We start from the raw sequence: 47,998 nt of genomic DNA, 5'->3' as shown, positions 1-47,998 counted from the left end.
CACCTCCCCCAACGGCACGGGAGCCTCGTGCGTTGCGGCCCCCGCCCCACTTCACTGGCGTCCCCCTTCAGTGGTCAGCCTGAAAAGGCTCAGTGAGTTCCCCATCGGTCACCCGTCGCCGCAGCACCCCGCTGACGATCGCCATGCTGGCCTACTTCCTCCTCCCCCTGTTCTGGCTGCTGGTCGCCTCGACCAAGAGCACCCAGGACCTGTTCAACAGCTTCGGCCTGTGGTTCTCGGACACACCGCGCCTGCTGACGAACATCAGGGAGACGTTCACGCAGAACGACGGCGTCTTCCTGCACTGGCTGCTCAACACGGTCCTGTACGCCGTCGTCCGCGCGCTCGGCGCCGCCCTGCTCGCCGCAGCCGGCGGGTACGGCTTCGCCAAGTTCCGCTTCCGCGGCGACCGGCTGGTCTTCAACCTCGTGCTGGGCGCCGTCATGGTCCCCACCACCGCGCTGGCCATCCCGACCTACCTGCTCTTCGCGAAGGCCGGCCTGGTCAACACGCCGTGGGCGGTGATCCTCCCCTCGCTGGTGAACCCCTTCGGCCTGTACCTGATGCGCATCTACGCCCAGGACGCGGTGCCCGACAGCCTCCTGGAGGCCGCCCGCATCGACGGTGCCGGGGAGACCCGGATCTTCTTCCGGATCGCCCTGAGGCTGCTGGGCCCCGGCCTGGTGACCGTTCTGCTCTTCACCCTGGTGGCGACCTGGAACAACTACTTCCTGCCGCTGATCATGCTCAACGACCCGAACCTGTACCCGATCACGGTCGGCCTCGCCTCCTGGGCCGCGCAGGCCCAGAACGGCGGGGCCGGTACCAGCAGCGACATGCTCGCGCTCGTCGTGACCGGCTCCCTGCTCTCGATCGTGCCGCTGGTCGTGGCCTTCCTGCTGCTGCAGCGCTACTGGCAGAGCGGCCTGGCGGCCGGCGGCGTCAAGCAGTAGCGAGCACACGTCCCCGTATCCCCCGTTCCTTTCCCGGAGGTTTCCTTCATGGCGGCCCTGCCTGCCCGCGTCCTCTTCGGCGCCGCGTACTACCACGAGTACCAGCCGTACGAACGGCTCAAGGACGACCTGGACCTGATGGCCAAGGCCGGTTTCTCGGTGATCCGGGTCGGCGAGTCGGTGTGGTCCACCTGGGAGCCGGAGAACGGACGGTTCGACCTGGACTGGCTCCAGCCGGTCCTCGACGGCGCCCACGAGCGGGGCATCTGCGTCGTTCTCGGCACGCCGACGTACGCCGTGCCGCCGTGGCTGGCCCGCCAGTACCCGGAGATCACGGGCGAGTACGCCACCGGCCGGCGTCACGGCTGGGGCGCCCGTCAGGAGGTCGACTTCACCCACCCCGCGTTCCGGTTCCACGCCGAGCGGGTGATCCGCCGGATCGTCGCCCGCTACGCCGGCCATCCGGCGGTCGTCGGCTTCCAGGTGGACAACGAGCCCGGTCTGCACCTCTTCCACAACCACGGCGTCTTCCAGCGCTTCGTGGACCACCTGCGCGAGACGTACGGCGACGTCGAGACCCTCAACCGCGAGTGGGGGCTGGTCTACTGGTCGCACCGCCTGTCCACCTGGGCGGACCTGTGGACGCCGGACGGCAACGCCCAGCCGCAGTACGACGTGGCCTGGCGCGCCTTCCAGGCCCGCCAGGTCACCGAGTTCATCGGCTGGCAGGCCGACATCGTGCGCGAGTACGCCCGGCCCGGGCAGTTCGTCACCACTTGCATCTCCTACACCCGCCAGGCGGTGGAGGACGACGAGCTGACCGACCGTCTCGACATCGCCTCCGGCAACCCGTACTACGACATGCAGGACGGTCTGCTGCTGCCCGACCCCACGCCCGACGACCACGAGCAGATCTGGAAGACCACCGGCGTGTGGGCGCTGTACCAGACCGCCGACTGGATGTTCTCCTCGCTCCAGGCGCCGTTCCTTGTCACCGAGACCAACGCGGCCTCCATCGGTTTCCCCTGGGACAACCGGCCCGCCTACGACGGGCAGTGGCGGCAGGCCGCGTGGGCGCTCGTCGCGCGCGGCGCCCGGATGATCGAGTACTGGCACTGGCACACGCTGCACTTCGGTGCGGAGACGTACTGGGGCGGAATCCTCCCGCACAGCGGTCGTCCCGGCCGTGCGTACGCCGAACTCGCCCGTCTCGGCGCCGAGTTCGAGGCGGCGGGTCCGCTCGTGGCCGGGCTCGAACCGGACGCCGACATCACGCTGGTGTACTCCACTCCGAGCAAGTGGCTGATGCAGAAGTACCCGCCCCTCGCCAAGCCGGACGGCGAACCCGACCCGGCCGCCTACCATCGCATCCTCGACCCGTTCTACCGGGGCGCGTTCGAAGCCGGCCGCCAGGTCCGCATCGTGCACGCCCGCCAACTGCACGACCCGAGCGGTCAGCGGGAGGGCCTGACCCCGCAGGAGGCCGCCCGACGCCACCGGGTCCTCGTCGTCCCCGCGTTGTACGTCGCCGCCGACGCGACGCTCGACTGGCTCACCGCCTACGCCCACGCCGGTGGCCACCTGGTCGTGGGCCCGCGCACCGGATACGCCGACCACGAGGCCCGGGCCCGGCAGGAACAGGCTCCGGGACGCCTGAGCGAGGCCGCGGGCGTCACGTACGACGAGTTCAGCAACCTGCTACGGGACGTTCCCGTGCGGTCGGCCCCCGACGGGCCGCTCGACCTGCCCGAGGGGGCCACGGCGACGCGCTGGGCGGACGGCGTCACCGTCACCGACGCCGAGGTGCTCGTCACGTACGACCACCCGCACTTCGGCCGCTGGCCCGCTGTCACCACCCGTCGCCACGGCGCGGGCCGCGTCACGTACGTCGGTACGGTGCCCGGCCGCGACCTCGCCCGGGCGCTCGCCGAGTGGCTGTCGCCGTCCGCCCGCCACGCGTGGGGCGACCTCCCGGCGTCCGTCACCGCGACGACCGGCACCTCACCCGCCGGGCGCCGCGTCCACGTGGTCCACAACTGGAACTGGGAGCCCGCCCGAGTCAAGGCCCCGGTGGAGCTGACCGACGCCCTGGACGGCACGTCGTTCGCCGCGGGCTCGGAGGGAGGTGGACCTCGGCCCCTGGGACGTACGGGTGTTCGCGGCCCCGGAGACCGGGTCCGGGGCGCGGTCGCCGCACTGAGGTGGTCAGCGCGTCGCGCTCTTGCGTTCCGCCTCCGTCAGCGGCGGGCCGTCCAGGTGCGCCCTCTTCGGGCCGAAGAGCATCGGGACGAGCAGGTCGGGTGAGAAGAGGCGGGTCGGCGGCTTCTCCAGGCTCATCACGTCGAGCAGGGCACCGAGGGCGCGCGGGCTGCGGGCGCCGGTGGCCACGGCCCGGTCGACGAAGCGGGCCAGGAACCGTTCCGCCACGGTGGGCGGCGCGGCGCCGGCGCCGGGGTAGAGGGCGTCCTGCCCCACGGCCAGGTCCCAGGCGGCGGCGACGGGGCGGGACGCGGCGCGCTGCACGCGACGGGCGGTGCCCGGTGCGGTGAGGTCCGTGGCGCGCAGAGCGTCACGGACGATGACGGCGCTCTGGGCGGCGACGGTGAGTCCGTGCCCGTAGACGGGGTTGTAGCCGGCCACGGCGTCGCCGAGGACGAGGAGTCCGTCCGGCCACCGCCGGAGTTTCTCGTAGTAGCGGCGGCGGTTGGCCGTGGCGTGGGTGGTGGCGATGTCGCCGATCGGGATGGCGTCCGTGAGGAGTTCGCCGATGACGGGGTCGCCGAGGCCGAGGGCGAAGTCGACGAAGGCGTCCGGGTCGGCGGTGGGTTCGCCGCCCCGGGTGCCCGAGAGGGTGACGATCCAGCGACCGCCCTCGACGGGCAGGATGATCCCGCCCCGGCCCGGTGCCTTGGCGGGGTTGGCCTGCACGTTGACCAGCGGGAAGGAGCCGTCCCCGGTCGTACCCGGGGCGCGGTGGAGGCGGGTGGCGTAGGCGACTCCGGCGTCGACCTCGCGTTCGGCGGGCACGGGCAGCCCGAGGTCCGCCAGCCACCGCGGGGTGCGCGAGCCGCGCCCGGAGGCGTCGACGACCAGGTCGGCGCCGAGGGTGGCTTCCTCGTCGCCGGTGCGGACGCGCACGCCGGTGACGCGGCCGGCGTCGCCCGCCAGGGCGAGCGCGGCGGTGTTCTGGCGCACGGTGACGCGCGCGTCGGCCAGGACGCGTCGGCGCAGGACGTGGTCGAGCAGTTCCCGCGAACACACCAGGTTGCGGTGGCGCGTGGCCAGAAACCGGCGGAACCAGATCTCGTTGGGGGCCCGGGAGACCATGTCGCCCATGACGTGGATCAGGCGGCCGCCCTCGGCGACGACCTCGTCGACGACGCCGGGCAGCAGTGCGTCGAAGGCCTTCACCCCGCCGCTCCACACCAGGTGGGCGTGGCGGGCCTGGGGAACCCCGCGGCGGGATTCGGGTCCGTCGGGGAGGGTGTCCCGTTCGACGACAGTGACGTCGGCGAAGGCGGTCAGCGCGCTCGCGGCAAGGAGGCCCGCAGCGCTCGCGCCGATGACGACTGCGGCGGGGCGGGGGTCAAGTGCGCTGTCAGGCATTGGCGTTGACGTTACCAGCCAGATCTCGTCCTCACCCGGTCGGAACACGGAAGGGCCCGGACACCTGCTCTGCACGGTGTCCGGGCCCTGGGGGCGTGTCGGTGTCAGCCGCCGTCGAGGCGGGCGCGAAGCAGTCCCTTGCCCAGCTCGGCGCCCTTGCGGCTGTCGGCCTGGGCCTTGCGGAACAGGTCCGCGACCTCGGTGTCCTTCTCGCGTTCCGCGTCCTGGATGTAGGTCTCAAGGCGCAGCGCGTTGCTCAGACACGCCTCCACGTACCAGATCAGGTTGTAGTCCTTGTCCTGTGTGCCGGTGACGCCGCCGGTCTCAGTTCCACTGGTCATGCGGACCTCCTCCGTCTGTTGCGTGGCCTGTCGGCGCGGGACGGGTACCCCTCCCGCGCCGGGTCACACGGCGGATCCGGTACGTCACTCCTTTGCGGGCCGGTCTCTCACTCGTCGACGGCCGCGCCGTAGCGGGAGCCCACCACGGGTGCGCCCAGCGATCCGGCGCCGTAGGACCACGAGCCGCTCGCCAGCAGGCCGGACGGGGAGGCGGGCAGGACCCAGGCCACTCCGTCACCGGCGTTCTCGGCGGGCGCGGCGGCGACCAGCTCGGCGCGGCCGTCACGGTCGGTGTCCACCAGGCGGACCTGGGCGCCCCAGGCGTCGTCGGCCTCGGCGGTGCCGGGGATGTTCGCGGTGTTCTGGTCGAAGTACTGGCTGCCGGTCGCGGTCAGGCCCCCGGCGGCTCCGCGCAGCAGCCACACCGCGCCGGCGTCCGCCTCGGAGCCGACGTCCTTGCCGGGCGCGCCGACGGCCACGTCCGCATAGCCGTCGCCGTTGACGTCGGCCACGGACACGTCGGCGCCCCACGCGTCGCCGTGCTTGCCCGCTCCGGGAACACCGGGGGTGTTCTGGTGCCACCACTGTTGCCGTCCGCCGTCCTCGCCCACGGGACCGTCCTCACCGCCGTAGTAGACATCGAGGATTCCGCCGGTCATGCCCTCGGCCTCGTGGTCCACGCTGCTGGCCTGGCCGAGCACGAGGTCGTCGTAGCCGTCCTTGTCGATGTCGCCGGAGGCGGCGGAGATGCCGCCACGCAGGTCACGGAGGTGGGTCAAGCTCGCTCCACCGGAGTAGACGGCCGACCATCCCTTGATGATGTCGTCCTGGGGGCTGAAGCCGGAGACGACGAGGTCCGCGAAGCCGTCCTTGTCGTAGTCGCCCGTGGTCAGGCTGGCGGGCTCGATGCGCTTCCCCTGCGGGTGCCGGGCCATGCCGAGGTCGGCCGTGCGGGTGAGCTTGCCCTGGCGCCAGGTGAAGACATGGGCCCCGCTCTCGTCGAGGACGGCGATGTCGTCGTTGGGGGTGGCCGAGGAGAAGCGGGCCGCGGCGAGGCCCGCGCCGAAGCGGGCGCCGGAGGTGGGGGTGGGGGCGGTGAAGGAGCCGGCGCGGGTGCCCAGGCCCTGTGCGGAGCCGTAGAGGACGGTGACCCGGCCGGCGCCGGCCACGGTGCCCTCGGCCTCTCCGGGGGCACCGATGATCGCGTCGTCGTAGCCGTCGCCGTCGATGTCGCCGGAGGCGACCGCCTGTCCGAAGCCGTCCCAGGCCTCCGAGGTGCCGGGGACACCGGGCGTGGACTGGCTGAAGACGGCGGTGCGGCCCTTGGGGGTGCCGGTGTTGGTGCCGATGCCGTTGGGGGCGCCGTACTGCACGGTGACGTATCCGGCGCCCTCCTTGCCGTCGACTCTGCCTTCCGGCGCGCCGACGAGGACGTCGGCGTAGCCGTCCCCGTTGAAGTCGTTGTTGCGGTCGGCGGCGCTGGTGCCGCCGGGGACGCCCGCGTACGAGGCCGGGGCGGCCAGGACGGCGGCTCCGGTCAGCAGCAGGAACGAGGCTGCCGTGACGGCGGCGGAGGCACCGGTGCGGCGGGTCGTGCGCGGTGTGCGGGACATGCTGTTTCCCCCAGGTGGGCCGTGTGGTCGTGGTCGGGTCGGCGCGTGCGGTCGAGTGCGGTCTTCGCGCCGGATCGGGCAGGTATCCGCCCGTTCTTCGCCGACGCCAGGTTCGACACGAGACACCCCAGGGGAGTTGTGGTGTGCCGGGGTGCTGTGACGGGTCAGTGACAGCTGTTGCCGGAGGCGGACATTCGGCGCCCACGCCCCCTGTCGGGCAACCGCTGGAAAACGCCAGGGGCGCCACCCCTTCCCTGCCGTAGAAATACTCACAACCATGCATATGCCGGATCGACCTGCCGGATGGGCCGAGCGGACGTCACACGGAGCCGGACATGAGCGATGAGGCGTGGACGCGTGGCGTGGAGTGGCTTGCCGCTGCCGCGCCGGACCCGCGGGCCTGCAAGCGGGACTGGGACCGGGGCGACGGCGTCGCGCTCCTCGAGGCCGGCCGGTACTGGGACGTGCTGAGCGTTCCGGAGCGGCTGGGGCTGCTCACGCTGGACCTGCTGTGGCAGTCGTCGCCGCCCCTGCCGGGGCCGACGCTCGTCGACACCGCCGCCCGACGGGTGGGCTTCTTCCTGCCGCCCGACCCGGGCAGCGAGTGGGTCGGGGCGGGGCTGCGACACGCCGGCAAGGGGGCGTGGGTCGCCACCCCTCCCCCGTACCGGCCCGGCCGATGCCTGGAGTGGCTCGTCCCGCCCGACGGGAGCGGCGCGCTGTACCCGCCGACCAGGCTCGAGGTCGCGCTGCGCCGGGCCAACGGCACGCTCGCCGTGCTGACGCCGTCGGGTGATTAGCACCAACTCTGCGTATCCATACGGAAATTCAGACAGTTGACGCAGAAGCGAAGAGAGGCAGGTCACTTTCGGAACGAAGTATCACTCGACCGTGCGAGATCGATCGATGACGGTGTGTACTGTGCAGCGAGCGCCCCACCTGAGGGGTCTCGGACCCTACCCTGCCCGACCTTTCATGGAACCGCTGCGATGATCGAATTACCGGACCTGGCCGTCGGCGGTCTCGCCGCCGGCACACTGTCCGCGCTCGCCCTCGGCGGCGGGCTGCTGCGCTCCCGGCGGCAACGAGCCAGACAGCGCACCGAGATCACCGCCTTGCGCGCACAGATCGACGGGGTCATCCAGGCGTTCACCGCCGAGGTCGACCACCTCGCGGAGAAGCGCGTGCCCGCCGCCGCCCGTCAACTGGCGCACCCGCACATGGTGGTGCCGGGCCCGCTCCAGCCTCAGACCACCGGAACGCCCCTGGGCGCCGCCCTCGACGGCGTGCTGAGCGGGCTGCGTGCCGAACTCCTCGCGCAGCGCACCCGCGTCGACGCGGCCGCGCAGGCCGGACTGCGTGGCGCCACCCGTGAGATCCAGGCGGCGCTGTACCGGCTCCAGGACGCCCTCCGGGGACTGCAACAGCGCTACGACGACCCCGAGTTGGCTCAGACCCTGTTCCAACTGGACCACGAGAACGAGCAGTCGCTGCGGCGAGCACAGGTGACCGCCGTGGTGTGCGGGGCCTGGGTGGGGCTCGCCCGCGAGGAGTCCCACCTGGTCGACGCGGTGACCGGCGGTCAGGCCCGGCTCGCGGGGTACCACCGGGTCAAGGTCCACAACCATCTGGAGCCGGGCACGGCCCTGGTCTCGCACGCCGTCGAACCGGTCGCCATCATCGTCGCCGAGCTCCTGGACAACGCCCTCAGACACTCCGCTCCCGACACCGAGGTCGTGGTCGGCCTCGAACACGTCCACCACGGCGCCTGCGTCACCATCGACGACGCCGGCCTGGGCATGACGCAGGACGAACGGGCCCGGGCCCAGCGGCTGGTGGCCGGCAGCGACCCGATCCTGCTCACCGAGCTCGGCGACCCGCCGCGCATGGGGCTGGCCGCGATCGGCCGGCTGACCCGGCAGTTCGACCTCGGCGTGGACGTCTCCTCGCCCTCCCCCTACGGCGGAGTGCGGGCGGTCCTGCGCATCGACAGCCACCTGCTCAGCCGTCTCGACCCCGCCGAGAAGCCGCCCGCGGCCAGCGCGCCGCGCACGACCCGCCGCGCCGTGCCGGAGGAACCGGGCGGGTCCTCCGCGTCGGCCCACGGCTACGGCAGCGACCACGACGACGCCACCGCACCGGCCGCGCCGGGGCACCACGATCCGGGGGACACCGGCGGTCTGCCGCAACGGCGCCGCCGCAGCCGGGTGACCGCCCAGGAGGCACCCCCGCCGACGCGTCCGGCACGTCCAGCGCGGCGGCCCGAGGAGGCCGCGGCCGCGCTCGGCGCGCTGCAGTCCGGCACCGCGGCGGCCCGCGCCGCGGCCGAGGGGGGCACCGACGGGTGGCCCGAAGAAACCGAAGAGACCGACCACGAAGGGGGAGCGGCCCGATGACCAGCCGCGACATGAGCGACACGGCCTGGGTGCTGGAACCGATTCTTCAGGTGCCGCACGTCCTGGCCGCCGTCCTGCTGACCAAGGACGGGCTTGTGACGGGGTACACCGACGCGCTGACGCAGCCGTCGGCCGAGCGGGTCGCCGCGATCACCAGCACCGTGCAGGGGGCGTGCCGTACGGCGGCCGCCGCGTTCGCCGACCGGGACCGGGCGGAGGTGCGGCAGGTCGTCATCGAGTCGGACCACGGATACGTACTGATCGTGCCGACCGACCACGGCACCTGTGTGGCCGCGTACGGGGACGGCGAGGTGCGCCTGGACCTGCTCGCGCACCGGGTGCACTCGCAGGTGGCACGCCTGGGCGAGAAGGCGATGGCCGCCGCGCCACGAGAGGCCGACGGCGACGACACGCCGGCATGACCGGCCGCCCGGGCGGCCGTCCGCTGGTCCCCGCGTACCTGTCGACCGGGGGCGTGGCCCAGCACCGTGGGTTGCAGCTGGACCGGCTCTCGGTGCTGAACCGCAGCGACGAGGAGGTGCCCGCGGGGCTGCCCGCCGCCCAGCTCGCCCTTCTGGACGCGCTGGACGGCGGTTCGCTGACGGTCGTGGAGGCGGCGGCGCTGTTGCGGCTGCCGGTCTCCGCGGTGCGTGTGCTCGCCGCCGACCTCGTCGACAAGGACCTCGTCCACGCCCGTGCTCCGATCCCGCCCGCCGCACGGTTCGACCCCGACCTGCTGAAGAGAGTGGCCGATGGCCTCCGCGCCCTCAAGCGTCCCTGACGCCGACGTGTCCGGCACCCCGAGCGCCCTCCACCTGCCCGACACCGCCCGCGACCTCGTCAAGATCCTCATCACGGGTCCGTTCGGGGTGGGCAAGACGACCCTGATCGACTCGGTGTCCGAGATCCGGCCGCTGCACACCGAGGAGCGGCTCACCGAGGCGTCCGCGCAGGTGGACGACCTGGAGGGACTGCAGGACAAGACGACGACCACCGTCGCCATCGACTTCGGCCGGATCAGCCTGCCCGACGGGATCGTGCTGTACCTGTTCGGGACGCCCGGGCAGGAACGGTTCCGGTCCCTGTGGGACGACATCGCCTACGGGGCGCTCGGCGCGCTCGTCCTGGTGGACAGCCGGCGCGTCGACGCGTCGTTCGACGTGCTGGGTCTGGTGGAGGAGAGCGGGCTGCCGTACGCGGTCGCCTTCAACGTCTTCCCGGACGCGCCGCGCCACTACAGCGAGGAGCAGCTGCGGCGCGCGCTGGATCTGGAGGCGGGGACGCCGATGGTGGCCTGCGACGCGCGGGAGCGGAACTCGTCCGTCGACGCGCTGCTCGCGCTGGTGCAGCACTTGATCGACCACGACACCGACCACGACACCGACCACGAAATCGATTGTGACCTTCCGGAGAGCCGGTGACCATCCCTCCCCCCGCGTCCCCGTCCCCCGCCCAGGAGGCCTTCTCCCGCTCGGTGCCTGTACGGCTGTGGGAGGACGGCTTCGCGCTCGATCCGTACCGCTACTACGCCGCGCTGCGCGCCCAGGGCCCGATCGGCTGGGCGGAGTTGGCGCCGGGCGTGCCGGCGTACGTCGTCACGGACCGGCGGACCGCGCTCGACCTGCTGCACGACACCGAGACGTTCTCGCACGACCCGCGGCCGTGGGAGGCGACCGTCGCCGACGACGCGCCGATCCTCGGCATGATGCGCTGGCGGCCCAACGCCCTGTTCTCCGACGGCGCGGCCCACGTCCGCTACCGCACCACCCTCATCGACGTCTTCGACCTGCTCGAGCCGCACGACCTGCGCGCCCGTGTGCACCGGGCGGTCGACCTGCTGGTCGGCCGGGTCGGGCCGAGGGGCGAGGCCGATCTCGTGGGCGACTTCGCGCGGCCGCTCATGGCCCTGGTGTTCAACGACCTGTTCGGGATGCCGGACAGCGACGGCGACCGTCTCGACGAGGGCCTCGGCATGATGATGGAGGGCGGTCCGCGGGCCGCCGAGGGCGAGGCGCAGTACGCGGGATACGTGCTGGACCTGATCGCCGCCAAGGCCGAGCGGCCCGGCGACGACCTGCCCAGCCGCCTCCTCGACCATCCCGCGGGACTCACCCCGGAGGAGGTCACCTGGCAGGTGTTCCTCACCCTCGGCGCCGGGTACGAACCGACCGCGAACCTGCTGTCGAACGCCCTGTCGCGCATCCTGGGCAACGCGGCCTTCTATTCCACCCTCACCAGCGGCGCCCGACCGGTCATGGACGCGGTGGTGGAGGTGCTGCACCACGAGACGCCGCTGGCGAACTACGGCATCTACTACGCCCGCAGGCCCGTCGCCTTCCACGATGTATGGATCCGGGACGCGGTGCCGGTGGTCGTCTCCTACGGCGCGCTCGGCCACTTCGCCGAGCAGGAGCACGGCGCGGCCCGGCACCCGGGCGACGCCTCGCACCTGTCCTGGGGCGCGGGCCCGCACGCCTGCCCGGTGAAGCAGCACACGCTGCTCATCGTCACCGAGGCCATCGAGCGGCTCACCCAGTGGCTGCCCGACCTGGAGCCCGTACTGCCCCGTGACCGTCTGAGCTGGCGGCCCGGTCCCTTCCACCGCTCGCTCACGGCGCTGCCCGTGCGTTTCCGCCCCCGCACCCCCGACCAGTCAGGAGAACCGACGTGACCGTGACCGACCGCATCGCGCTCGATCCGTTCGGCGCCGACATCCCCGCCGAGAGCGCCCGGCTGCGCGCCCTCGGCCCGATCGTGCCCGTCGAGTTGCCCGGCGGCATTCCCGCCTGGGCGCCCACCGGCTACGACACCCTCAAGGAACTGATCCTCGACCCGCGGGTCAGCAAGGACCCCCGGCTGCACTGGAACCTGTGGCCGGAGGTCGGCCAACACCCGTCCTGGGGCTGGATCCTGGGCTGGGTGGGCGTGATCAACATGCTGTCGGCGTACGGCCCCGACCACTCCCGGCTGCGCAAGCTGGTCGCGCCGAGCTTCACGGCGCGGCGCACCGAGGTGCTGCGGCCGCGGGTCGAGGCGGTCACGAAGGAACTGCTCGACGCGCTGGATGACTCCGGCGACGGGGTGGTGGATTTACGGGAGAGGTTCGCGCATCCGCTGCCCATGCGGATCATCTGCGAACTGTTCGGCGTGCCCGAGGAGTTGAAGGAGTCGACGGGCCGGCTCATCGCGGCCATCATGGACACCTCCGACCCCAGCCCGGAGCACGCCGCGTTCGTGCAGGAGCAGATCGGCACCGTCCTCGGCGCGCTCATCGCCCACAAGAGCGAGCACCCCGGCGACGACATGACGACCGAGCTGATCCGGGTGCGGGACGAGGACGGCGACCGGCTCAGCTCCGAGGAGCTGCTGTACACGCTGCTGCTGGTCATCGGGGCCGGCTTCGAGACGACCGTCAACCTGATCGGCAACGCGGTGGTGGCCCTGCTGCGGCACCCGGAGCAGCTGGCGGCCGTGCGCGCAGGGGAGATCGGCTGGGACGCGGTCGTCGACGAGACGCTGCGCGTGCACCCCTCCATCGCCTCGCTGCCCCTGCGGTTCGCCGTCAGCGAGCTCACCGTCGGCGGCGTCACGATCCCGGCCGGTGACGCGATCATCACGACGTTCGCGGCCGCCGGTCTGGACCCGACGCACTACGGACCGGACGCGGACACCTTCGACGCCACCCGCGGGGCCGACGACCATCTGGCCTTCGGAATCGGCGTGCACCGTTGCATCGGCGCCCCGCTGGCCCGCGTCGAGGCCCTGACCGCGCTGCCCGCCCTCTTCGACCGCTTCCCCGGACTCGAACTCGCCGTCGACGGACAGGAGCTGCGTCAGGTCCCGTCGTTCATCGCGTTCGGCTGGCAGGAGGTGCCGGTCCGGCTGAAGGGCTGAGCCCCGTCCGGCGGATCAGGTCGTAGGGATGCAGCGGAGCCGGCCCAGCGCAGCTGATCCACCGGACAGGCCTGCGCGGGGGCGCCGACCGGTCCCCCGTTCCGGTCGTGCCCCCGCTGTGCGATGAACTTACGTGGATGGCGCTCCGCTTGTGAATCGCGCCAGTGCCCGCTCGTCGGCCCGCAGGGCTCACCCGTGCACAGGTGAGTCCTAATGGCCCGTTTTCGCCCGGTGCAGCTCGGGTCGTTCGAGGTCGCCGGTGGCCAGATGGGCGAGGACGACCTCGTACAGGTCGCTGCCGCCGGTCAGGAGCTGGCGTTCGAGGACGGGTTCGGCGCCGCGGACGTGTTCGCGCACGGTCTGGGCGTGGACGCCGAGCTGCTGGGCCGCACGCTCGGCGTTGCCTCCGGCGGCGATCCAGGCGCGCAGGGTGCGGCGCAGGTCGCGCGCGTCGACGTCCAGGCGGCCCAGGAGGGCGCGGGCCCAGGTGCCCAGCGCGGGCCCGGCGAGCAGCTCGTCGAACGGGACGGCGGCCGGCCCGTCCGCGCTGTCGGTGGCCTGCTCCATGAAGCCGACCTGGGTGTTCAGTGCGAGGTGGACGGCGGCGCGGACGGTGAGGTCGGAGAAGTCCGTGCGCAGCAGGGTCTCCACGCGTTCCATGCGGGCGCGCACGGTGTTGCGGCTGACGCCGAGGACCTTGGCCGCGCTGACAGCGGTGAACTCCAGGCCGAGGCGGGTGGTGGCGAGCAGTTCGGCGCGGGTGTGGTGCGGGAGGGTGTCGAGCGGGCGCAGCAGCCGGGTGGTCCAGGTGCGCAGCGCGTCCGGGTCCATCAGGCGTTCGGGGTGGGTGCGTTCGGCGTACACGGCCGCCTTGTCGGGGCGGAAGCGGGCGACGGCGAGGGCGCTGACGGCCTGTCCGTAGGCGGTGGCCGTCTGCGCGAGCGCCTGCCGGGTGCTGCCGCCGAGGAAGGTGTGGGGGTTGCGGTCGAGCAGGGTGCGCAGTTCCGCGGCGGCGGTGTCGCGGGGCGTCACGACGATCACGTGCCCGTCCATGGCCGGGCAGCGCACGACCAGGGCCTGTTCCGCCGTGACGTCGATGCAGTCGTCGGCGAGCCGGTCGCGTTCCTCCGGGCGGCCCTCGACGACGTAGACGCAGGCCGTCTCGGTGTCGAGCAGGCCCGGCCACAGTCCGGCGGCGACGCGGCGGGCGGCGACGGTGTCCTCGACCATGAGCAGTTGCAGGATCGCCAGGCGCAGGTCGGAGGTGGCCCGTTGCAGGCGGCGTCCGGTCGCGGTCGTCTCACGGGCCCGCAGCAGGATTTCGAGGACCGCGGCGGTGTGCGTGATGATGTCGGAGTCGCGCCGGTCGAACGGGGCCGTACGCGCGACGACCAGCACGCCCGCCGACGTGGGGTGCGGGAGCGCGATCCGGACCAGGCGCAGGTGCTGACCGCCGCTCTCCCAGGCGGCGGAGGCGATCCGGCCGGTGACGATGCCGGCGGCCAGGTGGTCGGCCGGCGGGGGCGGCGGCCCGGCGAGGAAAGCGCCGGTGTCGTCCTGGAGGGAAGCGGTCGCCTTCAGGGTGTCGGCGAGCCAGTCGACGACCTTGCGGATGTCGCGCCCCGTGGGTCGCAGATGGTCGAGGAGTTCCTGCGCCCACACCGCGTCCCCTCCCGGGGACACGTCCGTACGGCGGTACCGTTCGTCCCGGCCAGCCATCTCGGCCTTCTCCTCGTCCCTAGCGTCAGCCTTGTGCGAACCCCCCGTTCGGGGACGTTACCTCACGCCGGTGTGAGGGCGGCCACGACGACCGGGCGCCGCCGCGCGCGGCGGGGGACGGCATAAGCTCGACAGATGGCCAAGTACTACGACGTGCACCCCGACAACCCGCAGCCGCGGACCATCTCCCAGGTGGCCGACAGTGTCCGCTCGGGGGCACTCATCGCGTATCCGACGGACTCCTGCTACGCCCTCGGGTGCAGGCTGGGCAGCCGTGAAGGCATCGACCGCATCCGGACGATCCGGCAGCTGGACCACCGGCACCACTTCACCCTCGTGTGCCAGGACTTCGCGCAGCTGGGCCAGTTCGTGCACGTGGACAACGACGTCTTCCGCGCGATCAAGGCCTCCACGCCCGGGAGTTACACCTTCATCCTGCCCGCGACGAAGGAGGTGCCGCGCATGCTCCAGCATCCCAAGAAGAAGACGGTCGGCGTGCGCATCCCGGACCACGTCGTCACGCAGGCGCTGCTCACCGAGCTGGGTGAGCCGCTGCTGTCCAGCACCCTGCTCCTGCCCGGCGAGGAGGAGCCGATGACCCAGGGGTGGGAGATCAAGGACCTGCTCGACCACGCGGTGGACGGCGTGGTCGACTCCGGGGACTGCGGCACTGAGCCGACGACGGTCATCGACTTCTCCGGGGGCGAGGCGGAGATCGTCCGCCGGGGAGCCGGGGACACCTCGCGGTTCGAGTAACGGGTTCCGGCAAAGGGGGCGAGTCATGGGGTCGAGCAAAGGGGTCGGGTAAAGGAACGGTCTGCCCGTCTCAAGGGAAGGTTTGCACGTCGGGGGCGCTCCCGGCCGGTTGGATGGTGCGTGCAACGATGACCGCGGCCCGGTCCGCCGGGCTGCTCGACTGCTCACCGTGAACCGTTCAGAGAGGCACCCCATGACCTCCGTAGAGGGAACGACCGTGGACATCCCCACCGAGGACGGCGTCGCGGACGCCTACCTCGCCCATCCCGGTGACGGGTCGCCCCGGCCGGGAGTGCTGCTGTACCAGGACGCGTTCGGGCTGCGCCCGCATCTGCGGGCGATGGCCGACCGGCTGGCCGGGGCCGGTTACACCGTGCTGGTGCCCAACGTGTTCTACCGTCACGGGCGCGCCCCCGTCGTGGAACTGCCCGAGTTCATCGACCCCTCCGGCCGTCCCGAGATCTTCGAGAAGCTCAGCCCGCTCATGCGGTCACTGACCAACGAGCTCGCCATGCGGGACGCCGACGCGTATCTGCGCCGGCTCGCCGACAGTCCACTCGTCGCCGCCGGCCCGGTGGCACTGACCGGCTACTGCATGGGCGCCCGGCTGTCCCTGCTCACCGCGGGCACGTACCCCGAGCGGGTCGCGGCCGCGGCCGGGTTCCACGGCGGGCGACTGGCGACGGACGCGCCCGACAGTCCTCACCTGGTCGCCCAGCACGTCACCGCGGAGCTGTACTTCGGCCACGCCGACGACGACCCCTCCCTGCCGCCCGAGCAGATCGAGCGCCTGGAGGACGCGCTGACCGCGGCCGGCGTCCGACACCAGTGCGAGGTCTACCCCGGCGCCCCGCACGGCTTCACCCAGGCCGACACCGCCTCGTACCAGGAGGAGGGAGCCGAGCGGCACTGGGTGGCGCTGCTGGACCTTCTCAAGCGCACGTTCTGATCACTCGGAGGGCGCCCGCGACAGAAGACCGCGGGCGTCTCTTCGTGCCGGAGTCATTGACATGCTCACACCTCAATGCAACGTTGAGAGCGCTCTCAAAAAGGTACGGACCAACCCCACAGGCCTACCGCACGGAGGTGGAGAGTGCTCCGCACACTCAGATCCCGGCTCGCGGCAGCGGCGGGAGCCGCCGCTCTCGTCGGCACACTGCTCACCTTGGGACCGCCGGCCCAGGCCGCCGTCCCCGCCACCATCCCACTGAAGATCACGAACAATGCGGGCCGCGGCGAGCCCGTCTACGTCTACAACCTCGGCACCCTTCTGACCACGGGTCAGCAGGGCTGGGCGGACGCGAACGGCACGTTCCACGCCTGGCCCACGGGCGGCAACCCGCCCACCCCGGCGCCCGACGCCTCGATCGCGGGCCCGGCGGCCGGACAGTCCACGACCATCCGCATCCCCAGGTTCTCGGGCCGGATCTACTTCTCGTACGGGCGCAAGCTGGCGTTCAGGCTGACCACCGGCGGGCTCGTGCAGCCGGCCGTGCAGAACCCGAACGACCCGAACCGCGACATCCTCTTCAACTGGTCGGAGTACACGCTGGGCGACTCCGGCCTGTGGCTCAACAGCACCCAGGTCGACATGTTCTCCGCCCCGTACGCGGTCGGCGTGCAGCGCGCCGACGGCAGCGTGAGCAGCACCGGACACCTCAGGCCCGGCGGCTACAACGGCTTCTTCAACGCCCTGCGCGGGCAGCCGGGCGGCTGGGCGAACCTGATCCAGACGCGTTCCGACGGCACCGTCCTCAGGGCGCTCTCCCCGCTCTACGGCGTGGAGACGGGAGCCCTGCCCCGGTCCGTCATGGACGACTACGTCAACCGCGTCTGGCAGAAGTACGCCACGACGACACTGACGGTGACCCCGTTCGCGGACCAGCCCGGCACGAAGTACTACGGCCGGGTCTCCGGCGGCGTCCTGAACTTCACCAACAGCTCCGGCGCGGTCGTCACCGGCTTCCAGAAGCCGGACGCGGACAGCATCTTCGGCTGCCACAGGCTGCTTGACGCGCCGAACGACACCGTGCGCGGCCCGATCTCCCGCACCCTGTGCGCCGGCTTCAACCGCTCGGCCCTCCTGGTGAACCCCCACCAGCCGGACGCCGACCCGGCTGACTTCTACCAGGACACGGTGACCAACCACTACGCCCGCGAGATCCACGCCCAGATGTCCGACGGCAAGGCGTACGCGTTCGCCTTCGACGACGTCGGCAACCACGAGTCCCTCGTCCACGACGCCGGCCCACGACAGGCCTATCTGACCCTGGACCCCTTCAGCTGACCCGTGCTCGCCGAGTGTCGTTGCAGAAAGCGCACCTACCAGGCCGGCGCGTACCGGGACGTGCTGCTGCCCCGCCGGCGGAACCTGCTGGGGGGCACGATGTGGGACTCCCGGTGGCCGGACGGGTGGCAACCGGTACCTGGTGATCGGGCTCGGCGCGGGACAGGCCGTGGATCTCGACGTGCCGCCCGACCGGGACGAGCTGATCGCGTACGGGCCGCTGCTGTCCGACGACGGCATCACCTGGCTGGGTACGGCGGCGCTGGATCGAGCGCCGGGCCCGGACACGGCGCGAGCCGTCCTGACCCCGGGCCGGTACGCCGACGTCGAGGTCCATGCCTGGCAGTACGGCGTGCGGCGGCCGTCATGACCCCATGGTCGGCGGTGTTCTCAGGCACGCCCCGCCGCGCGGAAGTCCCAACCGCTCCAGGCGGGGATGTCCTCGCGGGCCTGCCGCCAGGCGGCGGGGAGGTCGGCCGTGCCGGTGCGGGCGGCGACCACGCCTCCCGCGATGGCGCAGGTCGTGTCGCGATCGCCCCAACCGGCGACGGTCTGCCACAGCGCCTCGGACAGGTCGTCCAGGTGTCCCGCGGCGGACCACAGGGCGAACGGCACGGTGTCCTGAGCCGAGATCAGGGTTCCCGAACCCAGCACGGACGCCGCGTGGCGCACCGAGGTGCGTTCGGGGAAGGTGGCGGCCACCAGCAGCCTTGAGCGGACGTCGCTCTCGGACACGTGTGAGGCGACCTCCCGCAGGAAGTCGGGGCGGGCCGAGGCCTCTTGACCTTTGCTGGAGGCCGCCAGCGCGGCGGCGACAGCCACGGCCACGGCGCCTGCCACGGCCTCCGGGTGGGCGTGGGTGGTCAGCGCCGACAGCCGGGCCTGCTCACCCGCGGCCGCCGGATCGTCCCCGAACCAGGCCCCCAGCGGGGCGACCCGCATCGCGGCACCGTTGCCGTGCGAGCCCTGTCCACCGAACTGTCCCGTGGTGACCGTCCGCCAGTGCTCGCCCTCCCCGATGCGCCGCAGCACACCGTGCATGGACGGCCCGTACTGGCGCCCCGGGTCGCGGTCGTACTCGGCGGCGAACTCCCGCGCCAGGTCGTCCGGGCGGACCTCGCCGTGAGCCGTCAGATGGGCGAACAGGACGAACGCCATGGCCGAGTCGTCCGTCCACGACCACGGCGCGGGGCGCAGTTCTCGCGCGGCCCACAGCTCCTCGACGGGCTCGTCGGAGAGCGTGAACCAGCCGTCGCCGAAGGCGTCGCCCATGACAAGCCCGTCGAGGGCGGCGTGGGCGTGCGGCTGACTGCTCATGGACGTGCTCCCCCGGCTGTGTGATCGGTCGTCGGCATTCTCTCGCATCACGGAGCCTCGCTGAGACGACATCAGTTCGGCACCCCGGGCAAGCGGACCCCGCCCCGGCCCCTGAGCAGGTGCGTTGCTACGGTGCCCCGGTGTCTGACTCCTCACGCGATACCGCCGAAGGCGCCGGCTGGGGCACCCTCGAACGCGGCGAGTACAAGAAGCTCATGCCGCCCAGGGTCGAAAAGCTCTCCTGGCTGAACCCCAAGACGCTGTGGGCCGCCCGCAACGGCGTGGTGGCCTCCTGGTTCGGCGACCCCACCGGCCGTACCCGGGGCCGCTGGGTGGCGCAGAGACAGGCCGCGGGGGCGCCCGCCGACAAGGTGATCCGGCGCGACTGCGAAGACAGCTTCTCCTTCATGGTGATCGGTGACACCGGCGAGGGCGACGACTCCCAGTACGCCGTCGTGCCGGGGTTTCTGAAAATCGGTCAGGGCACGGACTTCGCCGTCCTCGCGAGCGACGTGATCTATCCCGTGGGCAGCGCCGACGACTACGGCACGAAGTTCTTCCAGCCGTACCAGGATTATCCGGCCCCCATATTCGCGATACCCGGCAACCACGACTGGTACGAGGACCTCGGCGCGTTCATGCGCGTCTTCTGCGACGACGCCCCGCCCCTCGCCCCCGAGCCCGCGCCCCGACCGCTCACCCGGGCCTGGCTGCGGTCACTGCTGTGGCACCGGCCCCGTGCGATGGACGCTCAACACCTCGACAAGGTACGGCAGTTGCGGTCGGCGTCCGGCCAACGGGCCGTCCAGCCGGGACCGTACTGGGCGATCGACGCCGGGCCCGTTCGGATCATCGGCATCGACACCGGTCTGCTGGGCACCCTCGACGCCGAACAGGGCGCGTGGCTGCGCGAGGTGTCCAAGGGCCCACGCCCGAAGGTGCTGATCACCGGCTCGCCCCTGTACGTCGACGGCGAGCACCACCCCTGCCCGATCGACGGCGGCGGCACGGTCGACGAGATCGTCCGCGACCCGGAGCACCACTACGTCGCGGCGATCGGCGGCGACATCCACAACTACCAGCGCTATCCGGTGCAGTTGGACGGCGGGCGCACGCTCCAGTACGTGGTCTCGGGCGGCGGCGGTGCCTTCATGCACGCCACGCACATCATCCCCCGGGTCGACATCGCGGGCGTCACCGAGCAGGACTTCCGCTGCTATCCGCTGCGCGGCGACTCCCTCGCCTTCTACAGCGGGCTGTACGGCCGACGGCTGCGCCTGCGCCGCTTCTTCACGCTCACCGAGGCGGAGGCCACGGCCGTGATCGCGGAGCGCCTCGGCATCACACCGGCCCGTGCTCCGGGCCCGGACGCCCGGGTCACCTGGCGGACCCGGCTGGTCGCCAGCCTGTTGGGCGCCGGTGGGCGCCCCGACCGCACCTCGCGGTTCCGGCTGCCCGTGCGCAAGATCTACACCTCGCTGTTCTCCCCGGGTTCGGCGACCTACAGCCCGCCCTTCTTCAAGTGCTTCCTGCGTCTCGACGTCACCCCGGAGGCGATCCGGCTGCGCTGTTTCGCGGCGACGGGCAACCGTGCGCAGGAGCTCCACCCGCCGGTGGAGGACGAGGTCGTCATCCCGCTGGCCTGAGCCCCCCTGCGACAATCGAACGCAGCAGCGCCGGGGCCGTCTGTGCCCGTGAACGATGTGTGCCGTGAACGATGGAGGAAGCCCGTGCCGACGACCTCACGACCCCTGCGGAAGCTGGGCTTCCTGACCATCGGGCTGTTCGACGCGGACGACCCGCGCCGGGGCCACGAGACCACCCTGGAGATCATCGAGCTGGGCGAGCGGCTCGGCTTCGACAGCGCGTGGGTGCGCCACCGCCATCTGCAGTACGGCATCTCCTCCCCCGTCGCCGTCCTGGCGGCCGCCTCGCAGCGCACCCGGCGCATCGAGTTGGGCACCGCGGTGATCCCGCTGGGCTGGGAGAACCCACTGCGTCTCGCGGAGGACCTGGCGACGGTCGACATCCTGTCCGGCGGGCGGCTCAACCCGGGGGTCAGTGTCGGCCCGCCGATGCACTACGACCAGGTGAAGGACGCGTTGTACCCGGACACGGCCGACGCCGAGGACTTCGGTTACGAGCGGGTGCGGCGGCTGCTGGAGTTCGTGCGGGGCAAGTCCGCCACCGACTTCAGCGGGGTCGAGGGGTTCGAAGTGTTCTCCGACCGGGTGCAGCCGCAGTCTCCCGGTCTCGGCCGCCGTCTCTGGTACGGCGGGGGCAGCCTGAGCTCGGCCACGTGGGCCGGGGAACACGGCATGAACTTCCTCACCAGCAGCGTCGTCAAGGCCGAGAGCCCGGACGACACGCGGGGCTTCGCGGAGATCCAGCTCTCCCACGTCCGCGCCTTCCGCGCCGCCCACCCCGACGACGAGGCCGCGCGCGTCTCCCAGGGCCTCGTGGTCATCCCCACCGACTCCGCCTCACCCGAACAGCGCGCGAAGTACGAGGAGTTCGTGGCCAAGCGGCTGCCGCGCACCACGTCCCCGCAGGGCCCGGCCCGGCTGCTGTTCGCGCCGGATCTGGTCGGCACGTCCGAGGAGATCGCCGAACAACTGTACGCGCACGCCGCGTTCCGCGAGATCGACGAGGTGGCCTTCGCGCTGCCCTTCACCTTCGAGCACGAGGACTACGTGCAGATCCTCACGGACATCGCGACGCGGCTGGGCCCGGCGCTGGGCTGGAAGGCCGGAGGCACGGACCGATGACGACGTCCGACCGGCAGGGCTGGAGTTTCACCTCCGCGCGCGTGCCCGCGTTCTTCACCGCGTGCGAGGAGACCGAGGCACCGGGTGTCGGTCACGCGCTGGGAGCGGGCCGGACCTTGTGCGGCATCCCGGAAGAACGGCTGACCGTGTTCCGGAGTCCGTTCGACACGGGCCGGGAAACCGCCTGCGCGCGTTGCGTGGAGCGGGTGGCCGAGGCTCCCAGCGAGCCCGGAGTGCAGGAGCGCCTCCACGACCGAGTCCGGGGCGCGGCGGCCGGCCCCCTGCGCGAGGAGCTGCTCGCGGCGCTGCGGCAGGGAGCCGACGTCGGGCTCTGGATCAACGGACCGACCCGGACCCTGCTACGGCACTACGCGCAGCTCGACCGGATCGTCGAGGGCGGCGAACCGATCGAGGCCGTGGTGCGCGCGGACCGGCGCCTGGGACTGGCCCGAGTGGTCCACGGCACCCGTGAGTTCGTCGTGTTCATCCCGGAGGACGGCCGCCCGTTCGTGACCCGCGCGGAGCCCGCCTGACACAGCCGGTCAGAGGGGCTGGGGGCTTCACCAGCGGCCCGGCTCGGTCCCGGTGACCGGCTCCGACGGCTTGCCGTCCACGCCGACCGGTACGTCTCCGGCGAGCATCACCCGGTGCATGGTCCGGGGGAAGTCCAGGTGGGCGTTGTCGCTGGGGGCGAGGTGGATGGTGGCCCGGTTGTCCCAGAAGGCCACGCTGCCCGGCTCCCAGCGGAAGCGGACCGTGTACTCCGGGCGGACCGCCTGCTCCAGCAGCATCTCCAGCAGCGCCTGGCTCTCCGGGCGGGAGACGTCGGCGATCTGCTCGACGTAGTAGCCGTTGACGTACAGCACCCGCTCCCCCGTCTCGGGGTGGACGCGCACCAGCGGGTGCAGGGACGCGACCTGGTGGTCCAGCAGATGACGCAGGTAGGCGTCGTCGCCGGGGCGCGGCTGGTAGCCGACGCCGAGCCGGTGCTCGGCCCTGAGGCCGTCGACGAACTCCCGTACCGGCGCGGAGAGTCCGGCGTACGCGGCGGCCAGGTTGGACCAGGTGGTGTCGCCGCCGTAGGGCGGGACGGTCTCGGCGCGCAGGATCGTCGCGGCCGGCGGGTCGACGCGGGCGCCGTGGTCGCAGTGCCAGCCGCGCAGCAGGGTGTGCCGCCGGCGCCGTAGCCACTCGTCGTGCTCCATGCCGAAGCGGCCGCCCAGCTCCAGGCGGTCGGCGGTGGTCTCGATCTCCGGGAAGTCCGGCGGTGAGGCGCCTCCGCGCCTGCGCAGCACGACCGGTTCGCCGAAGCGGCGCGCGAACGTCACGTGCCCGGCGTGGTCGAGCCGCTGTCCGCGGAAGAAGACGACCTTCCAGCGCAGCACCGCCGCCCTGATCGCCGCGACCTGGGCGTCGTCGAGGCCGTCGGCCAGGTCGACGCCGGTGATCTCGGCGCCGATGTGTCCGGCGACCGGCCGCACCTCGATCCCCGCCGTCGGCTCCGTCGTCTCTCCCGTGCCCCAGTCCGTGGTCATGCGCGCTCCGATGATCGTCAGGTCGTGGTACCGGCTCCATGGAGATCGTGACAGCGATCGCCGGACGGGGCGACAGGGCCCCGCAGAAGGGGGCTGTCCCGTCGAATCGGATCGAATCCGTCACGATTCCAGCTCAACGGCCCTCGGTACTGCCGGACTTGCTGCCTTGACGGCGACTCGGAGCTACGGTGTATTCCCCCAGGTCGCGGTCAAGTCATCGGAGGAAAGGCCCGGTTGATCAGGTGACAGACTTTCCTCCCACCGTGGTGATCCTCACGGCACTGCCCGTGGAGTACGCAGCCGTACGCGCCCACCTCACCGACGTGGTGCGGCGCGAGGACGACTACGGCACGGTCTTCGACTGCGGACGGCTCGCCGACACCGGACTCACCGCCGCGGTGGCGCTGATCGGTGAGGGCAACGAGAACGCGGCGCTGATCACCGGGCAGGCCTACAACCTGTTCGGACCCAAGGCGCTGCTCTTCGTCGGCGTCGCGGGCGCGCTCAGCGAGGACCTCGAGATCGGCGACGTCGTCGTCGCCACCCGTATCTACGCCTACCACGGCGCGAAGGTGAACCCGGGCGCCTCCCTCGCCCGCCCCCGTGCCTGGGACGCCTCGTGGCGGCTGCTCCAGGCGGCGTACCGGGCGGCCCACGAGCCGGACGTCACGGTCCACTACAAGCCGATAGCCGCCGGCGAGGTGGTGCTCAACGACCGGGCGTCGAACCTCTCGGAGCACCTGGAGAAGAACTACAACGACGCCGTCGCCATCGAGATGGAGAGCGCCGGGGTCGCCCGGGCCGCGCACGTCAGCGGCAGGCTGGACACCCTGACGATCCGCTGCATCAGCGACAAGGCCGACGGCCGCAAACGGGAGGCGGACGCCAGGGGCACCCAGCGCCTCGCCGCCTCACGGGCCGCGACGATCGCCGTCGCCGTCCTCAGGGAGTTCGCCCAGAGCGTGGTGACGCGGCAGCGCCCTGGCCACGACTACGACCGGGCGACACCCGCACAGTCGCGGGCCGCGGAGAGCCCCTGGGCGGGGGCCGCTCCGGTGAGCAGAGCGACGCAGGATCCGGGGGCACGGGATCTGGGAACAACGGATCTGGGTGTAGCAGGTCTGGGAGCACAGGATCTGAGAGCAACGGAAAGAACCGGGCTGGCGGCGGGCCACCCGACAGCGGAGATGCACGGGGCGACGGCAGGTCGCGGGGCATCGGGAACACCCCTGGCGCCGGGAGTTGACGGGGCGCCGGAAACGCCCGGGACGACGGGACATCACGGACCACTGGAAACACCCGGGGCGGTGAGAGGCCACGGGGCGCCGGAAATGCCCGACGCCAGCAGAGGCCAGGGGACGCTGGAAACACCTGACGCCACCACAGGCCACGGGACACTGGAAACACCCGACGCCAGCAGAGGCCAGGGGGCGTCGGAAGCCCTCAGCGCGGCAGACGGACCCAGACCCACGGACGCTCCTCCTCCCGTCGCCCTCCCCCTGACGCCGGTCACCGGACCCACCCGCCGGTCCGGCCCCGTCCCACCCGCGTCCGCCGTCTTGTCGGACGGCCTCGCCACCGCCCGGCCGACGCCCGCCGAGGCTTCCTCGCCGCCCTCCGCCACGCCGGCCTCCGACGGCGCTTCCTCGGCGCCCTCCGCCTCCACCGTCGTACACGGCACCGAACCGCCGACATCCGCCGCTCCCGCCGCCCCGCCCGCCCCCGGCGGCCCCTCGCGGACGGAAGGCGCTCCGGCCGGCGTACGCGCACAGCTGTCGGGCGGGCTGCGCGCCGCACGAAGACACCTCACGCCGTTGCGTGCCGCGGGGCTCGCCTGCTTACTGATTCTGGGCGCACTCGTCCCCGTCGTGTTCTCCGGAGACGACGAGTCGCCGACCGGCCCGGGAGCCGCCTCGAGCCTGCCGACGTGCCCCGTGGACAAGGCCGACACCACGCTCCGCATCTCCGCCTCCATCGACCTGTCCAAGTCGCTCCACAACGCCGCCGTCGACTACGGCGCCCGCCGCGCCGACGGCCAGTGTGTGAAGATCACCGTCAGCGGCGTCAACTCCGGCACCGGGATGCGCGCCCTGGCCAAGGGCTGGACCGAGGCCGACGGACCGGAGCGGCCGGACGTGTGGTCGCCCGCCGGGAGCGAGTGGCTGGAGCTGGCCCGCTCGAAGGCGAGCCCCCAGGCCCTGAAGCGACTCCCGGAGACGGCCGAGCCGATCGTCACCAGCCCGCTCACGATCGCGATGCCCAAGACGATGGCGACGGCCCTGGGCTGGCCGGAGCAGCGGATCGGCTGGAAGCAGCTGGCGGAGTGGGCCAAGGACCCGGCTGACTTCTGGGCCGACCACGGCGAGAAGCAGTGGGGCGCCCTGAAGCTGGGCAAGACGAATCCCCACTACTCCACCTCCGGCCTCAACGCGACCATCGGCGCCTTCTACGCCAACACCGGCACCAGCGCCGAACTGTCCGAGAAGGACATCGAGGCCCCCGCCAACCAGGCGCTCGTCAAGACCATCGAGAAGTCGGTGGTCCACTACGGCGACACCACCCTGACGTTCCTTTCGAACCTGCGCGCGGCCGACGACTCGGGCGGTGAGAACGAGGTGGCGCGGTACATCTCCGCCGTCACCGTCGAGGAGAACGCGGTCGTGGCCTACAACCAGGGCTACCCCTGCGGCGCGTACAGCGACGAGCCGGAGTGCGCGAAGACCCGCAAGCCCAAGACGCCGCTCGTGTCGCTGTACCCCAAGGACAGCAACCCGGTCAGCGACCACCCCTACGTCACGCTCAAGGGCCTGCCCCCGGCCAAGCAGACGGTGTCCGCGGACTTCCTCCGGCACCTGCACGACCGGGACGTGTACGAGAAATACTTCGCGCCCTACGGCTACCGCACCCACGACCTGAAGCCGGGGGCGCCGATCGCCGAGGAGAACGGGGCTCTGCCGGACACGAAGATCTCCGCCTACAACCCGCCGAAGGGCAAGGTTCTCGACCGGATCCAGCAGACGTGGTCCCGGCTGCGCCGCCCCGCCAACGTCCTGGTCGTCATCGACACCTCCCTGTCCATGGAGGACAAGGTGCCCGGCACCGGCAGGACCAAGATGCAGCTGCTGAAGGACGCCGAACCGGCCCTGTTCGGCGAGTTCGGCCCGGCCGACCGGGTCGGCCTGTGGAAGTTCTCCAACGCGGCGAACCTCGACGGCGAGCACCACTACCAGGAGCTGGTGCCGGTCGGCCCGATGAACGACCCGGCACCGGGAGCCAAGGGCGTCCCCCGCCGCGAGCAGCTCACCAAGGAAGTGGGCGCCCTCGTCCCCAACGGCGCCACCGGGCTGTACGGCACCGTCGACGCGGCGGCGAAGGCGCTGCGCGAGGACTACGACCCGGACGCCATCAACGCGATCGTGCTGCTCACCGACGGACGCAACGAGGGGGTGCCCGCCACGCCGACGCTGGAGGAGGTCCTCTCCCGGATCGATGGCACCGACGACCGGGTCCGGATCTTCACCATCGCCTACGGCTCCGACGCGGACGAGCAGGACGCGGGCGGCAGGACCGTGCTCGAGAAGATCGCCGCGGCGACCGGGGCACGCGCCTACGACGCGAAGAACCCGAAGGTCATCGGCCAGGTGCTGACCAGCGTGATCTCCAACTTCTGAGCTCCCGGTTTGATCGAGCCGCCCGGTGTCGCCGACGCTGGGGGTACGGCTCAGTCGGAGGGAAGGCTTCACGGTGATCGACATTCCGGTGCACCAGCTCAACGACGGCACGGCACTCCCCGCGATCGGCCTCGGCACCTGGCCGATGAACGACGCGCAGGCCGAGGACGCGGTGGCGGAGGCCCTCGGCCTGGGCTACCGCCTGGTCGACTCGGCGACGAACTACCGCAACGAGAGTGGCGTCGGCCGCGGCCTGGCCCGCAGCGGTGTCCCCCGCGAGGACGTCGTGGTGACGACGAAGCTCCCCGGCCGGCACCACGGCCACGAGGAGACGCTCGCCTCGTTCGAGGAGTCGCGAGCGCGGCTCGGCCTGGAGTACGTGGACCTCTATCTGATCCACTGGCCGCTCCCCCGCGTCGACAAGTACGTCGACTCCTGGAAGGCCATGATCAAGCTCCGCGACGACGGTCTGGTCCGCTCGATCGGCGTCTCCAACTTCACCGTCGCCCACCTCGAGCGGCTGGAGGAGGAGACCGGGGTCCTGCCCTCCGTCAACCAGATCGAGCTGCACCCCCACCTCCCGCAGGAGGAGCTGCGCGCCTTCCACGAGGCCAAGGGCATCCGTACCGAGAGCTGGAGCCCGCTGGGCCGTGGCACACGTCTGCTGGAGGACCCCGCCGTCGTCGCGACCGCCGAGTCCCTCGGGGTCACGCCCGCCCAGGTCGTGCTGCGCTGGCACGTCCAGCTGGGCGCCGTACCGATCCCCAAGTCGGCGAGCCCCGAGCGGCAGCGCTCCAACCTCGACGTCTTCGGTTTCTCCCTCGGCCCCGCCCAGATGCGGGCGGTGTCGGAGCGGGCGCACCAGCGCATCGGCGGGGACCCCGAGACCCACGAGGAGTTCTGAGTTCCCTGGGCCGGGGTACCCGGGGCTGCCGGAGCGCCGCGCGGAAGGAGTGAGCACGTGGGTGAGCGGGAGCGGCTGCGGGAGTATCACGGCAAGCGTGACTTCACTCGGACGGCGGAGCCCGAGGGGCGGACGGCGCGCCCCGGGGAGGAGCCCCGGTTCGTCGTGCAGATCCATGACGCGAGCACGCTGCACTTCGACTTCCGGCTGCAGGTGGAGGACGTACTGAAGTCGTGGTCGATCCCGAAGGGGCCGTCGCAGGACCCGAAGGACAAGCGGCTCGCCGTGCCCACGGAGGACCATCCGCTGGAGTACGAGGAGTTCGAGGGCGTCATCCCCCGGGGCGAGTACGGCGGTGGCACCGTGATCGTCTGGGACGGCGGGACCTACGAGCCGCTCAGCCACGACCGCAAGGGGCGGCCCGTCGACTTCGGGGAGTCCCTGCGGCGGGGGCACGCGACGTTCCGGCTGCACGGTGCGAAGCTGCACGGCGAGTACGCGCTGACCCGGTTCCGGAGCGGTGACGACGGCGAGGAGGCGTGGCTGCTCGTCAAGGCCGGCCGCGGGGAGCGGCCGGGGCAGGGGCACCGGACGCCCGACCCGCGCCGGGCGCGTTCGGCACGCACGGGGCGGACCCTCGGCCAGGTCGCCGCGGAGGGCTGAGCGCCGACGAGCGCACCGGCGATCCTCCGAAAACGACCCGAACTCCCCTTGTACGCCTCGATGTTCGCAGCGGCACGGCGCTACGTCGTGCTCGGCCGTGCGAACCAGGAGGCTCTTCGTATGCGCACCTAGTGTCCTGCGCCCGAAGTTCGTAGGCAGTTCTGCTGCGCCACGAACGGTCAAGGCGCCTGGTCGGCCGCTTGAGTTGGGCCGATGCGGCATGTCGAAACTACCGACAGATTAACGGCGCAGGACACTAGTGCTGCGACCGGAAAGGTTCACCGGCTCGCGACGCCCGGCACGGCACCTCGCCGCGTTGTCGCATCACCCGAGTACATCCAGTACGCGGGTCATGCTCCGCCTTGCGAGGCACCGCACCGGACGCCGCGAGCTTCCCGGCAAACCTTTCCGGTCACAGCACTAGCTCCGCACCGGCCTGACCGGCGCTCTCGCCGCCGCGACGGTCCTCGTCGGCACCACGACCGCCCAGGCGACACCGCCCGAGCCGGGGTGAGTGCCCGGCTGATCGCGCAGAGGACCGTCGGCGACACGGACTACATCCTCAGAGAGATCACCATTCCGGCAGGTCAGGCCACCGGCTGGCACTACCACGACGGTCCGCTGTACGGGGTGGTGAAGCAGGGCACGCTCACCCACTTCGACTCGACCTGAGCGTCCGACGGCGTTTACCAGAGGGGCAGCGCCATCCAGGAGCCGGCCGAGCCCACGTACGTGCACACAGGCCGCAACCTGGGCGACACGCCGCTCGTCCTGGAAGTGCTGTAGTGCTGCCGCACGGCGCGCCGTTCTCCGAGGACGCGCCCGACCCGGGCTGCCCGTTCCAGTGATGGAAGCTCCCGCGGTCGGTCGTCCCGTGGTCACAGTGGCGGGGGCAGGGGCTGGTCGGCCCAGATCGTCTTGCCGTTGGTCGTCTGGCGGCTGCCCCAGCGCTGGGTGAGCTGGGCGACGAGGAGGAGGCCGCGTCCGCCCTCGTCGTAGGCGTGGGCGCGGCGCAGGTGGGGGGAGGTGGAACTGCCGTCGGAGACCTCGCAGATGAGGGAGCGGTCGCGGATCAGGCGTAGCTGGATGGGCGGTTCGCCGTACCGGATGGCGTTGGTGACGAGTTCGCTGACGACGAGTTCGGTGACGAAGGCGGCTTCGTCGAGGCCCCAGGCGGTCAGCTGGTCGATGGCGGCCTGCCGGGTGGCGGCCACCAGGGCGGGGTCCGGGTGGACCTCCCAGGTGGCCACCTGGTCCCCACCCAGCGCCCGGGTGCGGGCCAGGAGCAGGGCCACGTCGTCGCTGGGCTCCTCCGGCAGTACGGCCTTCAGGACGGTGTCGCAGAGGTCGTCGAGCGAGTCGGCGGGCGCGGCCAGGGCGCGGCACATCTCGGCCGTGGCACGGTCCACGTCGCGGTCGCGGTCCTCGATCAGGCCGTCGGTGTAGAGGGCGACGACCGCGCCTTCGGGCAGTTCCAGTTCCGTCGCCTCGAAGGGCAGGCCGCCGACGCCGAGCGGGGGTCCGGGGGCCATCCGGATGAGCTGTGCGGTGCCGTCGGGCAGGACGACGGCCGGGGCCGGGTGGCCCGCCGCGGCGAGGGTGAGGCGGCGGGCGACGGGGTCGTAGACGGCGTACAGGCAGGTGGCGCCGAGTTCCGCGACGTCCTCGCCGCCGTCGTATGCGGCCAGATGGGTGACGAGGTCGTCCAGGTGGGTGAGGAGTTCGTCCGGCGGCAGGTCGACGTCGGCGAGGGTGCGGACAGCCATGCAGAGCCGGCCCATCGTCGCCGAGGACGGGATGCCGTGGCCGACGACGTCACCGACGACGAGGGCGACGCGGCTGCCGGAGAGCGGGATGACGTCGAACCAGTCGCCGCCTATGCCCGCGAGGGATCCGCTGGGCAGATAGCGGTGGGCGACCTCGACCGCGGCCTGTCCGGGCAGGCCGCGCGGCAGCAGGCTGTGCTGCAGGGCCAGCGCGGTGGTGCGCTCGCGGGCGAAGCGGCGGGCGTTGTCGATGCAGACGGCGGCCCGGCTGGCGAGTTCCTCGGCCAGGATGGCGTCGTCGGGTCCGTAGTCGTCCACGGCACCGATGCGGATGCCCACGACGACGCCCAGGGTGGTGCCGCGGGCCCGCAGCGGCACGGCGAGCATCGAGTGGACGCCCCGGCGGTAGCGGCGGCCCGCGGGGGCGCGGGTGTTGCGCTCGTCGACCCACCGCATGAAGTCGGGATCGCCCGCCTGGCTGAGCACCGCCCGGCCCGAGCTCAGGGCCCGGGCGGGCGGGGAGAACGAGGGGTAGATGTCCGTCTCGCCCAGGTGCACGGCCGCCTCGGGGGTGCCCTCGGTGACGGAGCCGTGGGCGACGCGGCGCATGAGGATCTCGCCCTCGGGGACCGGCGGTGGTTCGTCGGCGCCGAGGACCCACTCGAGCAGGTCGACGCTGCTGAAGTCGGCGTACCGGGGCACGAGGAGTTCGATCAGTTCCTCGGCCGTGCGGACGACGTCCAGGGTGGTGCCGATGGCGGCCGCCGCCTCGTTGAGCAGGGCGAGGCGCTGGCGGGCCCAGTACTGCTCGCTGCTGTCGAACGCCGCCAGGGCGACCCCGGTGACCTCGCCCTCGGGGTTCCGCACGGGCCACATCTCGGTGCTCCAGGCGTGCTCACGGTTGAGGGCGGGCGCGCCGGTGAAGCTCTCGTAGCGGACCGGCCTGCCCGTCTCGATGACCTGGCGCAGGTTGTTGTGGAAGCCGCGGCTGTGCACGGCGTCTTCCACGGTCTCCGGGAAGCGTCGGCCCAGCAGGGCCTCCTCCGGGACGCCCATCACCCGGCAGGCGGCGTAGTTGAGGCGGAGATAGCGCTGCTGGGTGTCGAAGACCGACATCGACATGGACGCCTGCTCGAAAGCCTGTCCCGCCAGGGTGGCCTCCGGGTCCCGGGCCCGTTCGGTGGTGATGGCGAAGCCGGTGGCCTCGCCGTCCGGGCCGAGCACCGGGCAGGCCGTCAGGCTGACCGGGACGGGGCGCCCGCCACGGTGGCGCAGCGTGACGAAGCCGGACCGTGCGGCGAGCGTCTGCGGCGACACCTCCTCGGCGAGCAGATCGGCCGACGGGCGACCCACCGCCTCCTCGGCCGGGTAGCCCGTGAGCACGCGGGCACCTTCGCTCCACCCCGTCACCCTGCCGTGGGCGTCGATGATCGCCGCAGCGGCGACATGCTCCATAGTGTCCAGAATGGTCCCGATGCGGCGGAGCATCAACCGCGGCGGAGATCGACTTCGACACGCCTCAGGCGCCGTAGGCGCGCAGGGCTGCGAGGGCGCGGTCGGCGTGGGTGTTCATGCGCAGTTCGCTGCGGACGATCTCCAGGACGGTCCGGTCCGGGGCGATGACGAAGGTGACCCGTTTGGTGGGTGCCAGCGAGAAGCCGCGCTTCACGCCGAACAGCTCCCGGATCTTCCCGTCGGCGTCGGAGAGCAGCGGCATGCCGAGCGTGTGGCGTCCGGCGAACTCCTGCTGGCGGTCGACGGAGTCCCCGCTGATGCCGACAGGCCGGGCACCGACGGCGGCGAACTCGGCGGCGAGGTCACGGAAGTGGCAGGCTTCGGCGGTGCAGCCGGGGGTGAGGGCGGCGGGGTAGAAGAAGAGGACCACCGGGCCCTCGGCCAGCAGTTCCGACAGGCTGCGCTCGGTTCCGGTCTCGTCCGGCAGCGAGAAGTCCTCGATCCGGTCGCCGACCTCCACACGTTCCGTCATGACCGGCCCTCCGCGCTCTTCGCGACGCTGCGCGCCCACAGCACCAGCGGCAGCTGGAGGGGCAGCCGGCCGAACGCGGCGGCCTTCTGCGGCGTGGGGCGGTGGCGCCGGTCCACGGCCAATTTCACATTCGCGGGGAACACAGCGACGAAGAACGCCGCCGTGGCCAGGCCCGCGACCCGCCGCGTCCGCGGCAGCGCCACCCCCGCGGCGAGCGCCAGCTCGGCGACGCCACTGGCGTACGTCCAGGTCCGGGGCGAGCCGGGGAGCGCCCGCGGCACGGTCGCGTCGAACGAACGTGGGGTGGCGAAGTGAGCGACACCCGCGGTGGCCAACAGGCCCGCGAGCAGCAGGGATGAACGTTCTGACCGCGGCACGGTTCCTCCTCTGACGACCTGCCGCGCGATATTACGCGACGGTAGCGAGGGATCGGCCACCGGGTCCCGACGGTCCCAAGTCACGTGCGACGCAACCGAGATGGGGCGGCGGGGTCAGGCACGCCGCCCCCGTCCGACGCACGGCGGCACGGGCGGCTCCCTGCACAGCGGCGGCCACAGCGCGGCTCGGACGGCGGCGCCCGGCACATCGGCCCGGACCGCCGCGCCTCGCCTGCGGCGCGCCTCGGCTACCGGGTGCGCGAAGAGGGCGCCAGCCACAGGCCGGCGATGGCGTCGATCAAGCCGGTGGCGGCGTCGTGCCAGGTGGCGCGGGGCGTGGGCGTGCCCTCGGCGAGGGCGCGCTCGCGTTCGGCGGCGGTGTGCAGGATCAGATGGCGTGCCATGTCGCCGCGTTCGGCGCGGACCTCGGCGGGCAGGTCGCTGAGACAGCGGTCGAGGCCGTCGACCACCAGCCGCATCGACGGCGACGTGAGGGACTCCTCGACCATGATCGGGTACAGAGCGGGGTCGGTCATCACCTGGGCGCAGAAGCGGGCGTACCAGGTGGGCGACCCCAGCGCCGCCAGGTGCTCGGTGACCGGGCGCACCAGGCACGACACCCAGTCGTGCAGGTCCGCGGAGTCGTCGAGGCCGGCCACCAGCCGGGCGCGGCTCTCCTCGATGCGTGTGGCGTGCTTGCGGAGGATCGCTCGGACAAGGTCCGTCTTGGTGCCGAAGTGGTAGCCGACGGCGGCATTGTTGCCCTGCCCGGCCGCCTCGCTGACCTGGCGGTTGGAGACGGCGTACACACCGCGCTCGGCGAACAGCCGCTCGGCCGCGGTCAGGATCAGCTCCCGGGTCGCCCCCGCCTGCTCCGCCCGTACCGCCCTGCCCGCCATGATCACCACCGTACCGGGACTGCGCACCACCCCGGGGCGACCAGTCCCTCGAACCGCCCGGGCCCACCGCCGACACCGCGGTTTTCCGGTACGGAAGCCTACGCGGGCGGCACGGCGGTCCGGCTCCGCACCACCTCCCCGCACAGACCGCGTCACACCCACCGTGTCGAGCACCGCGTCGACAGGAACGACGTCACCATGCGACCGCCCCTGTGGCAGCCGGCCCGGGCCCCGGGCCGGCTCGTCCTCTCCGCGGCGATGGCCTTCGGGCTCTCCGGCGATGGCCTTCGGGTCGTACCTCTTCATCACCGTCCTGCTGATCACCGCCGTCGGCACAGCAGCGGTGATGGGCTGCCGGCTGCTGCGCGAGACCGTGGTTGCTGGTGCGGCGGATCGCCGGGGCGAAGCGGAGGCTGGCGGCGGCGTGGACGGGCCGGGAGATTCCCGAGGCGTACCGGCCGATCACCGGCACCCTGCGCGAACGGCTGGCCCCGCGTGCGCGACGAGGGCCGGGGCGGTGCCGACGAGGCCGTCGGCTCCGGATTGCTCGGCATGCGGCGCCGGGTCACGGCGCTCGACGGCACCGTCCGGGTCTCCCGCCCGAGGGGCGGCCCGACGGTGGTCACGGTGGAGCTGCCGTGCGTGTGGCGACCATCGAAGTAACGGGCGCCTGGGCGCAACTGGTCGTCGTCGCCCACCAGTCGGGCCCGGCGCGGCCACCGTCGCCCGTGGGTCCCTGAGTCCGTTCAGGGGAAAACGCCGTACGGGGCGCGTGGCGGTGCCCGGGTGTGTCGACATGTTCACCCGTGACGTCACCCGTACCGCTGCCACTGATCGCGCCCATGCTCGCCACGCCCGGCACTCTGCCGCCCGCCGCACAGGACGCGCGCTGGGCGTACGAGACCAAGCAGGACGGTCAGCGGGTGGTGGTCTATCTCGCCGGGGACGGGAGTGTCGTGCTGCGGGCCCGCTCCGGGGAGGACATCACCGCCGCCTACCCGGAACTCGCTGCACTGGGCGGCGCCCTCGGCACGACACCCGCCGTGCTGGACGGTGAGATCCTGGCGCTCGACGCGGAGGGCCGCGCGAACTTCCAGTTGCTCCAGTCCCGGATGGGCCTGGCCCATGCCCCCGGTCGCGCCGCCCGCCAGGCCGCGAAGGTCCCGGTGCACCTCGTGCTGTTCGACGTGCTGCACCTGGGGCGGGACTCCCTGCTGCGGTGGCCCTACGTACGGCGGCGGGCGCGGCTGGAGGAGCTCGGCCTGGCGGGACCGTTCTGGTCGACGCCGGCGGCGATCGTGGGTCACGGCCACCAGGCCCTGGCGGCCACCCTCGAGCACGGTCTGGAGGGTCTGGTCTGCAAGCGGCTCGACTCGGCGTACGAACCGGGGGTGCGCTCCCGTGCCTGGATCAAGATCCGCAACATGCGCAGCGAGGACGTGATCGTCGGGGGCTGGCTGCCCGGCAAGGGGCGGCTGTCGGGTCTGCCCGGCGCCCTGCTGGTCGGACAGCGGGCGGCGGGCCGCCTGCGCTACGTGGGCGGGGTGGGCACCGGCTGGAGCGAGGCCGAACGCGCCCTGCTCGCCGAGCTGCTGGCGGCTGCCGCGAGCGAGGTGTGCCCCTTCGACCCGGTGCCGAGGGTGCCGGGCGCGCGCTGGGTGGTGCCCCGGCTGGTCGGCGAGGTCCGCTACAGCACCCGTACCCGGGCCGGGATGCTGCGTCAGCCGTCGTGGCTGCGGCTGCGCCCGGACCTGACACCCGAGGAAGCGGCGGCCGACATTCCGGACGATGCCGTCTGAAGCTCCGTCATGATCCGAGTATTGGCTCGCGCTTCACTGTGGATACGCCTGCGACCTCTTGGCGCGGAAGGGGAAAACCGGGAAGCTGAACCTCCTTTTCCCCCACAGCCGTTGGGCTGCGCCCGGATCAGAGGAGGACGCAGTGTCGTCACCCACCCGCAAGGCACACCGCAGGAGATGGCTCACCGGACTGGCCGGTGCCGCCGCCCTCGTCGTCGCCTTCCCCACCGCCGCCTTCGCCGCCCCGCCCAAGGCGCTGCCCGCCAACGCCGACGGACTGGAGAAGACGTACCAGCCCGCCTACGACTACGACACGGACGGCTGCTACCCGACCCCCGCGATAGGCCCCGACGGCGCCGTCAACGGCGGCCTGAAGCCGACCGGTTCGCTCAGCGGCGACTGCCGTGACGCCTCGGACCTCGACAACACCAACGGCTACTCGCGCTCCAAGTGCAACAACGGCTGGTGCGCCGTCATGTACGGCCTGTACTTCGAGAAGGACCAGGCCGTCGCGGGCAGCAGCATCGGCGGGCACCGCAACGACTGGGAGCACGTCGTGGTGTGGGTGCAGGACAACCAGGTCAAGTACGTGTCGACCTCCAACCACGGTTCGTTCACCGTGAGTGCGGCCTCGTCGGTCCGCTTCGACGGCACCCACCCGAAGGTCGTGTACCACAAGGACGGCATCAGCACGCACTGCTTCCGGCTGGCCGGCTCGAACGACGAGCCGCCGGAGAACCACAAGGGCACCTGGCAGTACCCGCCGCTGGTCGGCTGGAACGGCTACCCGGCCGGGCTGCGCGACAAGTTGAGCGCCTACGACTTCGGCAGCGCCAACTTCGGCCTGAAGGACGCCAACTTCGCCGCGCACCTGGCCTCGGCGAAGCCGTCCGGCATCGCGTTCGACCCCAACGCCTGAGTCTCGGACCGGGATCGGGCCAGGGACGTACGACCCGAGCCGCCCTCGGGTTCCGTCCCGCGCCCGATCCCGGCCCCCCGTCACGGCATAGCGTCCCGCCCATGGAGATCAGCGACACGAGCGGACGGCTCGAAGAGGCCCTGGAACGACTGCACAGCGCGGGACCGGAGCGCGTCGGCCGGCTCACCAACCACGCCCCCATGGTGGTCGAGGCGCTCGCCGCCCACGGCCACGCCGACGCGGTGCACCGCTGGCTGGACCTCTACCAGCGCACGCTGGAGGACTTCCCCTCCCCCGTCGCCCCCGTCACGGACGACAACTGGCGTGCGGCACTGGGCGATCCGCGCCGGGTCGCCGACTGGATCGACCACTTCTCCCGGGCCGTGGCCGACCGCCCGTGGCGCGCCGTCCTCGCCGAGTGGTGGCCGCGCCTGCTGCCCGGCCTGTACGGCGGCTCCACGCATCCCGTCATCCGGGTCGGCCACGCCGTACGCGCCCTCGAAGCGGACGAGAGCGCGCCCCGTCTCAGCGAACTCGCCCACGGTCTGGGCTACTGGGCGGCCCGGCACCACACGGTCGCCGGCATCACCGCGCTGCCCGGCGCACCGACCGCCGCGGCCTCCCTCGACGCCGTCCCCGCCGTGCACACGCCGAGCGAGGCCTTCCCCGACCGGCTGGCGGTGGTACGCGCGCTGCCCGTCTGGGCGGACGACGTGACCGACCCCGGCACCGCGCGGGAACGGCTCACCGAACTCGTCCGCGCCGCGACGCACCGGTACGCCACCCACGGCCACGGCGAGGAGACGATGGTCGTGCACGCGGCGACGGCCCCCAACGCCGTGCTGCGCACGCTCGGTTCACTCCCCCGCGAGCTGTGGGCGCCGAGCCTGCGCGCGGAGTGGACGGCGTCCGCGGCGGTCACCGCGATGTACGCCCCCGCCGAACCGGTGCCCTACGTGCCGCCCGCCCTGCGTACCCCCGAGGAGGTCCTCGAACGGGCCCTCGCCCATGGCGACGAACATGTCATCAAGCTCACCGACACGGCCCTCGACGTCGGCGACGAACCGGCCCTCGCCGCCGCCCTGCGCGCGGTCGAGCTCAGCGCGCCGCTGTCCTGAAGCCGCCGGCGCGCCCACCGTGGACGTACGAAATCTGCCCCGTGGCCCCTTGACCGTGGCGGAGTGCGGCACGCGCCCCCGGCCCGAGGGTCTATCGTGTCCCGCATGTCCGTCCCGGAACTGATCCGCATCGTCTCCCGCGACTCCCCCATGGCTCTCGCCCAAGTGGAGCGTGTCCGCGCCGAGTTGACCGCCCTGCATCCCGGCATCCGCACCGAGGTCGTACCGGTGAGGACCACCGGCGACAAGTGGATGGGGGACCTGTCGAAGGTCGAGGGCAAGGGTGCCTTCACCAAGGAGGTCGACGCGGCGCTGCTGGCCGGGGAGGCCGATCTGGCGGTGCACTGCGTCAAGGACGTGCCGGCGGACCGGCCGCTCCCCGCGGGCACGGTGTTCGCCGCGTTCCTGAAGCGCGACGACATCCGGGACGCGCTCGTCCATCCGGGCGGGCTCACGCTCGACGAACTCCCGGCGGGGACGCGGATCGGCACCTCGTCGGTGCGGCGCAGGGCCCAGCTGGCCGCCACCCACCCGGAGTTGGAGTGCGTGCCGTTCCGGGGCAACGCCAACCGGCGGCTGGAGAAGCTGGCGGCCGGCGAGGCGGACGCGCTGCTGCTCGCGGTCTCCGGCCTGGAGCGCATCGACCGGCGTGACGTGATCAGCGAGGTGCTGTCCCCGGAGACGATGATGCCGCCGATCGGCGCGGGCATTCTCGCCCTTCAGTGCCGCGAGGACGACACCGACGTCATCGACGCGGTCAGCGGGCTCGGTGATCCGGCCACCCACCGGGAGGCGACCGCGGAGCGCATGCTTCTGCACGTGCTGCAGGGACACTGCAACAGTCCGATCGCCGGGTTCGCGCAGGTGGACCGCAGCGGGGAGCTGTCCCTGCGGGCGTGTGTGTTCACCCCGGACGGCAAGACCCGCCTCAACGCCCACGAGTGGGCGGGCCCCCTCGACCCGGCCACCCTCGGCACCTCGGTCGCCGTGGCCCTGCTGCGCCAGGGCGCCCGCGAGCTCATCGACGGCATCCCCCACTGACGACGAGGAGACGGGACCGCGCCGGGCGGTGCCGGTGGCGGCCCCGCGTCAGGCCGTGCCCTCCTCCGCCTGGTCGCGGAGGAAGTTGCTGACCTGGCGGGCCAGACTCTCGCGGCCTGTGGCGGTGGGGGTGCCGGTGGCGCCCTCGGTCAGACCGAGGCCTCCGGTCCACAGGCGGCGGTCGGTCCACTCCTCCTCGACCCGCAGCTGGACCTGGACGTCCACCTGGCTCAGCGACGCCTCGGGGCCGGCCGCGTACAGCACGGCGGTGGCCCGGCGCAGCGGGTAGACGTCGAAGCCCTCGATGAACTGCGAGTTGCGCCAGTCGAGGAAGGCGCTCTCACCGTCGGGGCCGATCCGCACGTCGATCTGACCGTCCTCCAGGTGGATCCCGTAGTGGCGGCCGCCGCGGTTCTCGACGGTCACGCGCAACCGGAAGTACGTCATGCCCTCGGCCGCGTCGTCCCGTCCGCGGGGCGGCTCGGCCGGCTCCAGGCAGTGGACGCGGACCCGCAGACCGGCATGCTCGTCGTACTCGTGCCAGTCCCCGACCACGTTCGGCTCGTACACAGTCCACCTCTCGACTTCTTTCGGGCTGCTTCCTATCCGTGTGCTGAGCGCACTGTCAAATGAGCAGAATGCGCTGTGGCCAGGGACTTCACCCTTTTTGATCGGTGATCAAGCCGTGCGCAGGAACAATCCCGATCCGGGTCGCGCGACCGCTTTTCCGAGCGTGCCGCACATCACGTTCTCGGCCAAGATCAGCGGGCGAGCCGACCCAGGAGCGCGGAAGCGGCGGCGATGCCGAGCGCGGCGGCCACGGCGAGCACCGCGAAGTCGGCCGCAAGGTGGGCGGGCGTGCCGAGGAGGAGACCGCGCAGGGCGTCCACCTGGTGGCTGAGCGGGTTGACGGCGCTGATCGCCTGGAGCCAGCCCGGCATGACCGACACCGGGTAGAGGGCGTTGGAGCCGAAGAACAACGGCATGGTGATCGCCTGCCCGATGCCCATCAGGCGGTCGCGGCTCAGCACGATGCCCGCGATGGTCATCGACAGGCAGGAGAAGAAGGCCGAGCCGAGGACGACGACCGCGGCGACGCCGAGCAGCTTGAGCGGGTTCCAGGTGAGCGCCACCCCGAGCAGGGCGGCGATCACGATCACGACGACCGCCTGGACCAGCGACTTCACTCCGGCCGCGAACGCCTTGCCGGTGATCAGCGCCGAGCGCGGGGTCGGGGTGACGAGGAGCTTGTTGAGCACTCCGGCGTCGCGCTCCCAGATGATCTGGATGCCGTAGAAGATGGCGATGAACATCGCGGACTGGGCGATGATGCCGGGCGCCAGGTAGTCGGTGTACGGGAGGCCACCGGTGGGGATCGCCTTGATCCGGCTGAAGGTCTGACCGAAGATCAGCAACCACAGGGCGGGCTGGACGGCACGGGTGTAGAGCTCGGTGCGGTCGTGGCGCAGTTTCTGGAGTTCGACGGCGCACATCGCCGCCACCCGGGTGGGCACCAGTCGCCAGCCCGCGCGGGGCTCGGGCGGCCGGACGAGAAGGCCGATGCCCTCCTGGCGGGCGCGGTCAGCCGACGCGGTGCGCGGTGCGGCGGGTGCTTCGGACATCGCGGAAGTCTCCTGACTCGTCGTCGAGGCCGCTGCCGGCGACGTCCCGGAAGACGTCCTCCAGCGTGGGCAGCGTCGGGAGCGGACCGGCTTCCGCCGTGCCCTCGGCGCACCGGCGTTCCCCGAGGCCGCGCCGCAGTTCGGCCGGGGTGCCGAGGGCGCGGATGCGGCCGCGGTGCATCAGTCCGACCCGGTCGCAGTACTGGTCGGCCTCGTCCATGTAGTGCGTGGTGACCAGGACGGTCATTCCGGTGGCCGCGCGCACGGCCTCGATGTGCTCCCAGACGCTCGTCCGGGCGATCGGGTCGAGGCCGATCGTGGGTTCGTCGAGGATCAGCAGGCGGGGCGCGCTGACCAGCGCCTGGGCCAGTTCGAGGCGTCGGACCATGCCGCCGGAGTAGGTGCCGGCGAGCCGGTCGGCGGCGTCGGCGAGGTCGACCGCGGTCAGGGCCTGGCCGACGCGTGCGGCGCGTTCGCGGCGGGGCACGTCGAAGACGCGGGCGAACAGGTCGACGTTCTCCCGGCCGGTGAGGCCCGCGTCGGCGGACAGCTGCTGCGGGACGTAGCCCAGCAGGCGCCGTACCGCCATCCGTTCGCGGGCCGCGTCGTGGCCGATGACGCCGACCATGCCGGACGGGACCGGCAGGAGCGTGGTGATGCAGCGGATCGCCGTGGTCTTCCCGGCGCCGTTGGGGCCGAGCAGCCCGAAGACCTCGCCCTCCCGGACGGTCAGGTCGAGCCCGTCGACCGCCTTCGTGCCGCCGAAGGCGTAGGCGAGCCGGGTGCAGGTGACCGCCTCGGTGGCGGTGTCGCTCGTCATGACTCCTCGGCCTCCTCGTGCAGGGTGACGGCGAGCTCGCGCAGCGCCGGGAGCGCCGCGCGCAGCGCATCGCGGTCCGTCTCGCCGAGACGGGCCAGATGGCGGCCGACGAGGGCGGCGCGGCGCTGCTGCCAGGCGCTCAGCCGGGCCTCGGCGGCCTCGGTGAGCAGCAGGCGGGCGGCGCGCCGGTCGGCCGGGTCCGTCTCGCGGACCAGGTACCCCTCCTTGACCAGCTGGTTGACCAGCGTCGACACGGAGTTTCCCGCCAGATGGAGCTCCCTCGCGGCCTCCGAGACACCGATGCCGGGCCGGGTCGCGACGAGGCGCAGCAGCTCCACCTCGGCGCCGCGCAGGCGCGGCACGGTGAGCCCGGCGCGCAGCCGGCGCCGGATCAGCCGCTGGACGCCGACCAGGGCTTCGGCCAGCTCTTCCGCGAAGGTCTCCTGTTCCACGCCTTCGAAGTTACCTCTGTAACAGAGGTAATGAACCAAGCGGGAGTCAAACATGGCAGCCGACTGCCGACTGGATAGATTTTTCCGTTTTGTTTTGAAATCGCCCCATCTGGGCAAGGGCTCTTCAAGTGCTTCGGACAGGAGGCACGCCCGTGGGAATCGGCCCGCCCGGTCTCCGGCGGCGTACTTCGCCCGGCCCGGCGCTCCCTTTCCCACGGTTGTCCGTCCACAGGCACCCGCTTCAGGGAGGGCGCACGATGCGTACCGCCGGCAGCACACGCCAACACCCCCACGACGACGCCCCGGACACGGCCGCCGCCTTCGTCCGCCTCGCGGGGCTGCCCGAGGGCCCGGAGCGCACGGCGCTGCGGGACGAGCTCGTCGAAGTCTGGCTTCCGATGGCCGAGCGGATCGCCGTCCGCTTCCGGGGTCGCGGCGAGAGCCTGGAGGACCTCTACCAGGTGGCGGCTCTCGGCCTGGTCAAGGCCGTCGACCACTACGACCCGGACCGCGGTCGCGCCTTCGAGGCGTACGCGGTGCCGACGATCACCGGCGAGATCAAGCGGCACTTCCGAGACCACATGTGGACGCTGCACGTGCCGCGCCGGGTCCAGGACCTGCGTAACCGCGTCCGGCACGCGACCAAGGAGCTGGGACAGACGATCCCGGGGCGCGCCCCGACGGTCGCCGAGATCGCGGAGCACGCGCAGCTGACCGAGACCGAGGTGCGCATCGGGATGGAGGCGCTGGAGTGCTTCACCGCGCTGTCGCTGGAGGCCGAGATGCCCGGCACCGACGGCTACGCCCTGCAGGACGCGATCGGCGGCCCGGACCCGGGTTTCGACGCGGTCGTCGACCGTGAGGCCCTCAAGCCCTGCCTGGAGGCCCTCCCCGAACGCGAACGGACCATCCTCTACCTGCGCTTCTTCCAGGGCATGACACAAAGTCGCATCGCCCAGCAGCTCGGCATCTCCCAGATGCACGTCTCACGGCTGCTCAGCGGCTGCTTCGCCCGCCTGCGCAAGGAGGTGCTCGCCGAGACGGGCTCCACGCGCTGAGCGGCGCCTGGGGTCTCTCGTTTGGATCAGGCCGGATCAGGGACCGGGGCCCGCGAACCCGGCATGATCCAAACGAGAGACCCTAGGCCACCGGAGGTGCGCCCGGAATCTGGGTGGGACCGTGACGATCGAGGGCGTCCTCGAGTTCGGCCCGGATCTTTGGGGGCAGCTCGCCATTGCTTCCCCACATGAGGATCAGTTCCGCGACATTGCGGAGTTTGATGTTCGTGTGCTGGGACACGTCCCTGAGTACCGCCCAGCCGTCGTCGGGTGTCACCCGCCCCAGCGCCACGATCATTCCGATCGCCTGGTCCACGACGGCGTGCGAGACCATGGCCTCCTTGAGCTGGTCCACCTCGGCCTGGAGGTGGAAGATCAGGCCCGTTTCGTCGTCGGGCTCCGGGGGTACCCGTGTCACCCCTCCATCGTGCCACCGGGCCACTCAGCAGGCGCCCCGAGCGGTTCTGGCTGGACACTGGAGGAAGACCGGGGGCTGCCGAACGACGAGAGCAGGACGCGAGTGCCATGAACCACGACACGAAATCCTTCCCCGGCACGGCCGAGGTCATCTCCACGCACTCCGTCTTCGGCGCGCCCTGCTGGGTGAGCCTCACCAGCCGCGACCTGGACGCCACACAGGACTTCTACTCGGCCGTGCTCGGCTGGAAGTGGCGCAGGAACCGGCTGGGGGACCGGTTCCGGATCGCGCTGGTGGACGACGTACCCGTGGCCGGGATCGCGGCGGTCGCCGCCATGTGGCAGATGGCGGTGGCCTGGACGCCGTACTTCGCCGTCCCGGACGCCGACGAGGCCGTGAGCCGGGCGCGGGAGCGTGGTGGTACGGCGGCCGTGGGGCCGTTGTCCCTGCCGCCGGGGCGGGCCGCGCTGCTGGCCGACCGGGACGGCGCGACCTTCGGGATCTGGGAGGGCGAGCTGATGGGCGCCTGGGAGAGCTGGCGCCGCGCTGCCCCCACCTTCATCCGCCTCCACACCCGGGACGCCTTCGACGCGGCGATCTTCTACGGCGAGATCCTCGACTGGGCGTCGGACCGGCCGGGCTGCTGCCAGGTCCACTACGAGGGTGAGGAGGTCGTCCTGCGCAGCCAGGGGGACATCGTCGCCCGCATCCAGTCCGGCGCCCTGGGGTCGGCACCCGACCCCACCATTCGGCCGCACTGGCAGGTCCACTTCGCCGTGTCGGACGTGGCCACCTGCGCCCGCGCCGCCGAGCGGCACGGCGGCAGCGTCCTGCGCATGGCCGCCGACGAGGCCGTCCTGCGCGACCAGGACGGCGCCCAGTTCACGGTGACGTCCCGCCGCGTGCACTGATGCCGGACCGGCTCAGAGCCGGCTCTCCCACAGCAGGTGACAGGCGCCCCGGGCCGCGGCCCGGGGCGCCTCGCGCTGGTACGGGGGCTCGCCCCCTCACACTCACCCCCTCACACTCACTCCCCGCGCAGGGACGGTCTGGACAGCAGAAGGAGGCTGCGGGGCTCGACGGTGAGGGCGGTGGACGCCTTGTGTTCCGTCTCGTCGGGGGTGCCCCGGGGCTCGACGGTGTCGATCAGGGTCGTCCAGCGTTCGCCATAGGTGGCGTCCGGCAGGCGGAAGTCGACCGGCTCCCAGGAGCTGTTGAGCAGCAGCAGGAACGAGTCGTCGACGACGGGCCGCCCGTAGTGGTCGGGCTCGGCGATCGCGTCGCCGTTGAGGAACACGCCGACGCAGTGGGCGTCGGAGCGCTGCCAGTCCCGGTCGGTCATCTCGCGCGCGTCCGGCCGCAGCCACACCAGGTCGGGCAGCGGCTGTCCGGCGTGCGTGACCGTCTCGCCGAGGAAGAAGCGACGCCGGCGCAGGACGGGGTGGGCGGCGCGCAGGGCGATGACGGAGCGTGTGAAGTCGGCCAGGTCGCGCTGCTCCCCCGTGAGCCGCCAGTCGATCCAGGACACCTCGTTGTCCTGGCAGTAGGCGTTGTTGTTGCCGCCCTGGGTGCGGCCCAGTTCGTCGCCGTGGCTCAGCATCGGGATGCCCTGCGACAGCAGCAGCGTGGCCAGGAAGTTGCGCTGCTGCCGGGCGCGCAGCTCCAGCACCTCCGCGTCGTCGGTCTCCCCCTCGGCCCCGCAGTTCCAGGACCGGTTGACGCTCTCGCCGTCCTGGTTGTCCTCGCCGTTGTCCTCGTTGTGCTTGTCGTTGTAGGAGACCAGGTCGCGCAGGGTGAACCCGTCGTGCGCGGTGACGAAGTTGACGCTGGCACGGGGGCGGCGCCTGCTGTGGGCGTACAGGTCGGAGGAGCCGGTCAGCCGGGAGGCGAACTCGCCCAGCGTGTGCTGCTCCGCCCGCCAGAAGTCCCGTACGGCGTCACGGTACTTGCCGTTCCACTCCGACCACAGCGGCGGGAAGTTGCCGACCTGGTAGCCGCCCTCACCGACGTCCCACGGCTCGGCGATGAGCTTGACGCGGCTGATCACCGGGTCCTGCTGGATCAGATCGAAGAAGGCCGACAGCCGGTCCACCTCGTGGAACTGTCTGGCCAAGGTGGCCGCGAGGTCGAAGCGGAACCCGTCGACGTGCATCTCGGTGACCCAGTACCGCAGCGAGTCCATGATCAGCTGCAGCACGTAGGGGTGGCGCATCAGCAGGCTGTTGCCGGTGCCCGTGGTGTCGTAGTAGTGCGCCCAGTCGCCGTCGACGAGGCGGTAGTACGAGGCGTTGTCGATGCCGCGGAAGGAGAGCGTGGGGCCCTTCTCGTTGCCCTCGGCGGTGTGGTTGTACACCACGTCGAGGATCACCTCGAGCCCGGCCGCGTGCAGCGCCTTCACCATCGTCTTGAACTCGGTGACCTGCTCACCACGGGTGCCGTGGGCGGCGTAGGCGTTGTGCGGGGCGAAGAAGCCGACGGTGTTGTAGCCCCAGTAGTTGGACAGTCCCCGGTCCTTCAGCACGCCGTCCTGCACGAACTGGTGGACCGGCATCAGCTCGACGGCGGTCACCCCGAGGGAGACGAGGTGCTCGACGACGGCCGGGTGGGCGAGGCCCGCGTAGGTGCCGCGGAGTTCGGGCGGCACGTCGGGGTGGGTGAGGGTGAGGCCCCGGACGTGGGCCTCGTAGATCACCGTGTCGGCGTAGGACCGCCGGGGCGGCCGGTCCTCGCCCCAGTCGAAGGCGGCGTCGGTCACCACGCCGAGCAGGGTGTGCCCGGCGCTGTCGGCGGGGTCCGGGCCGCCGGGCGAACGCTCGTAGAGCGAGCGGTGGTTGTCGATCTGCCCGTCCACCGCCCGGGCGTACGGGTCCAGGAGCAGCTTGGCCGGGTTGCAGCGGTGCCCGGCGGACGGGTCCCACGGGCCGTGCACCCGGTAGCCGTAGCGCTGCCCCGGGCCGACGCCCGGCAGATAGCCGTGCCAGACGAAGCCGTCGGCCTCGGTCAGCGGGACGCGGTGCTCGGTGCCGTCGTCGTCGACGAGGACCAGCTGGACGCGTTCGGCGACCTCGCTGAACAGCGCGAAGTTGGTGCCCTCGCCGTCGTGGTCGGCGCCCAAGGGGTAGGGGTGCCCGCTCCAGGCGGGCACCCCTGCTCGGCGGTTCGGCCTCGGGGTCACCGGGCGCCCTCCAGGACGCGGTCCGCCGACGCGGCCAGCGCGGCGACGGGTACCTCGCGGGGCACGTCGAGGCCCTCGCGCAGGTTCGGCGAGGGTGTCGTCGGCACCAGCGGGACACGTTCGCCGGAGCGGGCACGCTGCGAGAACCAGATGACCTTGCTGCCGGTGTCCGTGGCGCAGCAGCCCCAGCCGTCGCTCATCGCGGCGATGTGCTCCAGGCAGCCGCGCAGGTCCTGATCGGGGCGCAGGTCACGGTTGTCCTCCCCCACGGCGGTGATGAGGTGCTGGCCGGTCCACCACAGCTCGATCGAGGCGTTCTTGTCCGTCGCGTGCTCGTCGATGGCGGTCAGCAGCAGTCCGGCGCCGCGGCAGACGGGCTCGACGAGGTTCTCGAGGTCCCAGAGACGGAGGTGGGCGGCCAGGATGCGGCCGACCTGTCCGACCCGTTCGGGGCTGACTTCCACGTCGAGGTGGTAGTAGCAGGGCACTGCGGTCTTCATCGTCGTTTGCTCCTCACCGGCGAGGCCTGGGCTCCCTCTCGACCCCCGCGGGGCCGAGCCCCGAACACGGAGCGTGGGCTCTGATCGCTTCTGAGTCACCTCTCACAGTGAGGCTGTTGGTCCATTCGTGCAACACGAGCATCACGCGGAGCACCACCCGAGGTAGTTGAAGATCCAACAGGACGTTGCGTGGTAGTCCGTGCACCATGGGTGAAAGCCTCGATCGCCGAAGCGGACCGTGCCTCAGGCATGCACGGCCACCGGCCCGACCGTCGGGCATGTGCCCATCGAGAGCCCGGGAAGGTGAAGGGCGCCATGCTGCTACCCGCTAAGGCCGAAGTCGCACGGCAGCTGCGGCGGTACCGGGCGTGGGAACGTGTGATGCTCGCGTCCCCCGCGGACCTCACGGTGCGGGCCACCTTCGAGGACTCGGGCTACACCCTCTGCGTCCTGATGGGAAAGCGCTGTGCGCGGGAGGCCGCCGACGCCGCCGAACGCTACCTCCGGGAGCAGAGCGAGCGGCCTCGTGCCGCCGCCGTCGACAGGCGGGGCCCGCCGTCGGAGCGACGTTCCCCGGCGGGGCGGTAGTCCCCCTTCCGGAGCAGGATCCCCAGCCGGGCCGACAGGCCCGGCTTTAGTACGGCAGAGCTTTAGGCACGGCAGAGCTTTAGGCACGGCGGAGCTTTCAGGTACGGCGGAGCTTTTCAGGCACGGCGGAGCTTTCAGGTACGGCGGAGGTGACACCCATGAGTTCGAACCCGGCCATCGGCCGAATCCCGGTACGCGACGTGCGCCCGGCGGTGGAATACGGACGGCGCCCTGCGAAGGCGGTCGCGGGGGAGACATTCCAGGTCACCGCCACCGTCTTCCGCGAGGGCCATGACGCCGTCGGCGCCAACGTGGTCCTCCGGGACCCGGACGGACGCCCCGGCCCCTGGACCCCGCTGCGTGAACTCGCCCCCGGCACCGACCGCTGGGGCGCCGACGTCACCCCGGACACCGTCGGCCGCTGGACCTACACCGTGGAGGCCTGGAGCGACCCGATCGGCACCTGGCGGCACCACGCCCGCATCAAGATCCCGGCGGGCATCGACACCGGCCTCGTCCTGGAGGAGGGCGGTGAGCTGTACGAGCGTGCCGCGGCCGGGGTACCGAAGGGCGAGGACCGGGACGCCGTACTGGCCGCTGTGGCGGTACTGCGCGACGACTCCCTGCCCGTCGCCACCCGTTTGGCGGCGGCGCTGACGCCGAAGGTGGACAGAGTTCTCGCGCGCTATCCGTTGCGGGAGTTGGTGACCGCCTCGGAGACGCTGCCGTTGCAGGTGGAGCGGGAGCGGGCCCTGTACGGCGCCTGGTACGAGTTCTTCCCCCGCTCCGAGGGCACCCCCGAGCGCCCCCACGGCACCTTCCGCACCGCCGCACGACGCCTTCCGGCCATCGCCGCCATGGGCTTCGACGTCGTCTACCTCCCCCCGATCCACCCCATCGGCCACACCTTCCGCAAAGGCCCCAACAACACCCTCTCCGCGGGCCCCGACGACGTCGGCGTGCCCTGGGCCATCGGCGCCGGCGAAGGCGGCCACGACGCCGTCCACCCCGACCTCGGCACCCTCGACGACTTCAC

General features: G+C 72.0%; 42 protein-coding genes and 4 pseudogenes. 29 read left to right on the top strand and 17 right to left on the bottom strand.

All coding sequences use genetic code 11. From position 1 onward, the window contains the following. The first annotated feature begins 143 nt into the window (after nucleotides 1–143). Both AC067M_RS44285 and AC067M_RS44280 read left to right on the top strand, forming a co-directional pair. A complete protein-coding gene (locus tag AC067M_RS44285; protein ID WP_478702676.1) occupies nucleotides 144–953 on the top strand; it encodes a carbohydrate ABC transporter permease in 810 nt (269 codons plus the stop codon). A 48-nt stretch (nucleotides 954–1,001) separates the two neighbouring features. Then, a pseudogene (locus AC067M_RS44280) lies at nucleotides 1,002–3,153 on the top strand (beta-galactosidase). A gap of 5 nt (nucleotides 3,154–3,158) precedes the next feature. Here the strand turns inward: AC067M_RS44280 and AC067M_RS44275 are convergent. The 3 genes from AC067M_RS44275 to AC067M_RS44265 form a co-directional block, all read right to left on the bottom strand. Continuing rightward, nucleotides 3,159–4,559 carry an NAD(P)/FAD-dependent oxidoreductase gene (locus tag AC067M_RS44275; protein ID WP_478702674.1) on the bottom strand — a complete coding sequence of 467 codons (1,401 nt, stop codon included), beginning with the start codon at nucleotides 4,557–4,559 and terminating at the stop codon, nucleotides 3,159–3,161. Between the two features lie 104 nt (nucleotides 4,560–4,663). Next, nucleotides 4,664–4,900, bottom strand: coding sequence for a hypothetical protein (locus tag AC067M_RS44270; protein ID WP_133933293.1), 237 nt, complete (start codon nucleotides 4,898–4,900; stop codon nucleotides 4,664–4,666). Between the two features lie 107 nt (nucleotides 4,901–5,007). Continuing rightward, nucleotides 5,008–6,513, bottom strand: a complete 1,506-nt coding sequence (locus AC067M_RS44265; RefSeq protein WP_478702673.1) for an FG-GAP repeat protein — start codon at nucleotides 6,511–6,513, stop codon at nucleotides 5,008–5,010. Between the two features lie 335 nt (nucleotides 6,514–6,848). Here AC067M_RS44265 and AC067M_RS44260 point away from each other — a divergent pair, with 335 nt between their 5' ends. From AC067M_RS44260 to AC067M_RS44230, 7 genes are all read left to right on the top strand, one after another. After that, nucleotides 6,849–7,313 carry a hypothetical protein gene (locus AC067M_RS44260; RefSeq protein ID WP_478702672.1) on the top strand — a complete coding sequence of 155 codons (465 nt, stop codon included), beginning with the start codon at nucleotides 6,849–6,851 and terminating at the stop codon, nucleotides 7,311–7,313. A gap of 189 nt (nucleotides 7,314–7,502) precedes the next feature. After that, a complete protein-coding gene (locus tag AC067M_RS44255) occupies nucleotides 7,503–8,909 on the top strand; it encodes an ATP-binding protein (protein WP_478702671.1) in 1,407 nt (468 codons plus the stop codon). Then, the gene (locus AC067M_RS44250) at nucleotides 8,906–9,331 is read left to right on the top strand and encodes a roadblock/LC7 domain-containing protein (protein ID WP_478702670.1); all 426 of its coding nucleotides are present in this window, start codon (nucleotides 8,906–8,908) and stop codon (nucleotides 9,329–9,331) included. Before AC067M_RS44255 ends, AC067M_RS44250 begins: the two co-directional genes overlap by 4 nt. Then, a complete protein-coding gene (locus tag AC067M_RS44245) occupies nucleotides 9,328–9,690 on the top strand; it encodes a DUF742 domain-containing protein (RefSeq protein ID WP_478702669.1) in 363 nt (120 codons plus the stop codon). The genes AC067M_RS44250 and AC067M_RS44245 overlap by 4 nt, the downstream gene beginning before the upstream one ends. Continuing rightward, nucleotides 9,662–10,330: a GTP-binding protein gene (locus AC067M_RS44240; RefSeq protein WP_478702668.1), complete on the top strand. Its 669-nt coding sequence runs from the start codon at nucleotides 9,662–9,664 to the stop codon at nucleotides 10,328–10,330. The genes AC067M_RS44245 and AC067M_RS44240 overlap by 29 nt, the downstream gene beginning before the upstream one ends. Continuing rightward, nucleotides 10,327–11,580: a cytochrome P450 family protein gene (locus AC067M_RS44235; protein ID WP_478702667.1), complete on the top strand. Its 1,254-nt coding sequence runs from the start codon at nucleotides 10,327–10,329 to the stop codon at nucleotides 11,578–11,580. The genes AC067M_RS44240 and AC067M_RS44235 overlap by 4 nt, the downstream gene beginning before the upstream one ends. Then, entirely contained in the window at nucleotides 11,577–12,803 is a 1,227-nt protein-coding gene (locus AC067M_RS44230) for a cytochrome P450 family protein (RefSeq protein ID WP_478702666.1), read from the top strand. The genes AC067M_RS44235 and AC067M_RS44230 overlap by 4 nt, the downstream gene beginning before the upstream one ends. Nucleotides 12,804–13,013: 210 nt before the next feature. Here the strand turns inward: AC067M_RS44230 and AC067M_RS44225 are convergent, their stop codons facing one another. Next, a complete protein-coding gene (locus tag AC067M_RS44225) occupies nucleotides 13,014–14,522 on the bottom strand; it encodes a helix-turn-helix domain-containing protein (protein ID WP_478702665.1) in 1,509 nt (502 codons plus the stop codon). A 135-nt stretch (nucleotides 14,523–14,657) separates the two neighbouring features. On the opposite strand from AC067M_RS44225, the gene AC067M_RS44220 reads away from it, so the two are divergent. From AC067M_RS44220 to AC067M_RS44205, 4 genes and pseudogenes are all read left to right on the top strand, one after another. Then, nucleotides 14,658–15,278, top strand: a complete 621-nt coding sequence (locus AC067M_RS44220; RefSeq protein WP_478702664.1) for an L-threonylcarbamoyladenylate synthase — start codon at nucleotides 14,658–14,660, stop codon at nucleotides 15,276–15,278. Nucleotides 15,279–15,471: 193 nt separating this feature from the next. Beyond that, nucleotides 15,472–16,227 (top strand): dienelactone hydrolase family protein, encoded by a 756-nt coding sequence (locus AC067M_RS44215; protein ID WP_478702663.1) that lies wholly within the window; start codon nucleotides 15,472–15,474, stop codon nucleotides 16,225–16,227. A gap of 144 nt (nucleotides 16,228–16,371) precedes the next feature. Continuing rightward, nucleotides 16,372–17,565: a glycoside hydrolase family 64 protein gene (locus AC067M_RS44210; protein WP_478702662.1), complete on the top strand. Its 1,194-nt coding sequence runs from the start codon at nucleotides 16,372–16,374 to the stop codon at nucleotides 17,563–17,565. Nucleotides 17,566–17,601: 36 nt separating this feature from the next. Beyond that, nucleotides 17,602–17,935 (top strand): annotated as a pseudogene (locus tag AC067M_RS44205) (YciI family protein); the annotation flags it as partial. A gap of 20 nt (nucleotides 17,936–17,955) precedes the next feature. On the opposite strand, the gene AC067M_RS44200 reads toward AC067M_RS44205, so the two are convergent. Beyond that, nucleotides 17,956–18,882 carry an ADP-ribosylglycohydrolase family protein gene (locus tag AC067M_RS44200; RefSeq protein WP_478702661.1) on the bottom strand — a complete coding sequence of 309 codons (927 nt, stop codon included), beginning with the start codon at nucleotides 18,880–18,882 and terminating at the stop codon, nucleotides 17,956–17,958. A 140-nt stretch (nucleotides 18,883–19,022) separates the two neighbouring features. Here AC067M_RS44200 and AC067M_RS44195 point away from each other — a divergent pair, with 140 nt between their 5' ends. The 3 genes from AC067M_RS44195 to AC067M_RS44185 all read left to right on the top strand — a co-directional run bounded on the left by AC067M_RS44195 (nucleotide 19,023) and on the right by AC067M_RS44185 (nucleotide 22,183). Next, complete coding sequence (locus tag AC067M_RS44195) at nucleotides 19,023–20,528, top strand: metallophosphoesterase family protein (protein WP_478702660.1); 1,506 nt, start codon at nucleotides 19,023–19,025, stop codon at nucleotides 20,526–20,528. An 84-nt stretch (nucleotides 20,529–20,612) separates the two neighbouring features. Further along, nucleotides 20,613–21,650: an LLM class flavin-dependent oxidoreductase gene (locus AC067M_RS44190; protein WP_478702659.1), complete on the top strand. Its 1,038-nt coding sequence runs from the start codon at nucleotides 20,613–20,615 to the stop codon at nucleotides 21,648–21,650. Further along, entirely contained in the window at nucleotides 21,647–22,183 is a 537-nt protein-coding gene (locus tag AC067M_RS44185; protein ID WP_478702658.1) for a hypothetical protein, read from the top strand. Before AC067M_RS44190 ends, AC067M_RS44185 begins: the two co-directional genes overlap by 4 nt. 27 nt (nucleotides 22,184–22,210) lie before the next feature. Here the strand turns inward: AC067M_RS44185 and AC067M_RS44180 are convergent, their stop codons facing one another. Then, entirely contained in the window at nucleotides 22,211–23,185 is a 975-nt protein-coding gene (locus tag AC067M_RS44180) for a TauD/TfdA dioxygenase family protein (RefSeq protein ID WP_478702657.1), read from the bottom strand. Nucleotides 23,186–23,427: 242 nt separating this feature from the next. Here AC067M_RS44180 and AC067M_RS44175 point away from each other — a divergent pair, with 242 nt between their 5' ends. From AC067M_RS44175 to AC067M_RS44160, 4 genes and pseudogenes are all read left to right on the top strand, one after another. After that, complete coding sequence (locus AC067M_RS44175) at nucleotides 23,428–26,856, top strand: phosphorylase family protein (protein WP_478702656.1); 3,429 nt, start codon at nucleotides 23,428–23,430, stop codon at nucleotides 26,854–26,856. A gap of 73 nt (nucleotides 26,857–26,929) precedes the next feature. Next, the gene (locus tag AC067M_RS44170; protein ID WP_478702655.1) at nucleotides 26,930–27,760 is read left to right on the top strand and encodes an aldo/keto reductase; all 831 of its coding nucleotides are present in this window, start codon (nucleotides 26,930–26,932) and stop codon (nucleotides 27,758–27,760) included. Between the two features lie 57 nt (nucleotides 27,761–27,817). After that, a complete protein-coding gene (locus tag AC067M_RS44165) occupies nucleotides 27,818–28,423 on the top strand; it encodes a DNA polymerase ligase N-terminal domain-containing protein (RefSeq protein WP_478702654.1) in 606 nt (201 codons plus the stop codon). A 436-nt stretch (nucleotides 28,424–28,859) separates the two neighbouring features. After that, a pseudogene (locus AC067M_RS44160) lies at nucleotides 28,860–29,271 on the top strand (cupin domain-containing protein). 30 nt (nucleotides 29,272–29,301) lie between these two features. Here the strand turns inward: AC067M_RS44160 and AC067M_RS44155 are convergent. The 4 genes from AC067M_RS44155 to AC067M_RS44140 form a co-directional block, all read right to left on the bottom strand. Next, nucleotides 29,302–31,644: a SpoIIE family protein phosphatase gene (locus AC067M_RS44155; RefSeq protein ID WP_478702653.1), complete on the bottom strand. Its 2,343-nt coding sequence runs from the start codon at nucleotides 31,642–31,644 to the stop codon at nucleotides 29,302–29,304. 64 nt (nucleotides 31,645–31,708) lie between these two features. After that, nucleotides 31,709–32,176 carry a peroxiredoxin gene (locus AC067M_RS44150; RefSeq protein WP_478702652.1) on the bottom strand — a complete coding sequence of 156 codons (468 nt, stop codon included), beginning with the start codon at nucleotides 32,174–32,176 and terminating at the stop codon, nucleotides 31,709–31,711. After that, nucleotides 32,173–32,553 carry a DoxX family protein gene (locus AC067M_RS44145; protein WP_478702651.1) on the bottom strand — a complete coding sequence of 127 codons (381 nt, stop codon included), beginning with the start codon at nucleotides 32,551–32,553 and terminating at the stop codon, nucleotides 32,173–32,175. The genes AC067M_RS44150 and AC067M_RS44145 overlap by 4 nt, the downstream gene beginning before the upstream one ends. Before the next feature lie 248 nt (nucleotides 32,554–32,801). Then, a complete protein-coding gene (locus AC067M_RS44140; RefSeq protein ID WP_478702650.1) occupies nucleotides 32,802–33,452 on the bottom strand; it encodes a TetR/AcrR family transcriptional regulator in 651 nt (216 codons plus the stop codon). A gap of 495 nt (nucleotides 33,453–33,947) precedes the next feature. Between AC067M_RS44140 and AC067M_RS44135 the strand changes: the two are divergent. From AC067M_RS44135 to hemC, 5 genes and pseudogenes are all read left to right on the top strand, one after another. Further along, nucleotides 33,948–34,115, top strand: a pseudogene (locus AC067M_RS44135) (sensor histidine kinase); the annotation flags it as partial. Between the two features lie 179 nt (nucleotides 34,116–34,294). Continuing rightward, nucleotides 34,295–35,251 carry an ATP-dependent DNA ligase gene (locus tag AC067M_RS44130; RefSeq protein WP_478702675.1) on the top strand — a complete coding sequence of 319 codons (957 nt, stop codon included), beginning with the start codon at nucleotides 34,295–34,297 and terminating at the stop codon, nucleotides 35,249–35,251. 142 nt (nucleotides 35,252–35,393) lie between these two features. Beyond that, complete coding sequence (locus AC067M_RS44125) at nucleotides 35,394–36,170, top strand: NPP1 family protein (protein ID WP_478702649.1); 777 nt, start codon at nucleotides 35,394–35,396, stop codon at nucleotides 36,168–36,170. A 101-nt stretch (nucleotides 36,171–36,271) separates the two neighbouring features. Next, a complete protein-coding gene (locus tag AC067M_RS44120) occupies nucleotides 36,272–37,288 on the top strand; it encodes a questin oxidase family protein (RefSeq protein WP_478702648.1) in 1,017 nt (338 codons plus the stop codon). 105 nt (nucleotides 37,289–37,393) lie between these two features. Further along, nucleotides 37,394–38,329, top strand: a complete 936-nt coding sequence (gene hemC, locus AC067M_RS44115; protein WP_478702647.1) for a hydroxymethylbilane synthase — start codon at nucleotides 37,394–37,396, stop codon at nucleotides 38,327–38,329. Between the two features lie 48 nt (nucleotides 38,330–38,377). Here hemC and AC067M_RS44110 read toward each other — a convergent pair whose 3' ends face one another. The 4 genes from AC067M_RS44110 to AC067M_RS44095 all read right to left on the bottom strand — a co-directional run bounded on the left by AC067M_RS44110 (nucleotide 38,378) and on the right by AC067M_RS44095 (nucleotide 41,223). After that, nucleotides 38,378–38,899 carry a hypothetical protein gene (locus AC067M_RS44110; RefSeq protein ID WP_478702646.1) on the bottom strand — a complete coding sequence of 174 codons (522 nt, stop codon included), beginning with the start codon at nucleotides 38,897–38,899 and terminating at the stop codon, nucleotides 38,378–38,380. A gap of 191 nt (nucleotides 38,900–39,090) precedes the next feature. Beyond that, nucleotides 39,091–39,951: an ABC transporter permease gene (locus AC067M_RS44105; RefSeq protein WP_478702645.1), complete on the bottom strand. Its 861-nt coding sequence runs from the start codon at nucleotides 39,949–39,951 to the stop codon at nucleotides 39,091–39,093. Next, a complete protein-coding gene (locus AC067M_RS44100; RefSeq protein WP_478702644.1) occupies nucleotides 39,911–40,771 on the bottom strand; it encodes an ABC transporter ATP-binding protein in 861 nt (286 codons plus the stop codon). Before AC067M_RS44100 ends, AC067M_RS44105 begins: the two co-directional genes overlap by 41 nt. Beyond that, a complete protein-coding gene (locus AC067M_RS44095; protein ID WP_478702643.1) occupies nucleotides 40,768–41,223 on the bottom strand; it encodes a MarR family winged helix-turn-helix transcriptional regulator in 456 nt (151 codons plus the stop codon). Before AC067M_RS44095 ends, AC067M_RS44100 begins: the two co-directional genes overlap by 4 nt. Before the next feature lie 257 nt (nucleotides 41,224–41,480). On the opposite strand from AC067M_RS44095, the gene AC067M_RS44090 reads away from it, so the two are divergent. Continuing rightward, complete coding sequence (locus AC067M_RS44090; protein WP_478702642.1) at nucleotides 41,481–42,281, top strand: RNA polymerase sigma factor SigF; 801 nt, start codon at nucleotides 41,481–41,483, stop codon at nucleotides 42,279–42,281. Between the two features lie 82 nt (nucleotides 42,282–42,363). Here the strand turns inward: AC067M_RS44090 and AC067M_RS44085 are convergent, their stop codons facing one another. After that, complete coding sequence (locus AC067M_RS44085) at nucleotides 42,364–42,699, bottom strand: ANTAR domain-containing protein (RefSeq protein ID WP_478702641.1); 336 nt, start codon at nucleotides 42,697–42,699, stop codon at nucleotides 42,364–42,366. A 107-nt stretch (nucleotides 42,700–42,806) separates the two neighbouring features. On the opposite strand from AC067M_RS44085, the gene AC067M_RS44080 reads away from it, so the two are divergent. Then, nucleotides 42,807–43,610, top strand: a complete 804-nt coding sequence (locus AC067M_RS44080) for a VOC family protein (protein WP_478702640.1) — start codon at nucleotides 42,807–42,809, stop codon at nucleotides 43,608–43,610. Nucleotides 43,611–43,726: 116 nt separating this feature from the next. On the opposite strand, the gene glgX is transcribed toward AC067M_RS44080, so the two are convergent. Both glgX and AC067M_RS44070 read right to left on the bottom strand, forming a co-directional pair. Beyond that, entirely contained in the window at nucleotides 43,727–45,874 is a 2,148-nt protein-coding gene (gene glgX, locus AC067M_RS44075; RefSeq protein ID WP_478702639.1) for a glycogen debranching protein GlgX, read from the bottom strand. Next, on the bottom strand, nucleotides 45,871–46,374 hold the full coding sequence (locus AC067M_RS44070) for a pep a2 (RefSeq protein ID WP_478702638.1): 504 nt from the start codon (nucleotides 46,372–46,374) through the stop codon (nucleotides 45,871–45,873). Before AC067M_RS44070 ends, glgX begins: the two co-directional genes overlap by 4 nt. A gap of 315 nt (nucleotides 46,375–46,689) precedes the next feature. On the opposite strand from AC067M_RS44070, the gene AC067M_RS44065 reads away from it, so the two are divergent. Continuing rightward, complete coding sequence (locus tag AC067M_RS44065) at nucleotides 46,690–46,962, top strand: DUF5133 domain-containing protein (protein ID WP_478702637.1); 273 nt, start codon at nucleotides 46,690–46,692, stop codon at nucleotides 46,960–46,962. Nucleotides 46,963–47,120: 158 nt separating this feature from the next. Beyond that, on the top strand, nucleotides 47,121–47,998 hold an 878-nt coding region (locus AC067M_RS44060; RefSeq protein WP_478702636.1), incomplete at its 3' end, for a maltotransferase domain-containing protein.

Source organism: Streptomyces sp. NPDC043427, from assembly GCF_056436655.1.
This window is presented reverse-complemented; position numbering and strand designations above follow the sequence as displayed.

What these genes read in the sequence shown, in the direction of transcription:
- AC067M_RS44100 (WP_478702644.1), bottom strand. Translation starts at nt 40,771, where the DNA reads ATGACGAGCGACACCGCCACCGAGGCGGTCACCTGCACCCGGCTCGCC.
- AC067M_RS44260 (WP_478702672.1), top strand. Translation starts at nt 6,849, where the DNA reads ATGAGCGATGAGGCGTGGACGCGTGGCGTGGAGTGGCTTGCCGCTGCC.
- AC067M_RS44270 (WP_133933293.1), bottom strand. Translation starts at nt 4,900, where the DNA reads ATGACCAGTGGAACTGAGACCGGCGGCGTCACCGGCACACAGGACAAG.
- AC067M_RS44180 (WP_478702657.1), bottom strand. Translation starts at nt 23,185, where the DNA reads ATGACCACGGACTGGGGCACGGGAGAGACGACGGAGCCGACGGCGGGG.
- AC067M_RS44255 (WP_478702671.1), top strand. Translation starts at nt 7,503, where the DNA reads ATGATCGAATTACCGGACCTGGCCGTCGGCGGTCTCGCCGCCGGCACA.
- AC067M_RS44065 (WP_478702637.1), top strand. Translation starts at nt 46,690, where the DNA reads ATGCTGCTACCCGCTAAGGCCGAAGTCGCACGGCAGCTGCGGCGGTAC.
- AC067M_RS44225 (WP_478702665.1), bottom strand. Translation starts at nt 14,522, where the DNA reads ATGGCTGGCCGGGACGAACGGTACCGCCGTACGGACGTGTCCCCGGGA.
- AC067M_RS44275 (WP_478702674.1), bottom strand. Translation starts at nt 4,559, where the DNA reads ATGCCTGACAGCGCACTTGACCCCCGCCCCGCCGCAGTCGTCATCGGC.
- AC067M_RS44185 (WP_478702658.1), top strand. Translation starts at nt 21,647, where the DNA reads ATGACGACGTCCGACCGGCAGGGCTGGAGTTTCACCTCCGCGCGCGTG.
- AC067M_RS44240 (WP_478702668.1), top strand. Translation starts at nt 9,662, where the DNA reads ATGGCCTCCGCGCCCTCAAGCGTCCCTGACGCCGACGTGTCCGGCACC.
- AC067M_RS44285 (WP_478702676.1), top strand. Translation starts at nt 144, where the DNA reads ATGCTGGCCTACTTCCTCCTCCCCCTGTTCTGGCTGCTGGTCGCCTCG.
- AC067M_RS44155 (WP_478702653.1), bottom strand. Translation starts at nt 31,644, where the DNA reads ATGGAGCATGTCGCCGCTGCGGCGATCATCGACGCCCACGGCAGGGTG.
- AC067M_RS44250 (WP_478702670.1), top strand. Translation starts at nt 8,906, where the DNA reads ATGACCAGCCGCGACATGAGCGACACGGCCTGGGTGCTGGAACCGATT.
- hemC (WP_478702647.1), top strand. Translation starts at nt 37,394, where the DNA reads ATGTCCGTCCCGGAACTGATCCGCATCGTCTCCCGCGACTCCCCCATG.
- AC067M_RS44080 (WP_478702640.1), top strand. Translation starts at nt 42,807, where the DNA reads ATGAACCACGACACGAAATCCTTCCCCGGCACGGCCGAGGTCATCTCC.
- AC067M_RS44070 (WP_478702638.1), bottom strand. Translation starts at nt 46,374, where the DNA reads ATGAAGACCGCAGTGCCCTGCTACTACCACCTCGACGTGGAAGTCAGC.
- AC067M_RS44120 (WP_478702648.1), top strand. Translation starts at nt 36,272, where the DNA reads ATGGAGATCAGCGACACGAGCGGACGGCTCGAAGAGGCCCTGGAACGA.
- AC067M_RS44245 (WP_478702669.1), top strand. Translation starts at nt 9,328, where the DNA reads ATGACCGGCCGCCCGGGCGGCCGTCCGCTGGTCCCCGCGTACCTGTCG.
- AC067M_RS44265 (WP_478702673.1), bottom strand. Translation starts at nt 6,513, where the DNA reads ATGTCCCGCACACCGCGCACGACCCGCCGCACCGGTGCCTCCGCCGCC.
- AC067M_RS44215 (WP_478702663.1), top strand. Translation starts at nt 15,472, where the DNA reads ATGACCTCCGTAGAGGGAACGACCGTGGACATCCCCACCGAGGACGGC.
- AC067M_RS44130 (WP_478702675.1), top strand. Translation starts at nt 34,295, where the DNA reads ATGCTCGCCACGCCCGGCACTCTGCCGCCCGCCGCACAGGACGCGCGC.
- AC067M_RS44090 (WP_478702642.1), top strand. Translation starts at nt 41,481, where the DNA reads ATGCGTACCGCCGGCAGCACACGCCAACACCCCCACGACGACGCCCCG.
- AC067M_RS44150 (WP_478702652.1), bottom strand. Translation starts at nt 32,176, where the DNA reads ATGACGGAACGTGTGGAGGTCGGCGACCGGATCGAGGACTTCTCGCTG.
- AC067M_RS44140 (WP_478702650.1), bottom strand. Translation starts at nt 33,452, where the DNA reads ATGGCGGGCAGGGCGGTACGGGCGGAGCAGGCGGGGGCGACCCGGGAG.
- AC067M_RS44220 (WP_478702664.1), top strand. Translation starts at nt 14,658, where the DNA reads ATGGCCAAGTACTACGACGTGCACCCCGACAACCCGCAGCCGCGGACC.
- AC067M_RS44105 (WP_478702645.1), bottom strand. Translation starts at nt 39,951, where the DNA reads ATGTCCGAAGCACCCGCCGCACCGCGCACCGCGTCGGCTGACCGCGCC.
- AC067M_RS44200 (WP_478702661.1), bottom strand. Translation starts at nt 18,882, where the DNA reads ATGAGCAGTCAGCCGCACGCCCACGCCGCCCTCGACGGGCTTGTCATG.